The organism is Pseudomonas sp. CIP-10 (assembly GCF_020911845.1).
In the GTDB taxonomy this organism is placed as follows: Bacteria; Pseudomonadota; Gammaproteobacteria; order Pseudomonadales; family Pseudomonadaceae; genus Aquipseudomonas; species Aquipseudomonas alloputida.
On record NZ_CP087160.1, the window covers coordinates 5,503,987 to 5,561,356 of the forward strand.

Below are 57,370 nucleotides of genomic sequence, written 5' to 3' on the forward strand. Positions count from 1 at the left end.
TATCTTGCTGTTCAGCTTTGGCTCGCTGCTGTGCGCCGCAGCCAACAGCCTTGGCTTCCTGATCTTCGCCCGCGTGGTGCAGGGGCTGGGCGGTGCGCTGATGCTGCCGGTCGGGCGGCTGGTGGTGCTGCGCGCCTACCCACGCAGCGAGCTGGTGCGGATCATGAGTTTCATCACCATCCCCGGCCTGCTCGGGCCATTGCTGGGGCCAACGGTCGGTGGCTGGCTGGTGGAAATCCTCAGCTGGCACTGGATCTTCCTGCTCAACCTGCCTGTCGGCCTGCTTGGCTGCATTGCCGTGTGGAAGTTCATCCCGGACTTGCGCGGCGCCGAGCGCACCACCTTCGACGGCCCTGGTTTCCTGCTGTTCGGCGCAGCGATGGTACTGATCACCATTGCCATGGAAGGCCTGGGCGAGCTGCACCTGCCGCACTTGCGGGTAATGTTGCTGCTGTTCGCCGGCATGGCCTGCCTGGCCGCGTACTGGCTGCGCGCCGGGCGCGACCCGGAGCCGCTGTTCTCGCCAAGCCTGTTCCGCGTGCGCACCTTCGCCATCGGCATCCTCGGCAACCTGTTCGCCCGCCTGGGCAGCGGCGCGCTGCCGTTCCTGGTGCCGTTGCTGCTGCAGGTCGCGCTGGGCTACTCACCCGCCCAGGCAGGCATGAGCATGATCCCGCTGGCGGCGGCGGCCATGCTGGCCAAATCCATTGCCCGACCGCTGATCGAACGGTTCGGCTATCGCATCATCCTCACCGGTAATACCTTGCTGCTGGGCATCCTGCTGGCAAGCCTGGGTCTGGTGGACGAGCAGACCCCTTATTGGCTGCTGTTGGTGCAACTTGGCCTTCTGGGGGCAGTGAACTCCATGCAGTTCACTGCGATGAACACAGTGACGCTCATCGATCTCGACGACGCCAGCGCCAGTAGCGGTAACAGCCTGCTGTCGGTGGTCGCGCAACTGTCGCTGAGCCTGGGTGTGGCCTGCGCCGGCGCACTGTTGGGCGGCTTTACTGCGGCAGGCAGCGCCGAGGGCGTGGAAACCACCCTGGGCGCGTTCCAGCTGACCTTCGTCACCATCGGCGTAATGGCCATGCTGGCAGCGGCGATCTTCCTGCAGCTGGCGCCGACGGACGGAAGGCGTGCCCGTCGTCCGGAACAACACATGGAGTCGTAGGGCGAATGGCCACGAGGCTGGTAGACTATGCGGCATTTTTCGCTTCGCACCGCAGGCCCGCCTCGTGACCACCGAATCCACCGCCTTTGCCACCTTGCCGCTGTCCACTGCCATGCTGGCCAACCTGGAGGCCCTTGGCTATGCCTCGATGACGCCGATCCAGGCCCAGAGCCTGCCTGTCATCCTCAAAGGCCAGGACCTGATCGCCCAGGCCAAGACCGGTAGCGGCAAGACTGCCGCCTTCGGCATCGGCCTGCTCAACCCGATCAACCCGCGCTATTTCGGCTGCCAGGCGTTGGTGCTCTGCCCTACCCGCGAACTCGCCGACCAGGTGGCCAAGGAGCTGCGCCGCCTGGCCCGTGCCGAGGACAACATCAAGATCCTGACCCTGTGCGGCGGCGTTTCGCTGGGCCCACAGATCGCTTCGCTGGAGCACGGTGCGCACATCATCGTCGGCACCCCAGGGCGCATCCAGCAGCATCTGGACAAAGGCACCCTGGTCCTGGACGGGTTGAACACCCTGGTGCTGGACGAAGCCGACCGCATGCTCGACATGGGCTTCTTCGACGCCATCGCCAGCATCATCGGCAAGACCCCGTCGCGCCGCCAGACCCTGCTGTTCTCGGCCACCTACCCGGCCGGCATCAAGCAACTGGCCGCCGACTTCATGCGCAACCCGCAGCAGGTCAAGGTCGAGAGCCTGCACACCGACAACCAGATCGAGCAGCGTTTCATCGAGATTGACCCGCAGCAACGCCTGGAAGCCGTCACCCGCGTGCTCGGCCACTACCGCCCACAATCGTGCGTAGCGTTCTGCTTCACCAAGCAGCAATGCGAGGACGTGGTTGCCCACTTGACCGCCAAGGGCATCGTCGCCCAGGCCCTGCACGGCGACCTGGAGCAGCGCGACCGTGACCAGGTGCTGACCATGTTCGCCAACCGCAGCAGCTCGGTGCTGGTGGCTACCGACGTGGCCGCGCGCGGCCTGGACATCGATGGCCTGGACATGGTCATCAACGTGGAGCTGGCGCGTGATGCGGAAATCCACGTGCACCGCGTGGGCCGTACCGGCCGCGCCGGCGAGAAAGGCGTTGCGGTCAGCCTGGTGGCACCGGCCGAAGGCCACCGCGCCCAGGCCATCGAAGCGCTGCAGAAGAGCCCGCTGCGCTGGGACCAGCTGGACAGCCTGAAAAACAAGGGCGGCGAGCCCCTGCTGCCGGTGATGACCACACTGTGCATTGCCGCTGGCCGCAAGGACAAGCTGCGCCCTGGCGACATCCTGGGGGCCCTGACCGGTGATGCCGGCATCCCGGGCAAGCAAGTGGGCAAGATCGCCATCTTCGACTTCCAGGCGTTTGTGGCCGTGGAGCGGGCGTTGGCCAAGCAAGCCATGCAGCGACTGAACAGCGGCAAGATCAAGGGTCGCGCCCTGAAAGTCCGCATTATCTAAAGCCAGGCAAAGCCCCCTGTAGGAGCGGGTTTACCCGCGAACGCGGCAGTAAATGCATCGTCGCATTCGCGGGTGATCCCACTCCCACAGGGTTCAGCATTTCAATCTGAAGGTTCATACCGTGCACTCCACCGACGTGATCATCCTTGGCGCCGGCGCCGCCGGCCTGATGTGCGCCCAGCTCAGTGCCCGTCGCGGCCGCCGGGTGCTGCTGCTCGACCACGCCAACAAGCCAGGCAAGAAAATCCTCATGTCCGGCGGCGGGCGCTGCAACTTCACCAACCTGTACACCGAGCCGGCCAACTTCCTTTCGCACAACGCGCACTTCTGCAAGTCGGCCCTGGCCCGCTACACCCAGTGGGACTTCATCGAGCTGGTGTGCAAGCACGGCGTGGCGTACCACGAGAAGAAGCTCGGCCAGCTGTTCTGTGACAACAAGGCCAGCGACATCCTCGACATGCTGCTGGCCGAGTGCGACGAGGCCGGTGCCGAGATCCGCATGCACACCAGCATCGAACAGATCGAGAAGACCGAAAGCGGCTACCTGCTGCAGACCAGCGGCGGCCAGTTCACCTGCCAGTCGCTGGTCATCGCCACTGGCGGCCTGTCGATCCCGACCTTGGGCGCCACCGGTTTCGGCTACCAGGTGGCCCGCCAGTTCGGCCACACACTGCTGCCAACCCGCGCCGGGCTGGTGCCATTCACCATCACCGAGCCCCAACTCAAGGCGATGTGCACCGAGTTGTCCGGCACCTCGCTGGACTGCACCGCCAGCTGCAATGGCACCAGCTTCCGCGAAAACCTGCTGTTCACGCACCGCGGCTTGAGCGGCCCGGCAATCTTGCAGATCTCGTCGTTCTGGGAAGCCGGTGACACGGTCGAGATCAACCTGCTGCCCGACCGGGATGCGCTGACCTGGCTGCAACAGATGCAGGCCGAGCGCGCCAATGCCGAACTGAAGACCGTGCTGGGCGAGGTGTTCACCCGCAAGCTGGCCAACTTGCTGGCCGAGCAGTGGTTCGAGTCGAAGCCGATGAAGCAGTACACCCCGGCGGAACTGGCGCACATCGCCGAAAAGCTGGCGAACTGGCAAGTGGTGCCAGCCGGCACCGAAGGCTACCGCACCGCCGAAGTGACCCTGGGCGGCGTGGATACCCGCGAGGTGTCGTCCAAGACCATGGAATCGCTGAAAAGCCCCGGCTTGTACTTCATCGGCGAAGTGCTGGATGTCACCGGCCACCTGGGTGGTTTCAACTTCCAGTGGGCTTGGGCATCGGCGAACGCCGCCGCGCAGTTCGTGTAGAGTAGAATCCTTTCAGCAGCACGGAACGCTTCTTGCTGGCCCGTGCTGCAGTGCATTCTTCGCTCACCGCCTGGCAGGCCATCATGTCATCGAGCTCGTTCCGTCAGTCACTGCGTCGCCTGTGGGGCCAAGACAAGTTCAGCTACAGCATCCGGGTCACCATTGCCCTTACCGGCAGCCTGGCCCTGTGCTGGTACCAGAACGAGATGGCCCTGCTGATTCCGCTGTTCCTCGGCATCATCGCCAGCGCCCTGGCCGAAACCGACGACAGCTGGCAGGGCCGCCTCAGCGCCCTGGCCGTTACCCTGGTGTGCTTCGCCATCGCTGCACTGGCAGTCGAGTTGCTGTTCCCCTACCCCTGGATCTTCGTCATTGCCCTGGCCCTGGCGGCCTTTGGCCTGACCATGCTCGGGGCGCTGGGCGAGCGCTACGGCGCCATCGCTTCGGCCACCTTGATCACTGCGGTCTACACCATGATCGGCGTGGACCAGCGCGGTGGCCAGGTCACCGATTTCTGGCACGAACCGCTGCTGCTGGTGGCAGGTGCGGCCTGGTACGGGCTGTTGTCGGTGCTGTGGCAGGCGCTGTTTTCCAACCAGCCGGTACAACAGAGCCTGGCCAAACTGTTTTTCGAGCTGGGCAGCTACCTGAAGCTCAAGGCCAGCCTGTTTGAACCGGTCCGCACGCTCGACGTCGAGGCACGGCGCCTGGAACTGGCCCAGCAGAACGGCAAGGTGGTGGCCGCGCTGAACGCAGCCAAGGAGATCATCCTGCACCGGGTGGGCAACAGCCAACCCAACTCGAAGGTAAGCCGCTACCTCAAGCTGTACTTCCTGGCCCAGGATATCCACGAGCGTGTCAGTGCCTCGCACTACCCCTACAACGCACTGACCGAGGCGTTTTTCCACAGCGACGTCATGTTCCGCTGCCAGCGCCTGTTGCGTAAGCAGGGTTCATCCTGCCAGGAACTGGCCCGCTCGATCCGCCTGCGCCAACCGTTCGTGCTGGCCAGCGGTTATCCAGAAGCCCTCGAAGACCTCAACGCCTCGCTGGAGCACCTGCGCATCCAGAGCAACCCGGCCTGGCGCGGCCTGTTGCGCTCACTGCGGGCACTCGCCGCCAACCTGGCAACACTGGACCGCCTGCTCAGTGCCGCCAGCAACCCGGACAGCCTGGCCGACGCCAGCGACAGCAGCCTGCTCGACCGCTCGCCGCGCTCGCTGAAGGACGTGTGGACGCGCCTGCGCACCCAGCTCACACCGACTTCGCTGTTGTTCCGCCATGCCTTGCGCCTGCCGCTGGCGCTGTCGATCGGCTATGGCATGGTGCACCTGATTCACCCGACCCAGGGCTACTGGATCATCCTCACCACGCTGTTCGTGTGCCAGCCCAACTATGGGGCCACGCGGCGCAAGCTGGTGCAGCGAATCTTCGGCACTGCCGTTGGCCTGACAGTGGGTTGGGCCTTGTTCGACCTGTTCCCCAACCCGGTCATCCAGTCGTTGTTCGCCGTGGTTGCCGGGGTGGTGTTCTTCGTCAACCGCACCACCCGCTACACCCTGGCCACTGCCGCGATCACCCTGATGGTGCTGTTCTGCTTCAACCAGATCGGCGATGGCTACGGCCTGTTCCTGCCACGCCTGTTCGATACCCTGGTGGGCAGCCTGATTGCCATTCTTGCAGTGTTCCTGTTCCTGCCTGACTGGCAGGGCCGACGGCTGAACAAGGCGCTGGCCAATACCCTGGCCTGCGCCAGCGTGTACCTGCGCCAGATCATGCAGCAGTATGCCCACGGCAAGCGCGACGACCTGGCCTACCGCCTGGCCCGGCGCAATGCCCACAACGCTGACGCGGCGCTGTCCACCACCTTGGCCAACATGCTGATGGAGCCGGGGCATTTCCGTAAGGAGGCCGACGTTGGCTTTCGCTTCCTGGTGCTGTCGCACACGTTGCTCAGCTACCTCTCGGGGTTAGGCGCGCACCGCGACACGGCGTTGCCAGCGGAGGTGCAGGAGCAGTTGATCGAAGGCGCCGGGCAAAGCCTGGCCAGCAGCCTGGACGAGATTGCCAACGGCCTGGCCGCACGGCTGCCGGTGGCGATTCACAGTGATGCCGAAGAGGCGCTGGCCAATGCCCTGGAGCAGATGCCGGAAGATCTGGATGAGCATCAGCGGCTGGTGCAGACGCAGCTGGCGTTGATATGCCGCCAGCTGGGGCCATTGCGGACCCTGGCGGCACACCTGATCAAGGAAAATGCCCCGGCCTGATCGTTTTAGTGCCTGTGCTCAAAAGCCGTACTGACGCAGCAGCCGGGCATAGCTGCCATCGGCCTTCATCGCCGCTATCGCCTGCTCGAAGCGCTCGACGATCCGATCATGCTCCGGGTGCTTCAGGCTGACCAGGACATGCAGGGTGTTCTCCCCCAGCGGCGGATCCACCAGCATCACCCTGTCACGCACTTCCTGCGGCTCGCGCTGCAGGTTGTAGCGGGCCACGTACTCGTCTTCCACCGCCAGGCTTACCCGCCCTGCCGCCAACATGCGTACCGCAGAAGAAAAGTTGCGCACCGGCACTTTGTTCAGACGCGGATCCCCGTCGAATTCCGGTGAATAGGTGTAATCACGCACTACCGCAATGCTGTAGGCATAAAGGTCAGACAGACGCGTGTAGCTGAATGCCTCGCCCTTACGTTGCAGCAGGCGAATACGATTACTCAGGTAGGCGCTGGAGAATTGCCCGATATTGGCGCGCGAGTCGTTGTACCAGGCATTGATCAGCACGTCGTAGCGCCCTTCACCTACCCCCAGCAATGCACGCGCCCACGGTACCTCTTCATAGCCGCTGGCGTAGCCGGCACGGGCCAGTGCGGTGGTAACGATGCTGGTCGCAAGGCCGCCGCCCGGCATCTTGGCATCGGTGAACGGTGGCCAGTTGTCGGCCACCAGGCGCAGCTTGTCGTGACCCGGGGCAGGTGTTGCCAGCATCGCTGCCAGTAAACCCAGAACATAAAGCAGTGGCCGCATGCTCACGTCCTTTCGCAATGGAGGGCAACACTGCCAGTGAGATTACACAAAGCGGTTGCCGAGGGCAGCGGCCAATAGTGTCATTTAGCCTCTATTTTGGCCGAAGCACATGCAGCATGCGATGATCGAGCCCCATCCAAGGAGTTCGTGCCCATGTCAATCGACTGGCTCTGCAAGCACCACACCGACCTCGGCAAGGAGCAGCTCTATGCCATTTTGCAGCTACGCACTGAAGTACTCGTGGTGGAGCAGCGCCACGCCTACCAGGAAGTCGATGGTCAGGACCTGACTGGCGATACCTTGCACCTCATGGCCTGGCAGGAAGACAAGCTGGTGGCCTACCTGCGCCTGCTGGATCCGCAGTCACAAGGTGGGGATGTGGTGATCGGACGAGTGGTGACATCACCGCAGGCGCGAGGTTTGCAGCTCGACGAAAGCTTGCTGCTCAAGGGGCTGGAAGCGGCGGAGCATTGTTGGCCGGGGGTGCCGGTTTATCTGTCGGCTCCGGCGCATTTACAGGCGTTTTATGCCCGCCATGGGTTTGCGGTGGTGGGCGAGGAGTCTTTGGAGGACGGCATCGCGTCCATTGGAATGCGCAAGGGATGAGCCCACCCTGTGCGGGCTTTGCACATCAGGGGTAACCCAGCACTTCGCGGATCTGCCGCAAGTGACGGATGATCCACTGCTTGTCGATCGCCCCCCAGTCATGAATGCGATAATGCCCGGCGTGGTTGCGTGCGCCTTCCTGCTGCTCGAACTCGCAGACGATGTCCAGGTCGGCCAGCGCGGCGATAGTGTCCTGGGCTGTGCGACGGGGCATACCGGTGGCTTCCATCAGGGCGGGCACGCTGGTCGCGGTCTGGCTATCGATCAGCCAGGCCACGTACAGGCGGCGGTAGAAGCTGCTCTTGGTCTTGCTCACTTCCATGCTGCATGTTCCTTAGAGGTTGCCCGGCAGCTCCCGGTAGGTCAGGTAGACGCGCAGGTCGAATTCCAGTTGGTGATAGTCCGGCTCCATGTGCTGGCAGAGCTGGTAGAACGCTTTGTTGTGATCTCGCTCGCGCAGGTGCGCCAACTCGTGCACAACAATCATGCGCAAGAACTGTGGCGCGGCCTCCTTGAACAGCGAGGCAATGCGGATTTCCTTCTTCGCCTTGAGCTTGCCACCCTGCACCCGCGACACCGCCGTGTTCAAGCCCAGGGCCCGATGCGTCAGATCGAGGCGGCTGTCGAACAGCACCTTGTCCAGGTTTGGCGCACTTCGCAGGTACTGTTGGCGCAGATCCTGGGCATAGCCATACAGCGCCTTGTCGCTTTGCACGTCATGGCGGTCAGGGTAACGGCGCTGCAGGTATTCACCCAGGCGGTCGCTGTCGATCATCTGCCGCACCTGCGCCTGCAGGTGCGGGGGGTAGGCTTGCAAGTAACGTAGTACGGTCATGGCGCTGTATTCGGCGTAACGAATGCCGATTCTAGCCAATCACGGCCCTGGCCAGGAGAAAATTGCCGGGAAGCCGCTAGCGTCAGCAGCGGTCATCGGATAAGCCACCAGGAAACCCTGAACGTATTCGCAACCATTGGCCTTGAGCCAGGCTGCCTGCGCCGGGGTCTCCACCCCCTCGGCGATCACCGTGATACGGTAGTCGGCGCACAGGCCGATTACGCTGCGAACCAACGCAGCATCTACCGCCGAATCGGGCAGACGTGCCACCAGATGACGGTCAAGCTTGAGGGTGTCGATAGGCAGATCGCGCAGCATGCGCAACGAACAGTCACCCGCACCAAAGTCATCCAGGGCCACCCTCACACCCAGGTCACGCAAGCGGTGTATCTGTTTGACGGCCGCGTCGATGTTATACATCAGCGACGTTTCCGCCACTTCCACCTCCAACTGCGTCGGGACAAGCTGGTAAAGCTGGATGACCCGTTGCAGTTCTTCGACCAGGCCAGGCATGACGAACTGCGCGCGGCTCAGGCTGATGCCGAGCACAAGGTCAGCCGGAAACCTGTCGTACCAGGCCTGCCGCTGGGCGGCCCCCTGGCGGTAGATCCAGCTGGCCAGGCGATTGATCAGCCGCGCTTCTTCCAGCAACGGGATGAACAGCCCCGGCGGCACATCGCCAACGCTGGGGTGCTGCCAGCGCAGCAAGGCCTCGAAACCACGCAGGCGGCCATCGTGGAAGGCGACCTGTGGCTGGTACACCAAGGTAAAGTCCTGCTGCTCGATGGCCATGCGCACGCTGTCCTCGAGCATCAATCGCGAGCGCGCCCGTCCGTTGAGTTCCTGGTCGTAGAAGCGGTATTGCTGACGCCCCGCTTGCTTGGCTGCGTACATCGCTGCATCGGCCGAACGCAGCAGGCCTTCAACATTGGCGCCACAGTCCGGGTAGGTGGCAATGCCGATGCTGACCCCAAGGCATACATCGAGCCCGTCGACCTCATGGCTGATGGAAACACGCTCGAGCAACCGTTCTGCATAACGCCCGGCCTGCTCCGGGTAGGGCAAGCTGTCGAACAGTGCAGTGAACTCATCCCCGCCCATACGCGCCAGCAAGGCCTCACTGCCCAGGCAGTCCTTGAGCTGCTCGGCCACCCAGCGCAACACCCGGTCGCCCGCGTCGTGGCCGAGCGAGTCGTTGATGCGTTTGAAGCCATCCAGGTCCATGTACATCAACGCCTGCGCCTTGTCCGAGCGCTCGTTGCGCAACAGAACACCTTCAGCAGCCTGGTAAAAACCACGACGGTTGAGCAGGCCGGTGAGCGGGTCGGTAATGGCCTGATATTCCAGCTGCTGGTGCAAGTTACGCACCACCGACATGTCCAGCACGGTCACCACCATGGCCTGTTGGTCGGCCGGCAACGGCGCACAGGACAGCGCCACCGGCACTAACTCACCGCCTTGAGTACGCAGTTGGGCATCATGTACGCGGAAGATTTGCCGCCCCTGGTAGGCCTTGTAGAAGTCCGACTCGCGCCACAGGCTGGTACTGGTCAGTTGCACAACGTCGAGCAATGGGGTGCCCTGCAGTTGTTGCACCGGTGCCGCCAGCAAACGGGAAATGGCCGGGTTGGCAAAACTGATGATGCCATGGGCATCAACCACCAGAATGCCTTCGGCGGCATTTTCCAGGATGGACGCATTGAATGCCCTGGCCGTCTCCAGCTCGCGACTGAGCTGCTGCAACATGCGCCGGTTGCGCTGCTGGTCGAGCAGCGCCTGGACCTTGGGCTTGAGTATTTGCGGGTCGAACGGTTTGAACATGTAGTCCACGGCGCCGCTGGCGTAGCCTTTGAGCACGGCCGCGTCGGACTGTTCGTTGGCGGTGAGGAAAATGATCGGGGTCAGTCGGGTACGCTGATTGCCGCGCATCAGCCGGGCGACTTCAAAGCCGTCCATTTCCGGCATCTGTACATCCATCAACACCAGATCGACTTCGTACTCAAGCAACGCGCTCAACGCTTCTATCCCAGAGCTCGCCGTCAATACTTGCCAATCCTGCCGGGCCAGCAAGGCCCGCATGCTGATGAGGTTCTCGGGGTAGTCGTCTACCACCAGAAGAACTGAGCTGCCATCCAGTGGCTGCTGTTGAGGGTAAGCGCCATCCATGCTGCTTCTCTGTTATGTGACCGACTTCAAAATACGGTTGGATCCATTAGTACTCTAGTCCTGAGGCTGCAACACGCAATGCAATCAGAACGCTATCAGTGGTTAAACTGTACGGTAGCCGACTAACGGTAGGTCTGCGGAAATTATGTACAGGTTTCCATCGCCCATAAAAAAACCCGCATCACTGCGGGTTTTTCAGGGTTACCTGTCGATCAGTTGACCTTGGCGGCCAGCTCACCTTTCAGGTAGCGCTGGTACATACCGTCCAAAGAGATCGGCTTGATCTTCGAAGCATTGCCCGCGGTGCCGAAGGCTTCATAACGTGCGATGCACACGTCGCGCATGGCCTTGATGGTTTCACCGAAGAACTTGCGTGGGTCGAACTCGCTCGGGTTCTGCGCCATCAGACGGCGCATGGCACCGGTAGAGGCCAGACGCAGGTCGGTATCGATGTTGACCTTGCGCACGCCGTGCTTGATGCCTTCGACGATTTCTTCGACCGGTACACCGTAGGTTTCTTTGATGTCGCCGCCGTACTGGTTGATGATCGCCAGCCACTCCTGCGGTACCGAGGACGAACCGTGCATCACCAGGTGGGTGTTGGGGATGCGCTTGTGGATTTCCTTGATGCGATCGATGGCCAGCACGTCACCGGTTGGTGGCTTGGTGAACTTGTAGGCACCGTGGCTGGTACCGATGGCGATCGCCAGGGCGTCGACCTGGGTCTTCTTGACGAAGTCGGCGGCTTCTTCCGGGTCGGTCAGCATCTGGCTGTGATCCAGCACGCCTTCGGCGCCGATCCCGTCTTCTTCACCGGCCATGCCGGTTTCCAGCGAACCCAGGCAGCCCAGCTCACCTTCCACCGATACGCCGCAGGCGTGAGCCATGGCAACGGTCTGCTGGGTAACGCGGACGTTGTACTCGTAGTCGGTCGGGGTCTTGCCGTCTTCACCCAGCGAACCGTCCATCATGACCGAGCTGAAGCCCAGCTGGATCGAGCGCTGGCAGACGTCAGGGCTGGTACCGTGGTCCTGGTGCATGCACACCGGGATGTGCGGGAACTCTTCGATGGCAGCCAGGATCAGGTGGCGCAGGAATGGCGCACCCGCGTATTTGCGGGCACCGGCCGAAGCCTGAACGATCACCGGGGAGTCGGTCTTGTCGGCCGCTTCCATGATGGCGCGCATCTGCTCGAGGTTGTTGACGTTGAAAGCTGGTACGCCGTAGCCGAACTCGGCGGCGTGGTCCAGCATCTGGCGCATGCTAATGAGTGCCATTGTGTATCTCTCTCCCGACAAGCGTCGTTTGTTTCGTGCAAGCCTGCCGCAGGGGCGGTTGCTGTTCAAGTAGTGTGGGCCACCCTCGCGGCCCGGCCAGTCACGGTGCCTTGCAGCCCCGCCCAATCAGATCGTTGGTTGCCACCCAGTACACCAGGCCTTCTTCGCCCTTGGTGTGGAAGGCCAGCATGCCATCGCTGTACAGCGCACCCGAGGCACCCGGTTCAGCCTTGAGCCGGTACACCTGGTCGCCGCCGCCAAGGCGCACGTCAACCTGGTCACGTTGCGCATCGGCGAAGCGCCAAAGCACCTCAGCCTGGGTGTCGCAGACCCAACGGGTCCAGTTGTCTGCCGGGGCCGGTTGCGTCGGCTGCAGCAGTGAGCATCCTGCCAGTGTCGCCAGGGCCGTCACGGCCAAAAGCGCTTTCATTCAGTTTCCTCGATTTGGGGCTGCTGTGCAGCCCTTCCTCAAGACCACAAATCAGCGTTCAGGTTGCCTATTACCCGATCAAGGGCAACCCGGCGCCTTGCGCTGGTGGTCTTCGTCGTACTTTTCCAGGCCTTCCGGGCCCACGCGCTTGCCGATGACCGGCACAGTCTCGGCCTGCCAGTCGGACTGATAGCAACCGCCCTTGTGCGACTGCGCCGGGTCGGCATCCGAGGCCGGGCTGCCCGCGCAAGCGCTCAGCAGACCGGCCAGCATCATCACAGGCAATTGTTTGACCACCAGGCCACTCCCTTTGCCAAGCGCCGACGTCATCAGGCCTTGGCCCGCTCTTCCAGGATTGCCACAGCTGGCAGGACCTTGCCCTCGACGAACTCGAGGAAGGCGCCACCACCGGTAGAAATGTAGGAGATTTCCTTGCTGACGCCATATTTGTCGATGGCGGCCAGGGTGTCACCGCCACCGGCGATGGAGAATGCGGCGCTGTCGGCGATGGCCTTGGCCAGTACCTTGGTGCCGTTGCCGAACTGATCGAATTCGAACACACCCACCGGGCCGTTCCACAGAATGGTTTTCGACGATTTCAGCAGCTCGGCGAAATTGGCCGCGGTTTGCGGGCCGATGTCCAGAATCATGTCGTCGGCAGCAACGTCGGCGATGGCCTTGACGGTGGCTTCGGCGGTCTCGGCGAACTCCTTGGCAACCACCACATCAACTGGCAGCGGCACGCTGACCTTGGCAGCAATGGCCTTGGCGGTGTCGACCAGGTCAGGCTCGTACAGCGACTTGCCCACCGGGTGGCCAGCAGCGGCCAGGAAGGTGTTGGCAATACCGCCACCGACGATCAGCTGGTCGCAAACACTGCTCAGGCTGTTCAGCACGTCCAGTTTGGTGGAAACCTTGGAGCCGGCAACGATGGCCGCCATTGGTTTGGCCGGGGCCTTCAGGGCCTTGCCCAGGGCGTCCAGTTCGGCAGCCAGCAGCGGGCCTGCAGCAGCGACTTTGGCAAACTTGGCTACACCGTGAGTGGAACCCTCGGCGCGGTGGGCGGTGCCGAAGGCGTCCATGACGAACACGTCACACAGGGCAGCGTACTTCTGCGCCAGCTCGTCGGCGTTCTTTTTCTCGCCCTTGTTGAAGCGCACGTTCTCGAACAGCACCAGTTCACCGGCCTGTACCGCGACACCGTCCAGATAGTCGGCAACCAGCGGCACGTCACGGCCCAGAGCCTTGCTCAGGTAATCGGCGACCGGCTTGAGGCTGTTCTCGGCAGAGAATTCGCCTTCGGTCGGGCGGCCCAGGTGCGAGCAGACCATTACCGCTGCGCCCTTCTCCAGGGCCAGCTTGATGGTCGGCAGCGCTGCCAGGATACGCGCATCGCTGGCTACCACACCGTCCTTCACAGGCACGTTGAGGTCTTCGCGGATCAGTACGCGCTTACCTTGCAGGTCGAGGTCGGTCATCTTCAACACGGTCATGAATGCAGTCCTTCAGGGCTGTTTGTTGCGGGTTGGGTGAACGACGTGCAGAAAGTGTTCGGCAACGTCGAGCATACGGTTGGCAAAACCCCATTCGTTGTCGAACCAGGCCAGCAGGTTTACCAGGCGGGGCCCGGAAACACGCGTCTGGCTGGCATCGACGATCGCCGAATGTGGGTCATGGTTGAAATCACAGCTGGCGTGCGGCAGCTCGGTGTAAGCCAGCAAGCCTTTAAGCGGACCTTCCAGCGCAGCCTCGCGCAGCACTCGGTTGACTTCGGCCGCACTGGTGTCGCGGGCAGTCTGCAGGGTGATGTCCAGGCACGAGACGTTGACGGTCGGTACACGTACCGCTTTGGCCTGGATTCGCCCGGCAAGTTCCGGAAGCAGGCGCTCGATGCCACGCGCCAGGCCAGTGGACACAGGAATCACCGACTGGAAGGCCGAACGCGTGCGGCGCAGGTCTTCGTGGTGATAGGCATCGATCACCGGCTGGTCGTTCATCGCCGAGTGGATGGTGGTGATCTGCACATATTCGATGCCGAACGCCTGGTCCAGCACACGCAGCAGCGGCACGCCGCAGTTGGTGGTGCACGAGGCGTTGGACACCAGGCGCTCGCTGCCGGTAAGGCAGGCCTGGTTGATGCCGTAGACCACCGTGGCGTCAACGTCGGCCTCGCTGGCCATGGGCTGCGAGAACAGCACCCTTGGCGCACCGGCGTCGAGGAAACGCTGGCCATCGGCACGGGTGTTATAGGCACCGGAACACTCCAGCACCAGGTCGATGCCCAGCGCAGCCCAGTCGATGCCTTCGGGGGTGGCACTGCGCATTACCTTCACGCAATCGCCATTGATGTGCAGACAGTCGCCGTCGACCTTGACCTCGCCGGGAAAACGCCCGTGGGTGGAGTCGAAGCGTGTCAGGTATTCCAGGCTGGCCTGATCGGCCAGATCGTTCAGGGCGACGATCTCGAAACCGGCCTTTGCCCCCCGCTCGAACAGCGCGCGCAGGACACAGCGGCCGATACGGCCATAACCGTTGAGTGCAACTTTGTAGGGACGCGGGTGGGGCATTGGTTGGCTCGCTAACGCATGATGGCTTTGGGGCCGCGTTGCGGCCCATCGCGACGCAAGGCCGCTCCCACAGGGACCGCGCCATCCGGAGGACAGCACCGTTTCTGTGGGAGCGGCCTTGCGTCGCGATGGAGGGCAAAGCCCTCCCCTTGCACGACCTGGAGGGCGTCACTGCCCTCCATTTGTTACATCAGTCTTCCAGCAGCTCTTCGGCAGTACCGAGGATGTTCTCCAGGGTGAAGCCGAACGCTTCGAACAATGCCGAAGCCGGCGCCGACTCACCGTAGGTGGTCATGCCGATGATACGACCTTCCAGGCCGACGTACTTGTACCAGAAGTCAGCGTGGGCAGCTTCGATGGCGATGCGCGCACCGACTTCCAGCGGCAGCACGGACTGCTTGTAGGCAGCGTCCTGGGCATCGAACACGCTGGTGCACGGCATGGAAACCACGCGCACCTTGCGGCCTTGCTCGGTCAGCTTGTCGAAGGCCTGAACAGCCAGGCCCACTTCGGAACCGGTGGCGATCAGAATCAGTTCAGGCTCGCCTGCGCAGTCCTTGAGCACATAGCCGCCACGGCTGATGTCGGCGATCTGCTGGGCATCGCGGTCCTGGTGCTGCAGGTTCTGGCGCGAGAAGATCAGCGCCGATGGGCCGTCCTTGCGCTCCAGGGCGTTTTTCCAGGACACGGCGGATTCCACCGCGTCGGCCGGGCGCCAGGTGTCCAGGTTCGGGGTGCTGCGCAGGCTGGTCAGCTGCTCGATCGGCTGGTGCGTCGGGCCGTCTTCGCCCAGACCGATGGAGTCGTGGGTGTACACGTGGATCACGCGCTGCTTCATCAGGGCCGACATGCGCACCGCGTTGCGGGCGTATTCCATGAACATCAGGAAGGTCGCGCCGTAAGGCACCAGGCCACCGTGCAGGGCAACGCCGTTCATGATGGCGGTCATGCCGAACTCGCGCACGCCGTAGAACACGTAGTTGCCGCTGGCGTCATTGGCTTCGACGCCCTTGCAACCTTTCCACAGGGTCAGGTTGGAGCCGGCCAGGTCGGCCGAACCGCCGAGGAACTCCGGCAGCAGCGGGCCGAAGGCGTTCAGGGCGTTCTGGCTGGCCTTGCGGCTGGCGATGGTTTCGCCTTTGGCAGCCACTTCGTTGATGTAGGCCTGGGCCTTTTCGCTGAAGTCGGCCGGCAGCTCGCCGCTGTCACGGCGCTTGAACTCGGCAGCCAGCTCCGGGTAGGCCTTGGCGTAGGCGTCGAAGCGCTGGTTCCACTCGGCTTCAACCTTGGCACCGGCGGCCTTGGCATCCCACTCGGCGTAGATGTCGGCCGGGATTTCGAACGGGCCGTGGTTCCAGTTCAGGGCCTGGCGGGTCAGGGCGATTTCGTCGTTGCCCAGCGGGGCACCGTGGCAGTCTTCCTTGCCCTGCTTGTTCGGCGAACCGAAACCGATGGTGGTCTTGCAGCAGATCAGGGTCGGGCGATCGCTCTTGCGGGCGGTCTCGATGGCCATCTTGATTTCTTCGGCATCGTGGCCGTCGACGTTGCGGATCACCTGCCAGTTGTAGGCCTCGAAGCGCGCCGGGGTGTTGTCGGTGAACCAGCCGTGCACTTCGCCATCGATGGAGATGCCGTTGTCGTCATAGAAGGCGATCAGCTTGTTCAGGCCCAGGGTGCCGGCCAGCGAGGCGACTTCATGGGAGATACCTTCCATCATGCAGCCGTCGCCGAGGAACACGTAGGTGTTGTGGTCGACGATGGTGTGGCCGTCACGGTTGAACTGGGCAGCCAGTACTTTTTCTGCCAGGGCGAAGCCCACGGCGTTGGCGATACCCTGGCCGAGCGGGCCGGTGGTGGTTTCAACGCCTGGGGTGTAGCCGTACTCCGGGTGGCCCGGGGTGCGGCTGTGCAGCTGGCGGAAGCCTTTGATGTCATCGATGGTGACGTCGTAGCCGGTCAGGTGCAGCAGCGAGTAGATCAGCATCGAACCGTGGCCGTTGGACAGCACGAAGCGGTCACGGTCGGCGAACTTCGGGTTGCTCGGGTTGTGCTTCAGGTAGTCGCGCCAAAGCACTTCGGCGATATCCGCCATGCCCATGGGGGCACCTGGGTGGCCGCTGTTGGCCTTTTGCACGGCATCCATGCTGAGGGCACGAATGGCGTTGGCACGTTCACGACGGCTGGGCATCGCTGATCTCCTAGGGGGCTTGAATAGGTGGTGTCACGAAAAAGGCGGCCATTTTCGCCCACTGGGGGCGCTTGGGGCAAACATTTAAGCGCCAAGCGCCAGCTTTAAGCCGCAACTGAAGAAGCAGAGCGCGACTCGGGGCGCCCCAAAGCGTGTCACTTGAGGCTTTCGGCTTGCAGCTCATCGCCAATATCAAAACTTTTTGATATTGGCCTTGCTAGGGCATCGATGCCTGTCTAGACTGCCGCCCCATGAACCTCCGTGCGCAATCGATCCCCGAGCAACGCGAAACATTGGCCGCCCTGTGCAAAGCCAGTGGCGATGCGTTGCGCCTGAACGTATTGCGCGCACTGGCCAACGACTCGTTCGGCGTGCTGGAGCTGGCGCAGATCTTCGACATCGGCCAGTCGGGCATGAGCCATCATCTCAAGGTGCTGGCTCAGGCCGACCTCGTGGCAACCCGCCGCGAAGGCAACGCCATCTTCTACCGCCGTGCCCTGCCCGATGGCCTGCGCCTGGGGGGGCGGCTGCACGCGGCGCTACTCGAAGAAGTCGACGACCTGGCCCTGCCGCCCGATGTGCAGGCGCGCATAGCCCATGTACAGCAGCGCCGGGCGGCCACCAGTCAGGACTTCTTCCTGCGCGTGGAAGAGAAGTTCCGTGCCCAGCAGGACCTGATCGCCGGCCTTCCGCAGTACCGCGACAGCCTGCTGGCGCTGCTCGACAAACTGCATTTCGACCCGGCCGCCAGCGCGCTGGAAGTCGGGCCCGGCGACGGTGGCTTCCTGCCCGACCTGGCCCGGCGCTTCGCCCAGGTCACCGCCCTGGACAACAGCCCTACCATGCTCGAGCTTGCGCGCCAGGTGTGCCAGCGCGAAGGGCTCGACAACGTGAACCTGCAGTTGGCCGATGCACTGGGTGCAACGGATGTGGCCGCCGACTGCGTTGTGCTGAACATGGTGCTGCACCATTTCAGCGACCCGGCCCTGGCCTTGCGCCAGCTGGCCAAACGGGTGAAGGCAGGCGGCAGCCTGCTGGTCACCGAACTGTGCAGCCATGACCAGGGGTGGGCGCGCGAAGCCTGCGGCGACCTCTGGCTGGGCTTCGAACAGGACGACCTGGCGCGCTGGGCCAACGCTGCCGGGCTGGCCCATGCGGACAGCCTGTACGTGGGCTTGCGTAACGGTTTCCAGATCCAGGTCCGCCATTTTCAGCGGACGGCTGGCGACATACACCATCGGTAAATTTCAGGAACCTTCGAGATGAGCGAATACTCCCTTTTCACCTCCGAGTCCGTGTCCGAAGGGCATCCGGACAAGATCGCCGACCAGATTTCGGACGCTGTCCTTGATGCCATCATCGCCCAGGACAAATACGCCCGCGTAGCCTGCGAAACCCTGGTCAAGACCGGTGTCGCCATCATCGCCGGCGAAGTCACCACGTCGGCCTGGGTCGACCTGGAAGACCTGGTGCGCAAAGTCATCATCGACATCGGCTACAACAGCTCCGACGTCGGCTTCGACGGCGCCACCTGCGCCGTGATGAACATCATCGGCAAACAGTCGGTAGACATCGCCCAGGGCGTGGACCGCTCCAAGCCGGAAGACCAGGGTGCCGGTGACCAGGGCCTGATGTTCGGCTATGCCAGCAACGAAACCGAAGTGCTGATGCCAGCACCGATCTGCTTCTCGCACCGTCTGGTAGAACGCCAGGCCGAGGCGCGCAAGTCCGGCCTGCTGCCATGGCTGCGCCCGGATGCCAAGTCGCAGGTCACCTGCCGCTACGAGAACGGCAAAGTGGTCGGTATCGACGCCGTGGTGCTGTCGACCCAGCACAACCCGGAGGTTTCGCAGAAAGACCTGCAAGAAGCCGTGATGGAGCTGATCGTCAAGCACACGCTGCCTGCCGAACTGCTGCACAAGGGCACCCAGTACCACATCAACCCGACCGGCAACTTCATCATCGGTGGCCCGGTGGGTGACTGTGGCCTGACCGGCCGCAAGATCATCGTCGACTCCTACGGCGGCATGGCCCGCCACGGTGGTGGTGCGTTCTCCGGCAAGGATCCGTCCAAGGTCGACCGCTCCGCCGCCTACGCCGGCCGCTACGTGGCCAAGAACATCGTCGCCGCCGGCCTGGCCGAGCGTTGCGAGATCCAGGTGTCGTACGCCATCGGCGTGGCCCAGCCGACCTCCATCTCGATCAACACCTTCGGCACCGGCAAGGTCTCCGACGACAAGATCATCCAGCTGGTGCGTGAATGCTTCGACCTGCGTCCATACGCCATCACCACCATGCTCGACCTGCTGCACCCGATGTATCAGGAAACCGCTGCCTACGGCCACTTCGGCCGCACCCCGCAGCAGAAGACTGTCGGCGACGACACCTTCACCACCTTCACCTGGGAGCGCACCGACCGCGCCCAGTCGCTGCGTGACGCTGCCGGCCTGTAAGCCTCCTACAGCGCCAGACGAAAGCCCCTGCCGAGCGATCGGCAGGGGCTTTTTTGTGCCTGTCACGGCATTTTCATCGCCCGAGAGATCGAGCGCCGCGCTCGTTTCTTGCTCCGCTTCGGGAATGGAGACGAGGACCCGCGAAATATCACCTGACAACTGCACGCACCGCCCGCCCCACTACCTGCCTACGCTAAGCGCTTCCCCGCCATGCAAGGATGCCAGGCCATGCCGTACCTGTTGTTGTTCGCCCTGCTATTTGCGCTGAACACCCCATTGGCCAGGGCTGCCTCATGCCCACACTGGAACCCGCAACAGGCCAAGGCCGAAGTTGCGCAACTGCGCGCCACGCTTGCCCGATGGGACGAGCACTACCATCGTCAGGGCATAGCCCTGGTGGCCGACGAACTGTACGACCAGAGCCGCGAGCGCCTGAACCACCTGCAGCAGTGCTTCGCGGTTGGCACCAGCCCCTCGCCCTTGGCCAGTGCTCGCGGCCCGGTCCCCCACCCCGTGCCGCATACCGGCGTCGACAAGCTGGCAGACCGCCAGGCCGTGGCGCGATGGATGGCCGGCAAGAGCGGCGTGTGGGTTCAGCCCAAGGTCGACGGCGTAGCCGTTTCCCTCACCTACCAACAGGGCCGATTGGTGCAGCTGACCAGCCGGGGGGACGGTGTACACGGCCACGACTGGAGCCGACACATCCCACAGCTCGGCGCTGTCACCCGGCAGTTGCCCGAGGCGGTCGACCTGCACTTGCAAGGTGAGCTGTATCTGCGCCTGGACGAACATGTGCAAGCCAAGGCAGGCAGCGCCAACGCCCGGGGTACCGTGGCAGGGCTGCTCGCACGCAAGCAACTGACCGGCGCGCAAGGCAACGCTATCGGCCTGTTCGTGTGGGGCTGGCCGCACGGCCCCGAGCAACAGGCCGAACGCCTCGCCCAGCTGGCACGGCTGGGGTTTCCGGACAGCCAGCTTTACAGCATCGCCATCGACACGCTGGAGGATGCAGCACACTGGCGCGAGCACTGGTATCGCTCTGCTCTGCCCTTCGCCACCGACGGTGTAATCCTGCGCCAGGGCAGCCGACCACCTGCCGAGCGCTGGCAGGCCAAGGCGCCCTACTGGATCGCGGCCTGGAAGTATCCCTATGCACAAGCCTTGGCCGAAGTACGCGACGTGCGCTTTCGGGTTGGCCGCACCGGCAGGGTCACGCCCGTGTTGCACTTGCTGCCGGTAACCCTGGACGACCGACGGATTACCCAGGTAAGCCTGGGTTCGCTGGCGCGCTGGCACACCCTCGACATCCGCCCCGGCGACCAGGTGGCCATCAGCCTGGCCGGGCTGACCATTCCACGCCTGGAGCAAGTGGTGCATCGCACGGTCGAACGCCAGGCGGTCGCCGCGCCTGCGCCCGACCGCTATCATGCCCACAGCTGCTGGCAAGCCAGCGAGGGCTGTGATGAGCAGTTCATTGCCCGCCTCACCTGGCTTGGCGGTAAACAGGGCCTGGCTTTGCCCCGCACCGGGCCCGGCACATGGCGTCGGCTGGTCGAAGCTGGCTTGGTAACGTCCATGACCGATTGGCTGCAGCTCGATGCCGAGCGCCTGCAGCAGGCCCCCGGCATCAGCAGACTCACCGCGGCACACCTGCTGGGCAGTTTCGACGAAGCCCGCTCACGCCCCTTCGATCAATGGCTGCGCGCCCTTGGCGTGCCCATTGGCAAGCATTTGCCACTGGCTGGCGACTGGCAGGCGCTGGCTTCACGCAGCGCCGGGCAATGGCAAACCGTGCCCGGCATCGGCGCAAAACGCTCGCGCCAACTTGTGGAATTTTTCGCGGCCTCCGAGGTGCAAGCCATTGCCGCACAGTTGGCCGAAGCCGGCATAGAAGGTTTCCGGACCCCACCCCAGCGCATTGAGCAATGATTTTTTACCAAATAGTGCGTAGGAAAAACCCGAGACTCCGGCAGAAAACCTCATCAAGGGTTTCTAAATGGGCAAAACCAAGGCAGGATTTCCCCCAACTTTTGCTGCCCCGCCCCGTTAGGGAGGCTTTTCATGAAACGTATTTCGACTCTTTTCCTGCTCGCAACACTGGGCCTGGCCGCGGGTACTGCTCAGGCTGCCCAGCCGGATGCCGGCCTGACCGGTTGTGCCGCCAAGCGCAGCGCCATCGAAAACCAGCTGAAAATTGCCCGTGACCACGGTAACAGCGACCAGGTTGCAGGGCTGGAGGAAGCCCTGCGCGGTGTGGACAACTGCACCGACGCCAGCCTGCGCAAGGAACGTGAGCAGAAGGTGCTCGATGCGCGTCACGAAGTGGCGCAGCGGGAAAAGGACTTGAAGAAGGCAGAGAAGAAAGGCGACGCCGAGAAGATCAACAAGCGCAAGGACAAGCTGGCCGAGTCGCGTAAAGAGCTGCAGGAAGCGGTCGACGATCTCGACCGCTAAGGCATCTGGCCGGCAAGCCTGGTCTTTGTGGGAGCGGCCTTGTGTCGCGATAGGGCCGCGCGACGGCTCCAGCTATGCATGCATTCTTGCTGAAATCCTGGGGCCGCTGAGCGGCCCTATCGCGACACAAGGCCGCTCCCACAGGAATTTGTACAAGCCCCGAAGGTTTGCGCAAGCACAGCCATTCAATGATTACGAAATTCGCTATGACAGGCCTTGCACGCAGCCTCGACCTTGTCCATCGGTGCCTTCAGTTGCGCAGCATCCAGTGGCTGATTGCGGGTGGCATCAACCAGTTCGCCGGTGACGCCTTCAAGCTGCCGAGCCAGGTCATGAAACCGCGCCTGGCGCTCCCACACGTCGGCGCGGGCGGCGCTGTCACCACCATCGCGCGCCTGTGGAAAATGCTGCCACGGCTGATGCGACAGGCTGTCCAGCTTCAGCGCACCGTCGGCAAACTTTACCCCGTCGAACGGCAACCGGCCACGCAGCATGCCCCCCAGGTCTTCGCTGGTCTTGAGCATGTCCTTGAAGATCACCTTGCGTTTACCCAGCGGCGAGTTCGGGTCAACCCGGTCACACCCCGTCAAAGCCCCTACCAGGGCAAGTGCAGCCAGCAGAACAACGGTCAATCGCTTCAACATCACGCTCACTTCGGCCTACGCAAATGGGCGGCCAGTATCGCTGCCACTGGGCCAAACACCAATAGCCACATAAAAGACAGGGGCGAACCTTCATGTTCGCTCATGACAGGAATGCACACATGAAATCTGCCCTGCGCCACCTGGCCTGGACACTGCCGGTGCTGGCTTTGCTGGCCGGCTGCAACGGCGGCGAGAGCGCCAAGCCCGAGCCCCACGCTGTCGCCACCTATGCCCCGGCCACTTGGAAAGACTTGCCGGCGGTCAGCGATGAAGACCTGCTGGCCGGCTTTTATGCATGGCGCAACGGCTGCGAAAAACTCAAGCGCGACCCGGTGTGGGCCGCCACCTGCGAAGCGGCCGGCAGCGCCACAGCCAGCGCCGCCCAAGTGCGTACCTTCCTTGAACAGAACCTGCAGGTGTACGGCCTGCGCTCTGCAGAGAACAATGCCAACGGCCTGATTACCGGCTACTACGAGCCGGTCTACCCAGGCAGCCTGAGCCAATCGGCAACCAACCATGTGGCGGTCTACGGCATCCCTGATGACATGATCGTGGTCGACCTGGCCAGCGTGTACCCCGAACTGAAGGGCAAACGCCTGCGCGGCCGTCTTGATGGTCGGGTGCTCAAGCCCTATGACACGGCCGAGGTCATCAACCGTAACGGCGTCCAGGCACCGGTGCTGGCCTGGCTGACCGACCCGATGGACCTGCAGTTCCTGCAGATCCAGGGTTCTGGCCGGGTGCAACTGGAAGACGGCCGTCAACTGCGCCTGGGCTACGCCGACCAGAACGGCCACCCCTATCGGCCGATCGGCCGCTGGCTGGTGGAGCAGGGTCAGCTGAAAAAAGAAGACGTGAGCATGGGCGCCATTCATGCCTGGGCCCAGGCCAACCCGCAGCGCGTACCAGAGCTGCTGGCCAGCAACCCCAGCTACGTATTCTTCAGCACCCGCCCGGACAGCAACGAAGGCCCGCGCGGCTCGCTGAACGTACCGCTTACCGCCGGCTACAGCGTGGCCATCGACCGCAAGGTGATTCCCCTGGGCAGCTTGTTGTGGTTGTCTACCACACGCCCGGACGGCTCGCCGGTGGTACGACCGGTTGGCGCGCAAGACACCGGCGGGGCGATTACCGGCGAAGTGCGTGCCGACCTGTTCTGGGGCACTGGGCCGGAAGCCGGCGAACTGGCCGGGAACATGAAGCAGCAAGGGCAGATCTGGATGCTGTGGCCCAAGGGCCAGCCACTGCCTGAGGTGCCCAAGGTACCTTGACCGTTGCTGCCTTCTTCGCGGGAGCTGCCCGCGAAGAAGGCCACTCGGTTTCAGATGGAAACCACGAAGAACGACACGATCAGTGCCAAACCGGCAAGCCACACCAGCGACCGCAAGGCAGCCCAGTCGGCCAGGTAGCAGATGATGTAAAGCAAGCGGCTGGTGATATACATCACCCCCAGTACATCCTGGGTCACCTGCTCGGCATTGCCGACGATATCCGCCACAAGCACCGCCGCAGCAAATGCCGGAAACGCTTCGTAGCCATTCTGCTGCGCAGCATGGGCACGCCGTGGCAGGCCCGACAAGGTATCGAGGAAGGCTCGCGGATCGTGATTGTCCTTGAGGCCGAAGCGGCCGCTGCTCGCCTTGGCGATCAAGGCACAAAGCGGGTTCAACAGCAGGGCAATCAGGATGCACCACAGGGCAACAGTCATGGACAGGACTCCTTGTTCAGTCTTCAGGTCAAAGCTTCATTACCAGCATGCCGGCCAATACCAGCCCGCAAGCTAGGAGTCTCGGCCCGCCAAAAGGTTCTTTGAGGTAGCGCATACCCAGCAGCACCACCAGGATCACGCTCAATTCCCGCAGTGCCGCCGCTTCGGCCACAGACCCCAGGTGCATGGCCCACAGCACCAGGGCATAGCTGAACAATACGCAGAACCCTACCGCCAACCCAAGGCGCCATTGGGTTCGCCAGAACAGTACGAATGGCGCCCGCCGCGCTACGCTCGCCAACAACGGGAATTGCCAGGCGCTGAGCAGGGTCAGCCAGACCAGGTAATCCCACGGTTTGCCCCACAGGCGCACGGCCTGGCCGTCGAACCAGGTGTAGCAACCAATGCACAGGCCAATCAAGGCAACCACCGGCAGCATCGACCATGGTAGCCGGTCACCGCCGCCGCCCTGCCACAACAGGCAGGCCATGCCACAGGGGATCAACAGGATACCGATGATCTGCTGCTGGCTCAGCGATTCCCCGGCAAAGGCCAGGGTCAGCCCCAGCACCACCAACGGCGACAGCCCGCGCATCAGAGGATAGACCAGCCCCAGGTCGCCCACGCGGTAGGCCTGGATCAGCAAATAACGGTACAACTGCTCAGCCAGTGCCGAAGCAACCAACCAAGGCCAGATTTCAGCAGGCGGAACATCCACGAAGGGCACCGCCAGCACCGCGAAGGCCAGCGCTACCGTGTCCATGCTGGCAATGACCAGCAAGCGCTCGCCGCTGAATTTGATCAGGGTATTCCAGGTTGCATGCAGCAGGGCGGCAACCAGCACCAGAGATGTTGCCAACACGCCTTCTTGTCCTTATGGCTTTTCATGGCTGTGAATATATAGCGTTCAGGGGGGCTTTGTGGGAGCGGGCATGCCCGCGAAGAATGCAACTCGGTGTATGGCACCGGCTTTGCCGGTGTTCGCGGGCACGCCCGCTCCCACAGGGTAACCAGTGCAGACTGTCACGGGAACGATTTGGACTAATTCGGTCAAACCCTGTGCCCCGAACCCCGTGCCAGGTCATCAAAGAACTGCCCGAGTCACTCGGGTAACGACTTGGAAGCCACTGTTACAGGATTCGGGATGCTTGAATTAGTTGCCGCGTTTATCTGCCTCACCACACTTCTGACCTATGTGAACTACCGTTTCATCGGCCTGCCCCCCGCCATCGGCGTGATGGTTACGGCGCTGCTGTTTTCCCTGATGTTGCAGGGCCTGAGCCTTATCGGCTTCCCTGGCCTGGAAGAACGCGTCGAAGGGCTGATGAACCAGATCGACTTCAACGACCTGCTCATGCACTGGATGCTGGCGTTCCTGCTGTTTGCCGGCGCCCTGCACGTCAACCTCAGCGACCTGCGCAGCTACCGCTGGCCGATCGGCCTACTGGCCACCTTGGGCGTGCTGATCGCCACCGTGGTCATCGGCTACCTCGCGCATTGGGTGTTTGCCCTGTTCGGCTGGCAGGTCCCCCTGATCTACTGCCTGCTGTTCGGTGCACTGATCTCACCAACCGACCCGATTGCCGTGCTTGGCGCGCTGCGTACTGCCAATGCGCCCAAACCGCTTAAAACCACCATCGTCGGCGAGTCACTGTTCAACGACGGCACGGCAGTCGTGGTATTCACCGTGTTGCTGGGCATCATCCAGCTGGGTGAAACACCGAGCATGGCCGACACGGCGATCCTGTTCGCCCGCGAGGCCATTGGCGGCGTGGTGTTCGGTGGCCTGATCGGCTACGCCACCTACCGGATGATCAAGAGTGTCGAGCAGTACCAGGTGGAAGTCATGCTGACCCTGGCGTTGGTCATCGGTGGTTCGGCGATGTGCTACGAACTGCATGTGTCGGCACCGATCGCCATGGTGGTGGCTGGCCTGATCATCGGCAACCTGGGGCGCAACCTGGCGATGAATGACATGACCCGCCGTTACATGGACGGTTTCTGGGAACTGATCGACGACATGCTCAATGCGCTGCTGTTCGCATTGATCGGCCTGGAGCTGTTGCTGCTGCCGTTCAACTGGATGCACCTGGCGGCCGGCGGCGTGCTGGCGCTGGCAGTGCTGCTGTCGCGCCTGCTGACGGTGGCCCCGGCGATCGTGCTGCTGCGGCGCTGGCGCCCGGTGCCCAAAGGCACGGTGCGGGTGCTGACCTGGGGTGGCCTGCGCGGTGGCGTGTCGGTGGCACTTGCACTGTCGCTACCGCTGGGCGAGGAACGGGACCTGCTGCTGTCGATCACCTACATCGTGGTGTTGTCGTCGATTCTGGTGCAGGGGTTGAGCATTGGGCGCGTGGTGCGCAAGGTCAGCGCCCAGCCTTGAGAATGCCGGGGCCGCTTTGCGGCCCATTCGCGGGTAAACCCGCTCCTACAGGTTTGCGTACCCCTGGAGGAGCGGGTTCACCCGCGAAGAGGCCGGCACAGGCAACCAGAATCTATTCGACTGCCGAATCCGGGAACTGGTCCTGCACATACTTGATCTCGGTGCGCCCATGGGCTGCCGGCAAGCCATCCTCACCCAGGTTGACGAACACCATCTTGTCGACAGTCAGAATGCTCTTGCGGGTGATCTTGTTACGCACTTCGCACTTGAGGGTGATCGAGGTGCGGCCGAACGCGGTAGCGGTGATGCCCAGCTCGATGATGTCACCCTGACGCGAAGCACTGACGAAGTTGATTTCCGACATGTACTTGGTCACCACACGCTGGTTGCCCAGCTGGACGATGGCGTAGATCGCCGCCTCTTCATCGATCCAGCGCAACAGGCTGCCACCGAACAGGGTGCCATTGGGGTTGAGGTCTTCGGGTTTAACCCACTTGCGGGTGTGAAAGTTCATCTGTACTCCTGACCTGCTTGGCTAACGTGTAGCAATGATGGCAGAGCGGCTGCCTTCGCTCCATTGAACATCGACTATCGTCGCGATTAATCGACGGAAAACCTTGGGCAAGCCGGCGGGGGCAGCTATAATCTGCGCCGTTTTACATGGTTGCCCACAGCGGTGCCATGCCCGCCACCTGTCCGAGGGGCGCTGCAGCAGGCTAGGCCTGTCAGGCTCGGATGGGGCGTTGCTCGCTCCCGCGAGCGCTTAACGCACAACGGCGCCCATTCGCACATTACGAATGGAGGCTCTCATGAGCGCTGCAAACATGCCTGCTGGTTTTACCGATTACAAAGTCGCCGACATCTCCCTGGCCGCCTGGGGCCGTCGCGAAACCATCATTGCCGAATCGGAAATGCCTGCGCTGATGGGCCTGCGTCGCAAGTACCTGGCCGAGCAACCGCTCAAGGGTGCGAAGATCCTGGGCTGCATCCACATGACCATCCAGACCGCCGTGCTGATCGAAACCCTGGTTGCCCTGGGTGCCGAAGTGCGCTGGTCGTCCTGCAACATTTTCTCGACTCAAGACCAGGCCGCCGCTTCGATCGCCGCCGCCGGTATCCCGGTGTTCGCCTGGAAAGGTGAAACCGAAGAAGAGTACGAGTGGTGCCTGGAGCAGACCATCCTGAAAGATGGCCAGCCATGGGACGCCAACATGATCCTCGACGACGGTGGTGACCTGACCGAACTGCTGCACAAGAAGTACCCGCAGGTACTGGACCGTGTGCACGGCGTGACCGAAGAGACCACCACCGGCGTACACCGCCTGCTGGACATGCTGGCCAAGGGCGAGCTGAAAGTCCCGGCGATCAACGTCAACGACTCGGTCACCAAGAGCAAGAACGACAACAAGTACGGCTGCCGTCACAGCCTGAACGATGCCATCAAGCGTGGTACCGACCACCTGCTGTCCGGCAAGCAGGCCCTGGTGATTGGCTATGGTGACGTGGGCAAGGGCTCGGCCCAGTCCCTGCGTCAGGAAGGCATGATCGTCAAGGTCTCCGAAGTTGACCCAATCTGCGCCATGCAGGCCTGCATGGACGGCTTCGAGCTGGTCTCGCCGTTCATCGACGGTATCAACGACGGCACCGAAGCCAGCATCGACAAGGCTCTGCTGGGCAAGATCGACCTGATCGTGACCACCACCGGTAACGTCAACGTCTGCGACGCCAACATGCTCAAGGCCCTGAAAAAGCGTGCCGTAGTCTGCAACATCGGCCACTTCGACAACGAGATCGACACCGCATTCATGCGCAAGAACTGGGCCTGGGAAGAGGTCAAGCCGCAGGTTCACAAGATCCACCGTACCGGCGCTGGCAGCTTCGACCCGCAGAACGACGACTACCTGATCCTGCTGGCCGAAGGCCGCCTGGTCAACCTGGGCAACGCCACTGGCCACCCAAGCCGCATCATGGACGGCTCGTTCGCCAACCAGGTTCTGGCACAGATCTTCTTGTTCGAGCAGAAGTTCGCTGACCTGTCGGCCGAAAAGAAAGCCGAGCGCCTGACCGTTGAAGTACTGCCGAAGAAACTCGACGAAGAAGTGGCCTTGGAAATGGTCCGCGGCTTCGGCGGCGTGGTCACCCAGCTGACCAAGCAGCAAGCCGACTACATCGGCGTGACCGTCGAAGGCCCGTTCAAGCCGCACGCCTACCGCTACTAAGCGGCAAGCTTGAAGCTGCAAGTGGCAAGCAAAGGCATACCGTGCCGTTGCCACTTGCAGCTCCAGAAACACAGATCTTGAACGACGCCCAAGCCAGACCGGCCATCACCGATCTGGCTTTTACTTGCAGCTTGCCGCTAGACGCTTGTTGCCAGAGGAACGCCTGATGTCACAAGAACGCCGCTACAGTTTCGAGTTCTTCCCGACCAAGACCGACGCCGGTCACGAAAAGCTGATGGGCGTCGCCCGCCAGCTGGCCACCTATAACCCGGACTTCTTCTCCTGCACCTACGGTGCCGGTGGCTCGACCCGCGACCGCACGCTCAATACCGTGCTGCAGCTGGAAAGCGAAGTGAAGATACCTGCCGCGCCGCACCTGTCGTGCGTGGGCGACACCAAGGCCGAATTGCGCGCCCTGCTGGCCGAGTACAAGGCCGCCGGCATCAAACGCATCGTCGCGCTGCGCGGCGACCTGCCGTCGGGCATGGGCATGGCCAGTGGTGAACTGCGCTATGCCAGTGACCTGGTCGAGTTCATCCGCCAGGAAACTGCTGATCACTTCCACCTGGAAGTGGCTGCCTACCCGGAAATGCACCCGCAGGCGCGCAACTTCGAGGCGGACCTGGCCAACTTTGTGCACAAGGTCAAGGCCGGTGCCGACAGCGCCATCACCCAGTACTTTTTCAACGCCGACAGCTACTTCTACTTCGTCGAGCGTGCACAGAAGCTGGGCGTGGACATTCCGGTGGTACCGGGCATCATGCCGATCACCAACTACAGCAAGCTGGCCCGCTTCTCCGATGCCTGTGGTGCCGAGATCCCGCGCTGGATCCGCAAGCAGCTGGAAGCCTATGCCGACGACACCGCCAGCATCCAGGCGTTCGGCGAAGAAGTGATTACCCGCATGTGCGAACAGCTGTTGCAAGGCGGCGCGCCGGGCCTGCACTTCTATACCTTGAACCAGGCTGAACCGAGCCTGGCGATCTGGAACAACCTGAAGCTGCCGCGCTGAAATCTTTTGGCAAAGTCTGTTTAAGAAATGATTAAGGCTTTGGTCATAGACTAAAGCCTTATTCAATTTCGGGTTAAACAGGTCTCGCCTGCCATGCAGCACCCCCAACCTTCGCGCCCACAGCTTGTTTACCTGGCTTTTGGCTCGGCAACCTACCATCAGGAAGCCTGCTTCAGCATCGTCAGCGCCCTCGCCCAGTTGGGCAGCGCAGCCGGCGAGGCCATGGACATCCAGGTTTACACCGACAATGCGCAGCCCTACGCCAAGCTGCCCGTCACCGTCCACCTGCTGGACGAGGCCACGCGCCAGGCATGGAATGCCCCGCACGGTTATCACTTTCGCAGCAAGCATGTGCTGTTGCGCCAGGTACTGCAGCAACACCCGCTGGCAGTACTGATCGATACAGACACCTTCTTCCGCACTTCACCGTTGCACCTGTTCGCCCGTGTGGCGCCCAACCGCCTGCTGTGCAACGCCATCGGCACACGCTACGGCGCTGACCAGAAGTGCCTGTTGTACAAAAACCTGCTGACCCTTCTCGAGTCCCGGGGACTGGCCGACTGCCAGATGCCGCTCGTCAATTCCGGCGTTATCGGCCTCACTGCCGAGGACTGCGGCACCCTGGACCGCTCCATCGCCATGATGGACGAATTCTACCCCTTGGCTCGCGAGGCCTATACCCTTGAGGAGTTCTGCCTGGCAGTGGCGGCCTACCGCAACCTGGAGCTGGCCGAGTGTACCGATGTCATCCATCACTACTGGAGCCGGAAGGCGCAGTTCCGCGCCAAGATCCAGGCCTGGCTGCGCAAGCACGACCACGACCCACTCAGCCCTGCGGCCCTGGCCGACGTTGCGCGGGTCAACGACCAACTGCCGCGGCCACCCACCCTGCACCGTCTGGGCTACAAGGCGCTGAGCCTGACCCTGCCCAGCCACGAGCGCCAGTTCGCCCGCGAATTGCTCTATGGCTGCTACCCCTACCCCAATGAGTTTGACCGCGCCTGCGCGTCCGCCTGGTGGGACAAGGCCCTGGAAAACCTCAATGACCGCTACGGCTACATGGAGCCCGAGCGGCTGCGTCAGTGCCTGCGCCATCCGGGGCTACGGCTATCGCTGGGCGAGCGGCGCAAGGATATCGAGGCGCATCTGCTGCGAACCACTCAAGCCTGATGTGCCCGCGAAGAGGGCAACCCGATCGTTGCTACCGGCTTCGCCGGTGTTCGCGGGCACGCCCGCTCCCACAACAATCGTGCATGCCTTTACCGTACACCGGCCGAGCGCGTAATCTCCGGCCATGCCACATATCGCCCGTCTGTTCTGGATCCTCCTGCTCGTTTGCCTGAGCCCGTTGGCTCTGGGCGAACGCTTGCGCCTGGTAACCGACGACTGGGCACCTTATGTGTTTCAGCACAACGGCCAACCGCGCGGCATCGACTACGAAGTCGCCAGCCAGGTCTTCGCACGCCTCGGCGTCGAAGTGGAGTGGCAATTCCTGCCTTGGAAGCGCTGCTTGGCGATGGCTGAGCAGGGCCTGGCCGATGGCATTCTCGACATCTTCCAGACGGACGCGCGCCAACCCTACATGGTGTATGGCTCCGAACCTATGTCGGAGGTCGAATTCGTCCTGTTCCAAAGCCGCTCGCGCCGCCATGCCGTCACCCACCTGGACGACCTCGCCGGCCTCACCGTCGGCACATCGCCCGGCTACACCTACGGTAAAGCGTTCACCGAGGCCCCGCACTTCAAGCGCGAAGCCGCACCCACCCACGAAGCCAACTTCGGCAAGCTGGTGCTGGGCCGTATCGACCTGGCGATCACCGACCGCAGGGTCGGGCATTACCTGCTCCGCCAGCTCGGCCTGCAACAGCAAGTCGAAGAACTGCCGCTGGTGGTCAGCCGCCAGGCGCAGTATTTGGGCCTGGTGCGCAAGCCTGGGCGCGAGGCACTGGCCGTGGCCTTTGCCGAAGAGCTGCAGCGGTTCAAGCAGGAACCGGCCTATGCAGCGATCAGCAACCGCTATACAAGCGACACTGGAAACATTCTCAACGCCGTTGAGCAGCAGGAAAGCAGCACAGCGCGATAGCTCTGTTATACTCGGGCCTTCCCGCCCGGCTCACGCCCGGACGCTCGGCCTCGCAACAGGCATCCCGATCGGCACCGACGCCCCTTCGCGTCCAGCCTCCGTTTCCCGGATGTGCAGTGAAAGCCCAGCTGGACCGGACGCGATCGCATTTCACCGATGCCCGTCGCGCCAGGCAGAACATCCCAACGGGCCCAGCCCACACGAGAACAGGATCGCCCATGTCCTTTGCTTCCCTCGGTCTCTCCGAGGCTCTTGTCCGCGCTATCGAGGCTGCGGGCTACACCCAGCCGACCCCCGTGCAACAGCGGGCCATTCCCGCCGTGTTGCAAGGCCGCGACCTGATGGTTGCCGCACAGACAGGTACGGGTAAAACCGGCGGCTTCGCCCTGCCGATTCTCGAGCGCCTGTTCCCGGCCGGCCATCCCGACAAATCGCAGCGCCACGGCCCACGCCAGCCTCGCGTACTGGTCCTGACACCGACCCGCGAACTGGCAGCCCAGGTGCATGACAGTTTCAAGGTCTATGCCCGTGACCTGCCACTGGTCAGCGCCTGCATCTTCGGCGGCGTTGGCATGAACCCGCAGATCCAGGCCATTGCCAAAGGCGTTGATGTGCTGGTCGCCTGCCCAGGCCGCCTGCTCGACCTGGCCGGCCAAGGCAAGGTCGACCTGGCCCACGTGGAAATCCTGGTACTTGATGAAGCCGATCGCATGCTCGACATGGGCTTCATCCACGACGTCAAGAAGGTGCTCGCCCGCCTGCCGGCCAAGCGGCAGAACCTGCTGTTCTCGGCCACCTTCTCCAAGGACATCACCGACCTCGCCGACAAGCTCCTGCACAACCCGGAGCGTATCGAGGTCACCCCGCCGAACACCACCGTCGAGCGTATCGAGCAGCGGGTGTACCGGCTGCCTGCCAGCCACAAGCGTGCCCTGCTGGCGCACCTGATCACCTTGGGCGCCTGGGAACAGGTGTTGGTGTTCACCCGAACCAAGCACGGTGCCAACCGCCTGGCCGAGTACCTGGAAAAGCAAGGCCTGACCGCCGCCGCGATCCACGGCAACAAGAGCCAGAACGCCCGCACCAAGGCTTTGGCCGATTTCAAGGCCAACAGCGTGCGCGTACTGGTCGCCACCGACATCGCTGCCCGCGGCCTGGACATCGACCAGTTGCCCCACGTTGTCAACTTCGAGCTGCCGAATGTCGAGGAAGACTACGTCCACCGCATTGGCCGTACCGGCCGTGCCGGTCGTTCGGGCGAAGCTATTTCCCTGGTCGCACCAGATGAAGAAAAGCTGCTCAAGAGCATCGAGCGGGTGACCAAGCAGCGCATCGCGGATGGCGACCTGATGGGCTTCGACGCCAGCCAGGTCGAAGCCGAGAAGCCTGAAACACGCGAGCGCCCGCAAAACAACGGCCGCGGTGGCCGCAACCAGCAAGCCCGCGGCGAAGGTGCCAAAGACAGCAACGGCGGCCGCAAGGACAAAGGCAAGGACAAAGGCAAAGCCAGGCAGCCAGCTGCGGCCAAGCCGGACGACAAGGAAAAGAGCGGCGACAAGCAGCAGCAGCCGCGCAAGCCGCGTGACAAGAAGCCACGCCCACAGCAGGCCAGCAATAACGGCGTGCCGAAACCGCCAGCAGACCGCGACCCGGAAGAGTTCCTGGACGACGAAGTCGATAACTTCGGTAACCGCGCCGACTATGTCAGTCCGTACCAGGGCAAGAACCAGGGCCGCAACCGTCGCCCAGGTGGTGCTGGCCAAGGTCAGGGGCAAGGCAATGGTCAACGCAGCAACGCTGGCGGCCAAGGCCAAGCCCGCAATGGCGGCCAGCCACGCAGTGGTGGCAGTGCCGGCGGAGAGAAACGCCCGCCCCGTGCCAACAACGGTGGCGGTGCCCGTCGTGATGGCGGCGGTGGCCGTGGTCGCCCCGCGCGTGACGATGCTGCCCGGCAAGAGCCGGCCGTGCGCAACCCGCGTCAGCCGGAAAAACAGCCAGTGATCATTCGCAAGGAGTCCAAACTGGACCGCTTCCCGACGCCTGAGCAACTGGATGACCTGCCAAGCCGCCCACGCGGTGAGCGCCCAGCGCTGCTGACCCGCAAGGGCTGATAGAAGTACCGAGGGGGCTGCTTCGCGGCCCTATCACGACACAAGGCCGCTCCTGCAGAGAATTTCTTGATCTCTGCAGGAGCGGCCTTGTGTCGTGATAGGGCCGCAAAGCGGCCCCCTCGGTTTTCAGCTGGCAGAAATTACTTCTGCTTCCCACCTTCGACACTGATATCCAGGTCCAGGGTCTGCGAAGTAGCACCTGGGCCTTTGATGCCGAAGTCGTTCAGGTTCAGCGTGGTGGTGGCGTTGAAGCCAGCGCGCTCACCACCCCATGGGTCCTTGCCTTCACCGTTGAAGGTAGCCTTGAACGTCACCGGTTTGGTGACACCGTGCATGGTCAGGTCGCCGGTCACGTCAGCCGTCTTGTCGCCAGTCGACTTGACGCTGGTGGAGACGAATTTGGCGTCCGGGTACTTCTTCACGTCGAGGAAGTCGGCGCTGGCGATGTGCTTGTCACGCTCGGCGTGGTTCGACCACAGGCTGGCAGTTTTCAAGTCGACGCTAATCTTGCTGGCTTCAGGCTTGGCACTGTCCCAGCTGAAGTTGCCGTCGAAATCCTTGAAAGTACCGTGGATGAAGCTGTAGCCCAGGTGGCTGATTTTCCAGTCAACGAACGCGTGCTGGCCTTCCTTGTCGATCTTGTACTCGGCAGCCATGGCCTGGCCAGCAGAGAGCAGAGCGGTACCGAGCGCCAGAGCGGCAAAAGTCTTTTTCAACATCCTGTTCCTTCCTGTGTAATTGAGGTTGAGAGTCAAGCTTTGCGGCCCAGCATGCGAGTCAGGGTCGCGTCACGGTCGATGAAATGATGCTTGAGCGCGGCAAGGGCATGCAGCACGGCAAAAATCACCAGCCCCCAAGCCAGCCACAAATGAACCACACCCGCCATATCTGCCTGGTCAGGCAGGTCGCTGATCAGTGCCGGCACTTCGAACAGGCCGAACACCGGAATGCCGACGCCGTCGGCGGTGGAAATCAGGTAACCGGCAGCCATCACCGCAAACAGACCAAGGTACAGGGCCAGGTGGCCCAGCTTGGCCGCCAGGCGTGTGATTGCGCCGTGGTTGGTGGGTGCCGGTGGTGGCGGGCTGATGAAACGCCAGACTACCCGCAGCAGCATCACCGCCAGCAGCACCAGGCCGATGCTCTTGTGCAGGTCCGGGCCAGCTTTGCGCCATGGGCTGTAGTAGTCGAGGCCGACCATCCACAGGCCCAGGCCGAACAGGCCGAAGACTGCGAGTGCTACGCCCCAGTGCAGGATGATGCTGACCACGCCGTAGCGAGAAGGTGAATTGCGCAGTTGCATGTTGCGTGTTTCCCCGTGAAAGCTATGCACAGACTAACGCGTAACGTATCGAAGAAAAGCGGAAAAAATTGCTTTGGATTATCGAGGAATCCGATATTTATTCTGTTAGCTGACCATTAAGAAAACATTAACGATAGTCGGAGAGTTCGGGTTGCAGTGTCGGCCCTTAGGCTGCGAACAGGCCGACACTGTCGATCGATCAGCCCGCCTTGGCCTGGGTATTGGTTACAGCCTTCTTCGCAGGCTCCGACTTGGCTGTCGCCTTCTTCGTCTCGGCAGGCTTGTGGGCTGGCTTGTGCGCGGGCGCATGCTTGGCGGGAGCGGCTTTGGTTGCCGCAGGCTTGGCGGCCGCTTCCTTGGCTACAGGCGCAGGCGCGGCAGGAGCCGGAGCCGCCTGTGGAGCGGGCGCAGGTGCAGGCGCCACCTCCTCAGCCTTGGCTATTGGCTCAGCCTTCACCTCTGGCGTTTCCGCCCCGCCAAACAGGCGCTTGAAGAAGCCTGGCTTGTCCTGCTTGGCCTCTTCGGCCTGCTTAGGTTCAGCTTTGGCCGGCGCCTTGTCAGCTTTGTCGCCCTTGTCGGACGAACCGCCGAACATATTGGAGAAGAATCCGCCCTTGCTCTCCTTGGCGGCCACCGCACCTGCCGCCGCCGCAACCGGCAGCGCCTTGGCCGGGTCGAACGACTTGCCGGCCAACAGGTCCTGTGCCTGGCTGGCCGCACGCTGGCCACTGCGCAGGGCGCCTTCCAGAGTGCCCGGATACAGGGCATCCGTGTGCTCACCGGCAAAGGTAATGCGCTGCACCGGACGTTCCCACAGGCGCCAGTATTTGCTGATCTGCCCCGGACCGTAGGCCAGGTAGGCACCACCCGTGCCAGCGTCCGCGCTGTATCGCTTGACCTCGTAACCGGTGAAAGCACCACGGGCCTGTGGGTAGAACGCATGCAGACGGATCAACACCTGGTCGACCATCTGCTTTTCACCAAACGCCTGCAGCAGGCGAGCGTTATCGCCGGACAGGTTGATCACCACATTGGCACCACCCTTGAGCGCCGGTTCGACCCACAGCATGCCGAGGCCGGCGTTACTGAAGATTTCGCCCGACATGCGTGCGCGGCTTTCCCATACGGGTTTCTTGAACTTGAGCATGATCTGGTCGCGCCAACCATAGTTGGTGCCCTTGAGCGCCGCCAGGTGTTGGCTGTCCAGGCCAGGGGTCATCTGAATCTTGGCCAGCGCGCGCAGGGGCACAGCCATGACCAGATAATCCGCCTTGTAGCCGACGCTGCCGACTTTTACCGTGACACCATCCTTGTCCTGGACAATGGCGGTAACCGGCGAGCTGGTCTTGATGGTTTTCAACTGCTTGACGAAAGCCTGGGCCAGCACCGGGCTGCCACCGGGCAGGCGCGCGGCGCGCAGGTCGCGGTCGCTGACGCCGCGGTACACGCGGTTCTGCTGGGCGAAGTACAGCAGCGACAGGCGCGACGGTTCATCGTAGCGGGTGCGGATCTGCTGATTGATCAACTGACGGGCGGTGGCCGGCAGTTGCAGTTTGTCCAGCCAGGTGGAGACGTTGATCTGGTCAAGGGCGAACAGCGTGCTGGTTGCCTGCGGGTTCAGCGGGTCATCGATCGAACGGGCCAGGTCATCAAGGGTTTTCTCGTAACGCTTGAGCGCCTCAGCAGTGGCCGGTTGCTTGGTGGCCAGGTCGCTGGCGCTGAAGTATTCGCCGTCAATCAAGTAACCCGGGGTACGCACGAACTCGGGCGCCGGCAGTGTTTCAAGCTTGAAACGGTCGAGGTACTGGTTGAGCACCGGCTGTGCCTTGGCGTTGCCGATCCACTCGCTGGTGGCCAGGCCCGAACGCCCGCCCATGCCCGCCTTGGCCTCCAGCAGGGTCACCTGCCAGCCTTTGTTCTGCAGCTCGTAGGCTGCCGTCAGGCCTGCCAGGCCACCCCCCACGACAATCGCCGTGGGCGTCTTGTCTTTTGCCAGCGCAGCGCCGCTGGACACACCAATCAATACCAACGCGCACAGGCGCACCCAAGCAGCAGCCATGTCGGCGAACTCCGAGTCAGAGGTTACAGAAACGGGGAGAGGCAGGAATGCCCCGGGAAGATGCGTTAAGAATACGTCAGGTCCGGTCACCCTGCCAGCGCAGTGACATCAAGTCCTTTTGGCAACTGACATTTTTGCCAGTAGCCACGTCACAGGGTGGTAGGCGAAGCTGGCGAAGATGGCCAAAAGCCCGCCAGGGGGGGCTGCGCATGATCTTCGAGGAGCGTTTCAACCAAGTGGAGCGGCAGCTTCTGTTACACAGGCAGACACTTCGCACAGCCTCAGGCCTGAGCTTCCACGCCAGCAGCACGTCCTGGATCGGCTTTCACGAAGCCTTCAAGGGCGAGGACGGTACCGAGCTGGTCATTGGTGAACACAGCGAAATTTCGATTGCGTTCGCTCAAGAGGTCGAGTCCCTGCGGCTGGAATACTACGTAGTCAGCGACTTTCTGAGCGAAGACCTGCACATGTTGTTCGATGCCGAGAACATCGACTATGACCTGGTTGCGCCATCCCCTCGCATTTTTTACTGGCTCACCCTCGAAGGTAGCGGCTTCCGGGACGCTCGCCCGGGCCCGATCGCTACACACCCCTACTACCAGGTGATTGACGGCCCCTTTCGGCGCCTGACCATCTCCACCTCGCACGCCGGCACCGTGCATATCCGCAAGCTGGAATGGACCGGCACCCACCGCCATTGAACGGCAGCGGTTGTCCTGCCCTGCGGCATTGCTTAGGCTTACGCGGTCGAACCACGCCGCAAAGCCAGGAGAAGTGCCCATGGGCCTCAATGATCAGTGGATGCAACGCGACCTCAAGGTCCTGTGGCACCCCTGTACCCAGATGAAAGACCACGAGCAGCTGCCGCTGATCCCGATCAAGCGCGGCGAAGGCGTGTGGCTGGAAGACTTCGAGGGCAAACGCTATCTGGATGCGGTGAGCAGTTGGTGGGTCAACGTGTTCGGCCATGCCAACCCGCGCATCAACCAGCGCATCAAGGACCAGGTCGACCAGCTCGAGCACGTGATCCTGGCCGGTTTCAGTCATCAGCCAGTGATCGAGCTGTCCGAGCGCCTGGTCGCCATGACCCCGGCCGGTCTCGACCGGGTGTTCTATGCCGACAATGGCTCGTCGTGCATCGAGGTGGCGCTGAAGATGAGCTTCCACTACTGGCAGAACATCGGCAAACCGGACAAGAAGCGCTTCGTCACCCTGACCAACAGCTATCACGGCGAAACCATTGCCGCCATGTCGGTGGGTGATGTGCCGCTGTTCACCGAAACCTACAAGGCGCTGCTGCTCGACACCCTCAAGGTGCCAAGCCCTGACTGCTACCTGCGCCCCGAGGGCATGAGCTGGGAAGAGCACTCGCGCAACATGTTCCAGGCCATGGAGCAGACCCTGGCCGAACACCACGCCTCGATCAGCGCCGTGATCGTCGAGCCGCTGATACAGGGTGCCGGTGGCATGCGCATGTACCACCCGGTGTACCTCAAGTTGTTGCGCGAGGCCTGCGACCGCTACGACGTGCATCTGATCCATGACGAGATCGCCGTGGGCTTCGGCCGCACCGGCACGATGTTCGCCTGCGAGCAAGCCGGCATCCGCCCGGATTTCCTGTGCCTGTCCAAGGCCCTGACCGGCGGCTACCTGCCGCTGGCCGCCTGCCTGACCACCGACAAGGTGTACCAGGCGTTCTACGACGACTACCCGACACTGCGCGCGTTCCTGCACTCGCACAGCTACACCGGCAACCCGCTGGCGTGCGCTGCAGCGCTGGCGACCCTGGATATCTTCGAGCAGGACAACGTGATCGAGGCCAACAAGGCCCTGGCCACGCGCATGGCCACAGCCACTGCACATTTGGCCGATCATGCTCATGTTGCCGAAATACGCCAGACTGGCATGGCCCTGGCCATCGAAATGGTTCAAGACAAGGCAGGCAAGGTGGCCTACCCCTGGCAGGAGCGCCGTGGCCTGAAGGTGTTCGAGCACGCCCTGACCCGCGGCGCCCTGCTGCGACCGCTGGGCAGCGTGGTGTACTTCCTGCCGCCGTACGTGATCACCCCCGAGCAGATCGACTTCCTTGCCGAAGTGGCCAGCGAAGGCATTGATATCGCCACCCGCGACAGCATCAGTGTCGCAGTGCCGGCCAACTTCCACCCCGACTTCCGCGACCCGGGCTAGGCCCGGCAATTCGCCACACCACTTTTCCTGTGGGAGCGGGCGAGCCCGCGAACAAGGGCGAAGCCCTTGCCAGGCACCGCGGCGCCTGATTCGCGGGCACGCCCGCTCCCACAGGGGATCTGCGTCTCTCTATTTACCGAGCAAACCCATGAGACTGTCCCGCTTCTTCATCGACGCCCCCCTGAGCCTTGGCGAGCACGACCTGCCCGAGGCCCAGGCCCATTACATTGGCCGCGTGCTGCGCATGGCACCCGGCGACGCCGTGCAGCTGTTCGATGGCAGCGGCCAGGAATACCGTGGTCAGTTGCTCGAGGTGGGCAAGAAAACTGTCCGCGTCAGCCTTGACCAGGCCTTTGCCGGCCAGGCCGATTCACCGCTGCATGTGCACCTGGGCCAGGGCCTTTCCCGTGGCGAGCGCATGGACTGGGCGATCCAGAAGGCCACCGAGCTTGGTGCCAACGAAATCACTCCGATCGTCAGCGAGCGCTGCGAAGTGCGCCTGAAAGACGAGCGCGCCGACAAGCGCCTGGCCCACTGGCGCCAAGTGGCGATCAGCGCCTGTGAACAATGCGGGCGTTCTACCTTGCCCGTCATCCATCCACCCGTGACCCTGGCCGAATGGTTGAGCAGCACCAAGGCTGACCTGAAGCTGGTCCTGCACCCGGTGGCCGAGCCGCTCACCAGCCATGAAAAGCCCGCCACCCTGGCCTTCGTGATCGGCCCCGAAGGCGGCCTTAGCGAAGCCGAGGTCGAGCAGGCCAAAGCCGCCGGCTTCCACGCAGCACGCCTTGGCCCGCGCGTGCTGCGCACCGAGACCGCGCCGGTGGTGGCGCTGTCGGTGGCACAGCAGTTGTGGGGCGACTTTTAACTAGCGCACGTAGAGCGACACCGCCACGAAGTGCATCAGGCTGCCAGCGATGACGAACAGGTGCCAGATGCCATGCCAGTGGCGGAAACGGCTGTCGAAGGCGAAGAAAATGATGCCGACGGTGTAGAACACGCCGCCGGCAGCCAGCCAGGCGAAGCCTGCAGTGCCCAGCGAGTTCAGCAGCGGCTTGACTGCCACCAGCACGATCCAGCCCATTACCGCATAGATGATGATCGAAAGGATCCGCGCCTCGGAGCGCGGCTTGATCTCTTGCAACATGCCGATGATCGCCAGCCCCCAGACCACGCCGAACAGGCTCCATCCCCAAGGGCCGCGCAGGCTGACCAGGCAAAACGGCGTGTAGCTGCCGGCAATCAGCAGATAGATCGACAGGTGGTCGAGCTTGCGCATGATCACTTTCGCCCGCCCACGGGTGCTGTGGTACAGGGTGGAAATGCTGTACAGCAACAGCAGCGTGCCGCCGTAGATGGAGAAGCTGACGATCTTCCACGGGTCGCCTTGCAGGCCCGCAGCCACGATCAGCCAGATGGCACCAATAGCAGCGAGGACGGCACCGACCAGGTGGGTCCAGGCGTTGAAGCGTTCACCGTAATACATGCAAACACAGACCTCCTGAGGTGGGCTGGGTTCCTGTTGTGATGTTGATGGCTTCGCTCTTTGTGGGGCCTTGTGTCGCGAAAGGGGCGCGAAGCGGCCCCAGGTTGTCATTGCCACAGCATGAACCGCCGGGGCTGCTGCGCAGCCCTATCGCGACACAAATCCCCACCCCAGACGACCAGGCCCTGCGCCTCACATCCTAACCAAGATCAGGTTGCAGATCCGCGTCACGCACCAGCCTTTCCAAGGCGACCAGGTCCGGCACCCGCGCTACCTGCTCACCCACCTGCACCGCCGCCAGCTCCAACCTGCCCAGCGCCACATCCACGTAGTTCAGCTGGCTGTCGAGCTTGCACGAGCGCGGAATGTCCTGCAGCAACAGCGCCAGGTACCGCAAGCCGGTATCGCCCAAAGCATTGAGCACCACCACGCGAGCCCGCTCCCCGCACGGCGTCTCACCACCGCACGCGGCCTCGAAACCGATCAACGGCAGGCGTTGCTGACGCCAGTCAATCCACCCCAGGTGCCAGGCGGGGTCGCCATGCTGGCACACCAGGTTACGCTGCCCGCTCAACTCGGCCACCGCCACGTTGGGCAACACCAGCGTGCGGTCACCCAACGGTAGCAACAGCCCGGTCAGGCTGCTGCGCTGGCCGGAAATCAGTTCAAGCATGGGCCTGGCTCCAATGGGCGATGCTCTGCAACAGCAGCGACTCCTGGTACGGCTTGCCCAGGTATTCGTTGACGCCGATGGCCATGGCGCGGTCCCGGTGCTTCTGCCCGGTACGCGAGGTGATCATGATGATCGGCAAGTCTTTCAACCGTGCGTCACGGCGGATGCGTGTGGCCACCTCGAAGCCGTCCATGCGCGGCATTTCGATGTCCAGCAACAACACGTCGGGCCGGTGCTCTTCCAGCAGGGCCATGGCATCGACGCCATCCTTGGCCGTGAGCACGCTCATGCCGTGGCGCTCCAGCAGGCGGCTGGTGACCTTGCGTACGGTTACCGAATCGTCCACCACCATCACCAGCAAGGCACGGCGCGGTGCCGGGCCAAGCAACTGGCGTTGGCTACCGCCTCCGGGCAGGCGGGCCAGCCGTCGCTGCTGGCCGCGCAGCTGGCCCAGCAGGTCAAGAATCAGTACCACCCGGCCATCGCCCAGCAGTGTCGCCCCCGATAACCCGGCAACCGCGGCAAACTGCGGCCCCAGGCTTTTCACCACGATCTCACGGCTGGGCGACAGGTTGTCGGCCTGGATGGCGAACGACTGCTCCTTGGAATGCACCAGCAGCACCGGCAACGGCACACTTTGCCCCAGCAGCGCCGGGCGCGGCAGGCCTTGCAGCAACTCGCCCAGGTAGCGCAGCTCGTATTCGTGGCCGGCATAGACATAGCGCGGCGAGTCCAGCTGGTAGCACGCCGCAAGCTCGGCAGGTGGGACGCGGACAATGCCCTCGATGGTATTGAGCGGAATAGCGTATTGCTCTTCGCCCAGGTGCACCATCAGCGCACGGTTGATCGACACGGTGAACGGCAGGCGGATCAGGAAACGCGCCCCCTTGCCCGGCGCCGACTCGATACTCATCGAGCCACCCAGTTGCTTGACCTCCTCGTGCACCACATCCATGCCCAGCCCACGCCCGGAAATCTGGGTAATCTTTTCGGCGGTGGAAAAGCCTGGCCGCAGGATGAACTGCAGGATCTCGTGGTCACTCAACTGCGCCTGCGGGTCCAATAGGCCGCGCTTGATGGCCTTGCGCCGCACCGCTTCCAGTGGCACACCAGCACCATCATCCGTCATTTCGATGACGATATCGGCGCCCTCATGCAGCAAATTCAAGTGAATGGTGCCCTGCTCCGGCTTGCCGGCGGCCAGGCGCATTGCGCGGCTTTCCAGGCCGTGGTCAACGGCGTTGCGCAGCATATGCTCCAGCGGCGCCACCATACGTTCCAGCACGCTGCGGTCCAGTTCGCCCTCGGCATTGCCAACCACCAGTTCCACCTGCTTGCCCAGCTCGCTGGCCACCTGCCGCACCACGCGCTGCAAGCGCGGCACCAGGCGCTCGAACGGCACCATCAGGGTGGCAGTCAGGCCCTCCTGCAACTGGCTGTTCACCCGCGCCTGCTGCTGTAGCAGGCTGTAGGCCTCCTGAGCGCGCTGAGCCAGGGTCTCCTTCAGGTCCAGCAGGTCCGAGGCAGACTCGAAGAGGGCCCGTGACAGCTGCTGCAGCTGGGAGTGGCGGTCCATTTCCAGCGGGTCGAAGTCGTCATAGGCATCGCCTTCGAACTGCTGCCGGCTGGAGATTCGCCCCTGGGTCTCGACATCCAGACGCAGCAACTGATCACGCATGCGCTCGAGTGTGGTTTCCATCTCGTTGAGGGCGAACTGCGCGTCGTTGACCTGCTGCTCGATGCGCCCCCGGATGATCGAGTGCTCGCCGGCCAGATTACCCAGGTCGTCGAGCAGCTCGGCGTCGACCTTGACCATGTCACCCGGTGCCCGCTCTGGTGCTGCTGCCGGAACTTCGGCGGTTGCAGCTTCTGGCGGCCCCTGGCCTGCGGCAGTGTCTGTCAGTGCGGCGCTGCTGAAGTTGCGAATGTAGTCGATCAGCGCCGTGGCGGCATGCAGCGGCTGCCCCAGGCGCACAGCGTCAAGCATATGCGCCAGCCGGTCGTGGCAGTTCTGCAGCAGTGCGAACAGTGGCGCGCTTGGCGGCAATCTACCCGCAGCCAACAGCTCGTAGAGGAACTCCAGTTCGTGGGCCAGGTCGCCGATCGGGGTGATTTCGACCATGCGCGCCACGCCTTTGAGGGTGTGCAGGTCGCGCATCAGGTTGTCCACCTCGACGCTGCTGCGCGGGTCGGCCTGCCAGCGCGCCAGCGCCGCCGCGGCGCTCTCGACGATGTCCGAGCTTTCTTCCAGGAACACTTCCAGCAGCTCTTCGCCGGGGCTTTCCGGCGCCTCGGCAAGCGGCTCTGCCACCTGCGGCTGCAACGGCGGGTGTGGCAGCCCCAAGGTATCGGCCAGGTCCATGTCCGGGTGCAGCGGTGTGACCGTGTCGATGCCCACCAGGCCGGTGGCATCCGGCGCCAGGGCCTGGTCCAGCAGGTTGCGCAGGCTGTCGACCAGCTCCGGGCGCGGTGGAATATCCTGCCCGGCCGCCACCTCGTCCAGCATGTCCAGCAAGGCCTCATGGGCCCGCTGGGCCTGGCTGAAGAAGCGGGAATCGGCAGGCAGGCTGCCCTCCTCCACCGCGCCATACAGGTCCAGCAACGCCTCGCACACCTCATCCATCTGCCACAGGTCGGCCAGGTGCGCAGCGTGCCCCAGGGTGGTCATCTGGTCGAGCAGGTTATCCAGTGCGTCACGCTGGCCGGGCTGTTGCTGCCAGCGCGACAACAACGTCTCTGCATCGAGCAGAATGTCCATGGCCTGCGCCAGGAAGCTGGCGATCAACTGCGGATCACGCTTGCTGCGGCCGGCAGGGTGCGAGTCTTCATGCAGACTGGCCAGGCGGCCGTCCACGGCCTGGCCCACCTGCTCGATCAGTTCCGCGGCACCGGGAATGGCGGCCAGGGGCGTGCTATCGAGTTGCGCCAAGCCCAGATGGAACAACGACCGCGCAGCTTCCAGCCACTCCATCTCGGCCATTTGCAGTGGCAGTTGATGGCCCTTGTATTCACGGGCCAGGCGGTCGAAGGCGGTGGCCAGTTCGGCGACAGGCATCACACCGGCCATGGCGGCACTGCCTTTGAGTGTGTGCAAGGCACGCTGCAAGTCATCACTGACCGGCGTGTCGTGGCCGCCGGCGCTTTGCAGATAAACCTCAAGGCTGGCCAGATGGCCCTGCGCCTCGGTACGAAAAATGCCCAGCAACTGCGGATCGAGGCCATCGACACCGGCAGCCGCCGGGGCATCGTTTTCGGCCAGGCTGTGCAGGTGCCCGGCCAATTGCTCGATTTCAGTCAGTTGCGGCAACTGGCCGGCGGCAAAGTCGGCCAACAGGTCAGGCAGGTGAACGAACACCTGCTGCAGCGCTACAACCCCTTCCGGGCTGAGCACGCTGCGGCCCTCGAGCATCCGGTTCAGCAGGTGCTCGGCGCCCCAGGCCAGTTCAGCCACCGCCTCGGCATGCACCATGCGGCCGCTGCCTTTGAGTGTATGCAGCGCGCGACGCACTTCGCCCAGCGCCTCGCGCTGCTGGTTGTCGGCACGCCAGCGCAGCCAGTGGCGCTCGATTTCCGGCAGCAGCTCGCCCGCTTCATCAAGGAACACCTCGCGAAGCTCGTCATCGATGCCGTCGCCACTGCCGTCCAGGTCTGCGCTGGCCCCAACCACCGCGCACTGCACACCCAGCGCCGCCAAGCTGGCCCGCGCCATCTCGATAAAGGGTTGGCCATCGGCCAGCGGGTCGGCTGCCCGCCATTGCAGGTAGCATTCGGCAGCGCTCAGCGCCTCAGCCAAGTGCGTCAGCTCATCAACCGGCGGCTCTTCCTCCAGGTGCTGCAACCAACGCTGCACATAGCTTACGCAGCCGACAAACAGCTCGGCCACGGCGGGCAGCATCAACATGGCCAGTGCCCCGCGGATCTGCTGCAACAGCCCCGGCAAGGGTTGCAGGCGTTGCCGGGGCCAGTCGGACTCCAGGTAATCGCCGATCAGATCCTTGGCCTGCTGCAACACGTTCAGCGCTTCATGCAGCACCAGCTGGCGTATCTCCGCCAGGTCCGAGCCTGGCAGGCTGCCTTGGCCGCTTTCCTCCAAAGGGCCGACCATGCCGTTCAGGGAGGCCTCCACGTACAGCAGGGCCCCCGCCACGTCCATCAACACCGCGTCGTCCACCGCCCGCTCGCCCTGAGCCAATGCCTGCAACGCCAACACCTGGTCGATGATCACACGCCGCGGTTGCTGAAAGCCCAGTACCGCCAGGGTGTCAGCCACGTGGCGCAACGGTGCCAGCAGCGCATCGAGCTGCTCGCTGTGCTGACGGTCGCCGCGGCCGTACTGGTCCAGGCGCTCCTTGATGCGCATCAAGTCGTCGCACAGTGCAGTCACCACCGAACGCAGCGCATCGCGCCCCGACCCGGCCTGCAGCTGGTCACGCCAGTTGCCCAGCGACAGGTCGAGGTTGGCAAGGTCATCGTCACCCGCAAAGCGTTGGGCGGCACCGGTCATCAGGCTGGCCTGGGCCAGCGGTTCCTCCCCACGGCAGGCACGCAGCTGGTTGAGCAACGGCAGCATGACCAGTGGCAGGTCGTGGCGGGCACCGCGCAACCGCTCCAGGTACGAGGGCAACTGCTCCAGGCCGCGGAACAATGCGCCCAGGCAATCACCCCGGGGGCTGACCTGGCCGTCGGCCAATGCCTTGGCGAACAGCTCCAACTCCTCGGCCAGGCGCGTGGCGCCGCGCAGTTCGAGCATGCGCAGGCAGCCGTGCACCTGGTGCAGGTTGTCGACCACGAAAGCCATCATCGACAGGTCACCCGTCTCGCCGGCAAAGCGCTCCAGCGCCTGCCGTGCCTGGCCCAGGCAATCGAGGATGGCGGCCTTGGTCCAGGCCAGCGCCACTGTTTCGTGACGCTCGGGGCTTACTGCAGAAGCCATGGTCACTATTCCTTAACGCGGCTCGGTCGGTGGTGGCAGGGTGAAACCGGACACCGAACGGCGCATCTCGCTGGCCATGCGGGCCAAGTGGCGGATGCTGTCGGCGGTGGCACCGGAGCCGGCAGAGGTTTGCGCGGTAATCTGCTGGATCACCGCCATGGTGTGGGAGATCTGCCCGGCCGACGAGGTCTGCAACTGGGCAGCGTCGGAGATGCTGTGGATAAGGTCGGCGAGGTTCTGCGATACCCCTTCGATCTCGGCCAGCGCCACCCCGGCATCCTGGGCCAGGCGTGCACCACGCACCACTTCGGCAGTGGTCTGCTCCATGGAGATCACCGCTTCGTTGGTATCGGCCTGGATGGTACGCACCAGCGCCTCGATCTGGCGGGTGGCAGACGATGAGCGCTCAGCCAGGCGCTGCACCTCGTCGGCAACCACGGCAAATCCGCGGCCGGCCTCACCGGCCAGCGAGGCCTGGATAGCGGCGTTCAGGGCAAGAATGTTGGTCTGGTCGGCAATGTCGTCGATCAGGCTGACGATGTCGCCGATTTCCTGGGAGGACTCGCCCAGACGCTTGATCCGCTTGGCGGTGTCCTGGATCTGCTCGCGAATGTTGTCCATGCCGTTGATGGTGTTGTGCACCACCTCGTTGCCCTTGTTGGCGATGGCCACCGAACGCTCGGCCACCTTGGCCGATTCGTAAGCATGCGCCGAAACCCGATCGATCGACTCGACCATGTCACCCACCGCCTCGGACGCCTCGCTGATCTGTGCAGCCTGGTGCTCGGAGGCCTTGGCCAGCTGCCGCGCAGTGTTCTGCGTGTCCTGCACGGCGGCAGCGACCTGCATTGCACTGTGGTTGATGGTGGCGACCAGGTCGCGCAACTGGTCCACGGAATAGTTGATCGAGTCGGCAATGGCGCCGGTAAAGTCTTCAGTCACCGATACGGTCACCGTCAGGTCGCCATCTGCCAGCTCTTCGATTTCGTCGAGCAGGCGCATGATGGCCTGCTGGTTGCGTTCGTTCTTTTCTGCGGTCTCGCGCAGTTGGCGGTTGGTGGTGCGCACCATGACCAGGCCGATGAGGATGATCGAGGCCAGCGCCAGCAGCCCCAGGGCATAGCCGCCAACGGTGTCGAGGGTGCGCCCGCCAGCCAGGTTCTCGAAACCGTTCGCCAGGTGCGACGCTTCGTCGAGCAGGGTTTGCGAAAGGCTGAAGATGTTGCCCGCAGCCTCCCGCACACGGAACAGTTCGGGCGAGGTTTCGAGGATTTCATCCACCGAACCGGCAACAAACTGGAACAACTCGGCGATTTCGGCCAGCCGCGCACGCGCGTCGGCGTCCTCGACGCGGGTTATCTGGATTGTCGCATTGCCATTGAGCATGCCCTCCAGCACCTGGCCAAAGCGCCCGGCGTCACGGCCGAAGGCATCGGCCGCCTGGGCGGCGCTGTCGTCACCGGCCAGCACGGTGTTGACCGAGCCAAGGATGCGTTCGGCCAGCAACAGCTGGCGCTGGGCCACCGCAACCTGATTGGCCGGGGCACCGCTCTGCAGCAGGATCTCGACCACTTTTTCGTATTCCACCTGCAACTGCGGCACGGTCTCGGCCAGGGTCGCTGCCACCTGGTGCAGCGACAGCACGGTCTGCTCGCTGGCCAGGATGATGTCGGTGTTCTTGCGCAGGTTTTCCCAGTCGCGGCGTACCGATTCCATCTCGTCACGCACCGAAGGTGGCGCAGGCGGCAGGCCAGTGGACTTGTCACCCTGGCGCAGGTAGCCCCAGCGTCGTTCGAAATCATTGCGTGCATCCGACAGCAGCTTGAAAGCCAGGGCCTTGCCGGTGGCCGCCTCGGTGGCGTTCTTGGCGATACGCTGCGACAGCACGCGCAGCTCGCCGGCATGGCCGATGTACTGCTTGTCGTAGTTGGATTGGGTATTCAGGTAAGCAAAGTTGGCGAACAGCAAGATGATCGAAAGGATCAGGATCAGGAACAGCACGGTGATCTGCGCGATGCTGCGGGTACGTGGGCTCACGGTGGTGGCAGTGACGGGGGTGGCAGGCTTGTTCACGTTCGCAGGTCCTATAACGCCACATCGAGAAAGCCTGGCGCCTGGGCCAAGGCAAAGGGGCTGAAGATCGCCCAGTTACGTTCACGCGGAAAATACCCCTGCACAAAGCGCGCAGCGGCAAGGATCAGAGGCTGCGGCGGCGACAGCTGCAGGCTGTCGAGGGCAAAGTGCTGAAGGCCCAGCACCTCGTCGACCAGCAAGCCGACGAACAGGTCGTCGTGATCCAGCACCAGTACTCGCCGCTGCTTGCCCGGTGCCGCGTGGCCCAGGCCGAAGAAGCAGCTCAGGTCCATCACCGGCAACAGCCGGCCACGCAGGTTGGCCACCCCGCACACCCACGGCTGCACGCCGGGGACGCGGCTACTGCGCGGTTCGCGCAGCACCTCGGCCACTTCGCCCATGGGCGCGACGAACCACTGCCCGGCAATGCGAAAGCCAATGCCGCTCCACTGCTGCACGCGGTTGTCCTGCGGCGGCTGGTCGGCGACCAGCAGGCGGCAGCGCCGGTCGATGTCCAGCAATAACTCAAAGGCGGTCAGCGACGCGCCTTGCGGGCGGGTGGTCAAGCCCCCAGCACTTCTTTGAGCTTGGCGATCAGCGCCTCCTCTTCCACCGGTTTGGTCAGGAAGTCACGGGCACCCTGGCGCGTGGCCCAGATACGGTCGGTTTCCTGGTCCTTGGTGGTTACCACGATCACTGGAATAGCGCTGGTTTCCGGGTCCTTGCTGAGCTGGCGGGTGGCCTGGAAGCCGTTCATGCCAGGCATGACAATGTCCATCAGCACCGCGTCGGGCTTGTCCTGCCGGGCCAGGGCCACGCCGTCGGCACCGTTGCTGGCCTTGAGCACCTGGTAGCCGTGCTTTTCCAGCCATTCGGTCAATCTGTACATCTCTGTCGGCGAGTCGTCGACAATCAGAACTCGGGCCATGCTGTTTCCCCATCAGGAAAGTAGGACCGCGCCATGGCGGGGCTCGGTCAGGGTGCGTGTTGTTGAGGTGTGGCGAACCCGGGCACATGGGCGCGGATCGCATCGAGCAGTTCTTCCTTGCTGAACGGTTTGGTCAGGAACTGATCGGAACCGACCACCCGGCCGCGGGCCTTGTCGAACAGCCCATCGCGGGACGACAGCAGGATAACCGGGGTGTCCTTGAAGGCACTGTTGTGCTTGATAACCGCGCAGGTCTGGTAGCCGTCCAGGCGTGGCATCAGCACATCGACAAAAATGATGCTGGGCTGATGGTCGACGATCTTGGCCAGGGCATCGAAGCCATCGCTGGCGGTGATTACCTCGCAGCCCGCTTCACCGAGCAACATCTGCGCGGTGCGGCGGATCGTGCGGGAATCGTCGATCACCATCACCTTCAGGGGTTGTTCCATAGACGCCTACCAATAGGATTGAAGCCGCAAGTTGCAGCGGCAAGCTGCAAGAAAGCAGCTCGGCGCATGGATGCTCTTTTCTTGAGGCTTGTAGCTCAAGGCTTGCAGCTGCATTTTTAGCACACTCCGGGTGGCCATTCCATCTGCCGCGCCCCTTGACCGGCGGCGTTCCCGGCGCCACCCTGAGCCACTTTTCTTTCGATCCACCGCGGCCACCTGCCGCCAAGAGGACCCCCCATGAGCGTTCGCCTCGGCATTGTAATGGACCCCATCGCGTCCATCTCCTACAAGAAGGACAGCTCGCTGGCCATGCTGCTGGCCGCCCAGGCACGCGGCTGGAGCTTGTTCTACATGGAACAGCAAGACCTGTACCAGGGCGAAGGCAAGGCCCGCGCCCGCATGCGCCCGCTGACGGTGTTTGCCGACCCTGCACGCTGGTTCGAACTGGGCGAGGAGCAGGACAGCCCGCTGGCCGAGCTGGACGTGATCCTGATGCGCAAGGACCCGCCCTTCGACATGGAGTTCGTCTACAGCACTTACCTGCTGGAACAAGCCGAGAACGACGGCGTACTGGTGGTAAACCGCCCGCAAAGCCTGCGCGACTGCAACGAGAAGATGTTCGCCACGCTGTTCCCGCAATGCACCACCCCGACCCTGGTCAGCCGCCGCCCGGACATCCTTCGCGAATTCACCGCCAAGCATGCCGACGTGATCCTCAAGCCACTGGATGGCATGGGCGGTACGTCGATCTTCCGTCACCGGGCGGGCGACCCCAACCTGTCGGTGATCCTGGAAACCCTGACCGCACTGGGCACCCAGCAGATCATGGCCCAAGCCTACCTGCCGGCAATCAAGGACGGCGACAAGCGCATCCTGATGATCGATGGCGAGCCAGTGGACTATTGCCTGGCACGCATTCCGGCCAGCGGCGAAACCCGTGGCAACCTGGCCGCGGGCGGGCGTGGCGAAGCCCGCCCACTGACCGAGCGCGACCGCTGGATCGCCGCCCAGGTCGGCCCGACGCTGCGCGAGAAGGGCCTGCTGTTCGTTGGCCTGGACGTGATCGGCGACTACCTCACCGAAATCAACGTCACCAGCCCCACCTGTATCCGCGAGATCGATGCCGCCTACAACACCGATATCGGTGGCAAGCTGATGGATGCCATTGATCGCAAGCTCAAAGCACGCTGACAGCCAACGCGAAGTAAAGCCGTAGAGTGGGGTATGATGCCGGTCCTATTCGACTGAGCTGCTGCCCCGCCCTGCGGTTGCTGGATACCTGATGACGCTGCCCGCTGACGTCCCTGCCGACCTGCTGCCTCCCCGTGTTCGCCCTGCGGACCGGCTTGGCTTCACCCTGTTCCTGGCTGCGCTGGTGCACCTGGCGCTGATCCTTGGCGTCGGCTTCACCGTGGTCAAGCCTGCCGAAATCCGCCACACCATGGACATCACCCTGGCCACCTTCAAGAGCGAGAAACCGCCCGAGAAGGCTGACTTCCAGGCCCAGGACAACCAGCAAGGCAGCGGCACCCTGGACAAGAAAGCGGTGCCCAAGACCACCGAGCTGGCGCCGTTCCAGGACAGCAAGATCAACAAAATCACCCCACCGCCTGCGGCCAGGCCCGAGGTGGTACCACCCCCTACCCCGAAAAAGTCGGCGGTGGTGACTACTGCGCCCAAGCCGCACAAGGTCGAACCCAAACCCAAGGAAAGCAAAGCACAGCCCAAGCCAGCCACACCGACGCCGGACTTCGACAGCTCGCAGTTGTCCAGCCAGATCGCCAGCCTGGAAGCGGAGCTGTCCAACGAACAGCAGATGTACGCCAAGCGCCCGCGCATCCATCGCCTGAACGCCGCGTCGACCATGCGCGACAAGGGCGCCTGGTACAAGGAAGAGTGGCGCAAGAAGGTCGAGCGCGTGGGTAACCTCAACTACCCCGATGAAGCACGCCGACAGCAGATCTACGGCAACTTGCGCATGATGGTGTCGATCAACCGCGATGGCTCGCTGTACGAGGTGCTGGTGCTGGAATCGTCCGGGCAGCCCGTGCTGGATCAGGCGGCGCAGCGCATCGTGCGGCTGGCCGCGCCTTTTGCACCGTTTACCGGTGATCTGGCCGAGTTCGACCGGCTGGAGATCATCCGCACCTGGCGCTTTGCCCGTGGGGACCGTTTGTCCAGTAATTGAGTTCAGCCTTGGTGTAGGGCTTTCGGTGCGTGCTAGCGCGGATATCGAGCGCCGCGCGGGCGGCGCTCGATCTCAAAAGCGCCAAAAACCTCAAGCCAAGCGCCAACCTGACGACACAAATCCGCACCTTGTCAGTCTCGCCACCTGGCGCCACACTATCCCCCATGAAAACCCTCGCACCCAGCTACCTCAAGCACCAGTTCCTGATCGCCATGCCGCACATGGCCGATCCGAACTTCGCCCAGACCCTCACGTATATCGTCGAGCACAATGAGCATGGCGCCATGGGCCTGGTGGTCAACCGACCACAGGAACTGAGCCTGGCCGACATCCTCGAGCAACTGCGCCCGGACGAAACGCCGCCGGCCAGCACCTTGCAGGTGCCGATCTACCAGGGTGGCCCGGTACAAACCGACCGCGGCTTCGTGCTGCACAGCAGCGAGTGCAGTTTCCAGGCCAGCGTGGCGCTGGAAGGGCTGTCGCTGACCACGTCACAGGACATATTGCTGGCTATCGCCGCCGGTGTGGGCCCGAAACAGAGCCTGATCACCTTGGGCTATGCCGGTTGGGAAGCGGGCCAACTGGAAGCGGAACTGGCCGACAACGCCTGGCTGAACTGCCCGTTCGACCCGGAAATCGTCTTCGGCATGGCCAGCGACCTGCGCCTTGAGGCTGCGGCCGCCAGCCTGGGGATCAACCTGCACCTGCTGACCAGCCAGGCGGGCCACGCCTGATGGCTGATCTACGCCTGCTGCTGGGCTTCGACTATGGCAGCAAACAGATCGGCGTGGCCGTCGGCCAGGTGATTACCGGCCAGGCCCGCGAACTGTGCACCCTGAAGGCGCAGAACGGCGTACCGGACTGGGCCCAGGTGGAAAAGCTGATTGCCGAATGGAAGCCAGATGCCATTGTCGTAGGCCTGCCGCTGAACATGGACGGTACGCCCAGCGAGATGAGCGCCCGCGCCGAAAAGTTCGCCCGCCGCCTGAACGGCCGCTTCAACCTGCCCGTGCACACGCACGACGAGCGCCTGACCACCTTCGAGGCCAAAGGCGAGCGCATGGCCCGTGGCGGCCAGCGTGGCAGCTACCGCGACAATCCGGTCGATGCCATTGCCGCTGCCTTGCTGCTGCAAGGCTGGCTGGAGGCCAATACCTGATCATCTTTGCCGCCGGGTCCACCCGGCGCCCCCTTCCAAGGAGCCCGCAATGAGCCTACCCAATCCCGCCGAGCTGATCCGGCAGATGGCTGTCGACCTTCGTGCCCACCTGGCGCGCCGGGCAATCACCGAGCCCCGTTACATCGGTATCCGCACCGGCGGCGTCTGGGTTGCCCAGGCCCTGCAGGATGCCATGGGCGACACCAGCCCAATGGGCACCCTGGACGTGTCGTTCTACCGCGACGACTTCAGCCAGAACGGCCTGCACCCACAAGTGCGCCCGTCCGAGTTGCCGTTCGAAGTCGAAGGCCAGCACCTGGTGCTGGTGGATGACGTGCTGATGAGCGGTCGTACCATCCGCGCGGCGCTCAACGAACTGTTCGATTACGGCCGCCCGGCCAGCGTCACCCTGGTCTGCCTGCTGGACCTGGATGCCGGCGAACTGCCGATTCGCCCGAACGTGCTCGGCGCCACCCTGTCGCTGGGCGCCCATGAACGGGTAAAATTGACCGGACCCGCACCGCTCGCCCTCGAGCGCCAGGACCTCGCCTCCGCTTCCGCCCTTTAAGAGTCCCCCGCGATGACGCCAATCGACGCCAAGCGCCCGCTGCAGCTCAATGATCAGGGCCAGCTGCGCCACTTCCTCTCGCTTGACGGTTTGCCTCGCGAACTGCTCACCGAGATCCTCGACACCGCCGACTCCTTCCTGGAAGTCGGTGCCCGGGCTGTGAAAAAAGTCCCGTTGCTGCGCGGCAAGACTGTGTGCAACGTGTTCTTCGAGAACTCGACCCGTACCCGTACCACCTTCGAACTGGCAGCCCAGCGCCTGTCGGCCGACGTGATCAGCCTGAACGTGTCGACCTCCTCGACCAGCAAGGGCGAAACCCTGTTCGACACCCTGCGCAACCTCGAAGCCATGGCCGCCGACATGTTCGTCGTACGCCACTCCGACTCCGGCGCCGCGCACTTCATCGCCGAGCACGTGTGCCCGGAAGTGGCCGTGATCAACGGCGGTGACGGCCGCCACGCGCACCCTACCCAGGGCATGCTCGACATGCTCACCATCCGCCGTCACAAAGGCAGCTTCGAAAACCTGTCCGTGGCGATCGTCGGCGACATCCTGCACTCGCGTGTGGCCCGTTCCGACATGCTCGCGCTCAAAGCGCTGGGTTGCCCGGACATCCGTGTGATCGGGCCGAAAACCCTGATCCCGATCGGTATCGAGCAGTACGGCGTAAAGGTCTACACCGACCTCGCCGAAGGCCTGAAAGACGTCGACGTGGTGATCATGCTGCGCCTGCAGCGTGAGCGCATGGCCGGTGGCCTGCTGCCCAGTGAAGGCGAGTTCTACCGCCTGTTCGGCCTGACGACCGCGCGCCTGGCCGGGGCCAAGCCTGACGCCATCGTCATGCACCCGGGCCCGATCAACCGTGGCGTAGAAATCGAGTCGGCGGTAGCCGATGGCAAGCACTCGGTGATCCTCAACCAGGTCACCTACGGTATCGCCGTGCGCATGGCCGTGCTGTCCATGGCCATGAGCGGGCAGAACGCGCAACGTCAATTGGACCAGGAGAACGCCCAGTGACCATCAGTATTCTTGGCGCCCGGGTGATCGACCCCAACAGCGGCCTGGACCAGGTCACCGACCTGCACCTGGACGGCGGCCGCATTGTCGCCATCGGCGCCGCACCGGCCGGTTTCAGCGCCAGCCGCACGATCCAGGCTGATGGCCTGGTCGCTGCGCCCGGCCTGGTCGACCTGGGCGTGTCCCTGCGCGAGCCGGGTTACAGCCGCAAAGGCAACATCGCCAGTGAAACCCGCGCTGCCGTTGCCGGCGGTGTCACCAGCCTGTGCTGCCCGCCACAGACCAAGCCGGTGCTGGACACCTCGGCGGTAGCCGAACTTATTCTTGACCGCGCCCGTGAAGCCGCCAACAGCAAGGTCTACCCGGTCGGCGCCCTGACCAAGGGCCTGGAGGGCGAGCAACTGGCCGAACTGGTGGCCCTGCGTGACACCGGTTGCGTAGCGTTTGGCAACGGCCTGAAGGAAATCCCCAACAACCGTACCCTGGCCCGCGCCCTGGAGTATGCCGCCACCTTCGACCTGACGGTGGTGTTCCACTCCCAGGACCGCGACCTGGCCCAGGGCGGCCTGGCCCACGAAGGTGCCATGGCCAGCTTCCTCGGCCTGCCGGGCATCCCGGAGAGCGCCGAAACCGTGGCCCTGGCGCGCAACCTGCTGCTGGTGGAACAGAGCGGTGTGCGTGCGCACTTCAGCCAGATCACCAGCGCCCGTGGCGCGCGGCTGATCGCCCAGGCCCAGGCCTTGGGCCTGCCTGTGACCGCCGATGTAGCGCTGTACCAGCTGATCCTCACGGACGAGTCGCTGCGCGAGTTCTCCAGCCTGTACCACGTGCAGCCGCCGCTGCGCACCGCTGCCGACCGTGACGGATTGCGCGAGGCGGTGAAGTCGGGGGTGATCCAGGCCATCTCCAGCCACCACCAGCCGCACGAGCGCGACGCCAAGCTGGCCCCGTTCGGCGCCACCGAGCCGGGTATCAGCAGCGTCGAGTTGCTGCTGCCACTGGCCATGACCCTGGTGCAAGACGGCCTGCTCGACCTGCCGACCTTGCTGGCCCGCCTGAGCAGCGGCCCGGCTGCCGCCCTGCGCCTGCCGGCTGGGGAGCTGAAAGTGGGTGGCGCGGCCGACCTGGTGCTGTTCGACCCGCAAGCGTCCACCGTTGCTGGCGAACAATGGTTCTCCCGTGGCGAGAACTGCCCGTTCATCGGCCACTGCCTGCCAGGTGCGGTGCGTTATACCTTGGTCGATGGGCACATCTGCCACGAGGCATGAGTAACGCCTGTGGGAGCGGCCTTGTGTCGCGATAGGGCCGCAAAGCGGCCCCTGCAATCTATGCATGATGCCGAGATCCTGGGGCCGCTGCGCGGCCCTTTCGCGACGCAAGGCCGCCACACATTGACCGCCTGCAACCTTTAGCCTGCACCAACCATTCATCCCCCCCGGTTGAAATCCTTCCCCCCACCCCCATATGAGTCTGCATCAGGCACTTTCGCCCCGCTGCGTGGAGACTCTCCCCTTGACCACAATCGTTTCTGTCCGCCGTAACGGCAAAGTCGTCATGGGCGGCGACGGCCAGGTATCCCTTGGCAACACCGTGATGAAAGGCAACGCCAAGAAGGTGCGCCGCCTGTACCACGGCCAGGTCATCGCGGGCTTCGCCGGCGCCACTGCCGACGCCTTCACCCTGTTCGAGCGCTTTGAAGGTCAGCTGGAAAAACACCAGGGCCACCTGGTACGCGCCGCCGTCGAGCTGGCCAAGGAATGGCGTACCGACCGCTCCCTGAGCCGCCTGGAAGCCATGCTGGCCGTGGCCAACAAGGATGCATCCCTGATCATCACCGGCAACGGTGACGTGGTCGAACCCGAAGATGGCCTGATCGCCATGGGTTCCGGCGGCGCCTATGCCCAGGCCGCAGCCCGTGCCCTGCTGAACAAGACCGACCTCTCGGCCCGCGAAATCGCCGAGACCGCCCTGAACATCGCCGGCGACATCTGCGTGTTCACCAACCACAACCTGACCATCGAGGAGCAGGACCTGGCCGACTGATTCAGCTGTTCTGGCGCCCCTTCCCGGTGAAGGGGCTTTTCCACGCTGACTCACCTGCCCAAGGACCGTATTGATCATGTCCATGACCCCCCGCGAGATCGTCCACGAACTCAACCGCCACATCATCGGCCAGGACGACGCCAAGCGCGCCGTGGCCATTGCCCTGCGCAACCGCTGGCGGCGCATGCAGCTCCCAGCCGAGCTGCGTGCCGAAGTCACCC

Annotated in this window: 52 protein-coding genes and 1 riboswitch (2 of these 53 running past the window's edge); of the genes, 28 read left to right on the plus strand and 24 right to left on the minus strand. The window is 63.5% G+C overall.

All coding sequences use genetic code 11. The annotated features are described in order from the left end of the window. The 4 genes from mdtD to yccS all read left to right on the plus strand — a co-directional run. Positions 1–1,174, plus strand: partial view of a multidrug transporter subunit MdtD gene (gene mdtD / locus LMH93_RS24825; protein ID WP_003249408.1) — the 3' portion only. 254 nt of this gene lie to the left of the window's left edge; the window shows 1,174 of its 1,428 coding nt (coding positions 255–1,428); its start codon lies beyond the left edge, outside the window; the stop codon is at positions 1,172–1,174. Positions 1,175–1,286: 112 nt separating this feature from the next. Continuing rightward, on the plus strand, positions 1,287–2,624 hold the full coding sequence (dbpA, locus tag LMH93_RS24830; RefSeq protein ID WP_230065385.1) for an ATP-dependent RNA helicase DbpA: 1,338 nt from the start codon (positions 1,287–1,289) through the stop codon (positions 2,622–2,624). 121 nt (positions 2,625–2,745) lie between these two features. Continuing rightward, a complete protein-coding gene (locus tag LMH93_RS24835) occupies positions 2,746–3,927 on the plus strand; it encodes an NAD(P)/FAD-dependent oxidoreductase (protein WP_054889350.1) in 1,182 nt (393 codons plus the stop codon). 83 nt (positions 3,928–4,010) lie between these two features. Next, positions 4,011–6,194, plus strand: a complete 2,184-nt coding sequence (yccS, locus tag LMH93_RS24840) for a YccS family putative transporter (protein WP_003249401.1) — start codon at positions 4,011–4,013, stop codon at positions 6,192–6,194. Between the two features lie 18 nt (positions 6,195–6,212). On the opposite strand, the gene LMH93_RS24845 is transcribed toward yccS, so the two are convergent. After that, entirely contained in the window at positions 6,213–6,950 is a 738-nt protein-coding gene (locus tag LMH93_RS24845) for a substrate-binding periplasmic protein (RefSeq protein ID WP_230064711.1), read from the minus strand. Positions 6,951–7,103: 153 nt separating this feature from the next. Here LMH93_RS24845 and LMH93_RS24850 point away from each other — a divergent pair, with 153 nt between their 5' ends. Then, positions 7,104–7,556 carry a GNAT family N-acetyltransferase gene (locus LMH93_RS24850; RefSeq protein WP_003249398.1) on the plus strand — a complete coding sequence of 151 codons (453 nt, stop codon included), beginning with the start codon at positions 7,104–7,106 and terminating at the stop codon, positions 7,554–7,556. Between the two features lie 25 nt (positions 7,557–7,581). Here LMH93_RS24850 and LMH93_RS24855 read toward each other — a convergent pair whose 3' ends face one another. From LMH93_RS24855 to tkt, 9 genes are all read right to left on the minus strand, one after another. Beyond that, complete coding sequence (locus LMH93_RS24855; protein WP_003249396.1) at positions 7,582–7,878, minus strand: winged helix-turn-helix domain-containing protein; 297 nt, start codon at positions 7,876–7,878, stop codon at positions 7,582–7,584. A gap of 12 nt (positions 7,879–7,890) precedes the next feature. Next, positions 7,891–8,391, minus strand: coding sequence for a M48 metallopeptidase family protein (locus LMH93_RS24860; protein ID WP_003249394.1), 501 nt, complete (start codon positions 8,389–8,391; stop codon positions 7,891–7,893). Positions 8,392–8,430: 39 nt separating this feature from the next. Beyond that, positions 8,431–10,557, minus strand: coding sequence for a putative bifunctional diguanylate cyclase/phosphodiesterase (locus LMH93_RS24865; RefSeq protein WP_060544929.1), 2,127 nt, complete (start codon positions 10,555–10,557; stop codon positions 8,431–8,433). 212 nt (positions 10,558–10,769) lie between these two features. Then, positions 10,770–11,834 (minus strand): class II fructose-bisphosphate aldolase, encoded by a 1,065-nt coding sequence (gene fba, locus LMH93_RS24870; protein WP_003249389.1) that lies wholly within the window; start codon positions 11,832–11,834, stop codon positions 10,770–10,772. A 100-nt stretch (positions 11,835–11,934) separates the two neighbouring features. Continuing rightward, a complete protein-coding gene (locus tag LMH93_RS24875; RefSeq protein WP_003249387.1) occupies positions 11,935–12,264 on the minus strand; it encodes an MliC family protein in 330 nt (109 codons plus the stop codon). A gap of 78 nt (positions 12,265–12,342) precedes the next feature. Beyond that, on the minus strand, positions 12,343–12,594 hold the full coding sequence (locus LMH93_RS24880) for a hypothetical protein (RefSeq protein ID WP_003249384.1): 252 nt from the start codon (positions 12,592–12,594) through the stop codon (positions 12,343–12,345). Continuing rightward, positions 12,594–13,757 carry a phosphoglycerate kinase gene (locus tag LMH93_RS24885; protein WP_003249382.1) on the minus strand — a complete coding sequence of 388 codons (1,164 nt, stop codon included), beginning with the start codon at positions 13,755–13,757 and terminating at the stop codon, positions 12,594–12,596. Before LMH93_RS24885 ends, LMH93_RS24880 begins: the two co-directional genes overlap by 1 nt. A gap of 12 nt (positions 13,758–13,769) precedes the next feature. Next, complete coding sequence (gene epd, locus LMH93_RS24890) at positions 13,770–14,831, minus strand: erythrose-4-phosphate dehydrogenase (protein WP_003249381.1); 1,062 nt, start codon at positions 14,829–14,831, stop codon at positions 13,770–13,772. 190 nt (positions 14,832–15,021) lie between these two features. Continuing rightward, positions 15,022–17,019, minus strand: a complete 1,998-nt coding sequence (gene tkt / locus LMH93_RS24895) for a transketolase (protein WP_108191668.1) — start codon at positions 17,017–17,019, stop codon at positions 15,022–15,024. A 251-nt stretch (positions 17,020–17,270) separates the two neighbouring features. On the opposite strand from tkt, the gene LMH93_RS24900 reads away from it, so the two are divergent. The 4 genes from LMH93_RS24900 (at position 17,271) to LMH93_RS24915 (ending at position 21,926) form a co-directional block, all read left to right on the plus strand. After that, positions 17,271–18,263, plus strand: a complete 993-nt coding sequence (locus LMH93_RS24900) for an ArsR/SmtB family transcription factor (protein WP_003249377.1) — start codon at positions 17,271–17,273, stop codon at positions 18,261–18,263. 18 nt (positions 18,264–18,281) lie between these two features. Continuing rightward, complete coding sequence (gene metK / locus LMH93_RS24905) at positions 18,282–19,472, plus strand: methionine adenosyltransferase (protein ID WP_003249375.1); 1,191 nt, start codon at positions 18,282–18,284, stop codon at positions 19,470–19,472. A 228-nt stretch (positions 19,473–19,700) separates the two neighbouring features. Next, entirely contained in the window at positions 19,701–21,401 is a 1,701-nt protein-coding gene (gene ligB / locus LMH93_RS24910; protein ID WP_185279789.1) for an NAD-dependent DNA ligase LigB, read from the plus strand. Between the two features lie 132 nt (positions 21,402–21,533). Continuing rightward, positions 21,534–21,926, plus strand: a complete 393-nt coding sequence (locus tag LMH93_RS24915) for a DUF1090 domain-containing protein (protein ID WP_003249372.1) — start codon at positions 21,534–21,536, stop codon at positions 21,924–21,926. Positions 21,927–22,111: 185 nt separating this feature from the next. On the opposite strand, the gene LMH93_RS24920 is transcribed toward LMH93_RS24915, so the two are convergent. Further along, positions 22,112–22,570, minus strand: a complete 459-nt coding sequence (locus LMH93_RS24920; protein ID WP_003249371.1) for a c-type cytochrome — start codon at positions 22,568–22,570, stop codon at positions 22,112–22,114. Between the two features lie 119 nt (positions 22,571–22,689). Here LMH93_RS24920 and mltA point away from each other — a divergent pair, with 119 nt between their 5' ends. Continuing rightward, complete coding sequence (mltA, locus tag LMH93_RS24925; protein WP_003249370.1) at positions 22,690–23,841, plus strand: murein transglycosylase A; 1,152 nt, start codon at positions 22,690–22,692, stop codon at positions 23,839–23,841. A 50-nt stretch (positions 23,842–23,891) separates the two neighbouring features. On the opposite strand, the gene LMH93_RS24930 is transcribed toward mltA, so the two are convergent. Further along, the gene (locus LMH93_RS24930; protein WP_003249368.1) at positions 23,892–24,278 is read right to left on the minus strand and encodes an MAPEG family protein; all 387 of its coding nucleotides are present in this window, start codon (positions 24,276–24,278) and stop codon (positions 23,892–23,894) included. A gap of 28 nt (positions 24,279–24,306) precedes the next feature. After that, positions 24,307–25,140, minus strand: a complete 834-nt coding sequence (locus tag LMH93_RS24935) for an EamA family transporter (protein ID WP_003249366.1) — start codon at positions 25,138–25,140, stop codon at positions 24,307–24,309. A gap of 282 nt (positions 25,141–25,422) precedes the next feature. Here LMH93_RS24935 and LMH93_RS24940 point away from each other — a divergent pair, with 282 nt between their 5' ends. After that, positions 25,423–26,658: a cation:proton antiporter gene (locus tag LMH93_RS24940; RefSeq protein ID WP_003249364.1), complete on the plus strand. Its 1,236-nt coding sequence runs from the start codon at positions 25,423–25,425 to the stop codon at positions 26,656–26,658. 112 nt (positions 26,659–26,770) lie between these two features. Here LMH93_RS24940 and LMH93_RS24945 read toward each other — a convergent pair whose 3' ends face one another. Next, positions 26,771–27,172, minus strand: a complete 402-nt coding sequence (locus tag LMH93_RS24945) for an acyl-CoA thioesterase (protein WP_003249362.1) — start codon at positions 27,170–27,172, stop codon at positions 26,771–26,773. A gap of 178 nt (positions 27,173–27,350) precedes the next feature. Next, positions 27,351–27,447: riboswitch (S-adenosyl-L-homocysteine riboswitch) on the plus strand. Between the two features lie 20 nt (positions 27,448–27,467). Between LMH93_RS24945 and ahcY the strand changes: the two genes are divergently transcribed. The 5 genes from ahcY (at position 27,468) to LMH93_RS24970 (ending at position 34,083) form a co-directional block, all read left to right on the plus strand. Then, positions 27,468–28,877 carry an adenosylhomocysteinase gene (gene ahcY / locus LMH93_RS24950; RefSeq protein WP_003249358.1) on the plus strand — a complete coding sequence of 470 codons (1,410 nt, stop codon included), beginning with the start codon at positions 27,468–27,470 and terminating at the stop codon, positions 28,875–28,877. Between the two features lie 166 nt (positions 28,878–29,043). Further along, positions 29,044–29,889, plus strand: a complete 846-nt coding sequence (metF, locus tag LMH93_RS24955) for a methylenetetrahydrofolate reductase [NAD(P)H] (RefSeq protein ID WP_003249357.1) — start codon at positions 29,044–29,046, stop codon at positions 29,887–29,889. A gap of 93 nt (positions 29,890–29,982) precedes the next feature. Further along, positions 29,983–31,059, plus strand: a complete 1,077-nt coding sequence (locus tag LMH93_RS24960; protein WP_003249356.1) for a hypothetical protein — start codon at positions 29,983–29,985, stop codon at positions 31,057–31,059. A 124-nt stretch (positions 31,060–31,183) separates the two neighbouring features. After that, positions 31,184–31,972 carry a substrate-binding periplasmic protein gene (locus tag LMH93_RS24965; protein WP_003249354.1) on the plus strand — a complete coding sequence of 263 codons (789 nt, stop codon included), beginning with the start codon at positions 31,184–31,186 and terminating at the stop codon, positions 31,970–31,972. Between the two features lie 218 nt (positions 31,973–32,190). Further along, a complete protein-coding gene (locus LMH93_RS24970; protein WP_003249352.1) occupies positions 32,191–34,083 on the plus strand; it encodes a DEAD/DEAH box helicase in 1,893 nt (630 codons plus the stop codon). 140 nt (positions 34,084–34,223) lie between these two features. On the opposite strand, the gene LMH93_RS24975 is transcribed toward LMH93_RS24970, so the two are convergent. From LMH93_RS24975 to LMH93_RS24985, 3 genes are all read right to left on the minus strand, one after another. Next, complete coding sequence (locus tag LMH93_RS24975; RefSeq protein WP_230064712.1) at positions 34,224–34,802, minus strand: YceI family protein; 579 nt, start codon at positions 34,800–34,802, stop codon at positions 34,224–34,226. Between the two features lie 32 nt (positions 34,803–34,834). Continuing rightward, a complete protein-coding gene (locus LMH93_RS24980; protein WP_230064713.1) occupies positions 34,835–35,386 on the minus strand; it encodes a cytochrome b in 552 nt (183 codons plus the stop codon). A gap of 199 nt (positions 35,387–35,585) precedes the next feature. Next, complete coding sequence (locus LMH93_RS24985) at positions 35,586–37,445, minus strand: flavin monoamine oxidase family protein (RefSeq protein ID WP_070095391.1); 1,860 nt, start codon at positions 37,443–37,445, stop codon at positions 35,586–35,588. 209 nt (positions 37,446–37,654) lie between these two features. On the opposite strand from LMH93_RS24985, the gene LMH93_RS24990 reads away from it, so the two are divergent. The 3 genes from LMH93_RS24990 to LMH93_RS25000 all read left to right on the plus strand — a co-directional run bounded on the left by LMH93_RS24990 (position 37,655) and on the right by LMH93_RS25000 (position 40,500). Next, the gene (locus LMH93_RS24990) at positions 37,655–38,146 is read left to right on the plus strand and encodes a hypothetical protein (protein WP_003249344.1); all 492 of its coding nucleotides are present in this window, start codon (positions 37,655–37,657) and stop codon (positions 38,144–38,146) included. Positions 38,147–38,225: 79 nt separating this feature from the next. Continuing rightward, positions 38,226–39,632: an adenosylmethionine--8-amino-7-oxononanoate transaminase gene (locus tag LMH93_RS24995; protein ID WP_004576720.1), complete on the plus strand. Its 1,407-nt coding sequence runs from the start codon at positions 38,226–38,228 to the stop codon at positions 39,630–39,632. Between the two features lie 148 nt (positions 39,633–39,780). Beyond that, complete coding sequence (locus tag LMH93_RS25000) at positions 39,781–40,500, plus strand: 16S rRNA (uracil(1498)-N(3))-methyltransferase (protein ID WP_019436737.1); 720 nt, start codon at positions 39,781–39,783, stop codon at positions 40,498–40,500. Here the strand turns inward: LMH93_RS25000 and trhA are convergent, their stop codons facing one another. From trhA to LMH93_RS25035, 7 genes are all read right to left on the minus strand, one after another. Continuing rightward, on the minus strand, positions 40,501–41,118 hold the full coding sequence (gene trhA, locus LMH93_RS25005) for a PAQR family membrane homeostasis protein TrhA (protein ID WP_010955556.1): 618 nt from the start codon (positions 41,116–41,118) through the stop codon (positions 40,501–40,503). A 199-nt stretch (positions 41,119–41,317) separates the two neighbouring features. Further along, the gene (locus LMH93_RS25010) at positions 41,318–41,791 is read right to left on the minus strand and encodes a chemotaxis protein CheW (RefSeq protein ID WP_003249336.1); all 474 of its coding nucleotides are present in this window, start codon (positions 41,789–41,791) and stop codon (positions 41,318–41,320) included. Next, on the minus strand, positions 41,784–46,724 hold the full coding sequence (locus tag LMH93_RS25015) for a hybrid sensor histidine kinase/response regulator (protein WP_230064714.1): 4,941 nt from the start codon (positions 46,722–46,724) through the stop codon (positions 41,784–41,786). Before LMH93_RS25015 ends, LMH93_RS25010 begins: the two co-directional genes overlap by 8 nt. Before the next feature lie 12 nt (positions 46,725–46,736). Next, complete coding sequence (locus LMH93_RS25020; RefSeq protein WP_223817433.1) at positions 46,737–48,761, minus strand: methyl-accepting chemotaxis protein; 2,025 nt, start codon at positions 48,759–48,761, stop codon at positions 46,737–46,739. 47 nt (positions 48,762–48,808) lie between these two features. Then, on the minus strand, positions 48,809–49,363 hold the full coding sequence (locus tag LMH93_RS25025; protein ID WP_003249330.1) for a chemotaxis protein CheW: 555 nt from the start codon (positions 49,361–49,363) through the stop codon (positions 48,809–48,811). After that, positions 49,360–49,725 (minus strand): twitching motility response regulator PilH, encoded by a 366-nt coding sequence (pilH, locus tag LMH93_RS25030; RefSeq protein WP_014592657.1) that lies wholly within the window; start codon positions 49,723–49,725, stop codon positions 49,360–49,362. Before pilH ends, LMH93_RS25025 begins: the two co-directional genes overlap by 4 nt. Positions 49,726–49,772: 47 nt before the next feature. After that, a complete protein-coding gene (locus LMH93_RS25035) occupies positions 49,773–50,174 on the minus strand; it encodes a response regulator (RefSeq protein WP_003249324.1) in 402 nt (133 codons plus the stop codon). 237 nt (positions 50,175–50,411) lie between these two features. On the opposite strand from LMH93_RS25035, the gene gshB reads away from it, so the two are divergent. The 9 genes from gshB to hslU form a co-directional block, all read left to right on the plus strand. Next, entirely contained in the window at positions 50,412–51,365 is a 954-nt protein-coding gene (gshB, locus tag LMH93_RS25040; RefSeq protein ID WP_003249322.1) for a glutathione synthase, read from the plus strand. Between the two features lie 91 nt (positions 51,366–51,456). Continuing rightward, a complete protein-coding gene (locus LMH93_RS25045; RefSeq protein ID WP_003249319.1) occupies positions 51,457–52,362 on the plus strand; it encodes an energy transducer TonB in 906 nt (301 codons plus the stop codon). A 164-nt stretch (positions 52,363–52,526) separates the two neighbouring features. Beyond that, positions 52,527–53,096, plus strand: a complete 570-nt coding sequence (locus LMH93_RS25050; RefSeq protein ID WP_003249318.1) for a YqgE/AlgH family protein — start codon at positions 52,527–52,529, stop codon at positions 53,094–53,096. Next, complete coding sequence (gene ruvX, locus LMH93_RS25055) at positions 53,096–53,521, plus strand: Holliday junction resolvase RuvX (protein ID WP_010955563.1); 426 nt, start codon at positions 53,096–53,098, stop codon at positions 53,519–53,521. The genes LMH93_RS25050 and ruvX overlap by 1 nt, the downstream gene beginning before the upstream one ends. Positions 53,522–53,570: 49 nt before the next feature. Beyond that, complete coding sequence (gene pyrR, locus LMH93_RS25060) at positions 53,571–54,089, plus strand: bifunctional pyr operon transcriptional regulator/uracil phosphoribosyltransferase PyrR (protein ID WP_003249313.1); 519 nt, start codon at positions 53,571–53,573, stop codon at positions 54,087–54,089. 12 nt (positions 54,090–54,101) lie between these two features. Continuing rightward, positions 54,102–55,106, plus strand: coding sequence for an aspartate carbamoyltransferase catalytic subunit (locus LMH93_RS25065; protein WP_003249311.1), 1,005 nt, complete (start codon positions 54,102–54,104; stop codon positions 55,104–55,106). Then, on the plus strand, positions 55,103–56,374 hold the full coding sequence (locus LMH93_RS25070) for a dihydroorotase (RefSeq protein WP_010955564.1): 1,272 nt from the start codon (positions 55,103–55,105) through the stop codon (positions 56,372–56,374). Before LMH93_RS25065 ends, LMH93_RS25070 begins: the two co-directional genes overlap by 4 nt. Before the next feature lie 244 nt (positions 56,375–56,618). After that, positions 56,619–57,149, plus strand: a complete 531-nt coding sequence (gene hslV, locus LMH93_RS25075; RefSeq protein ID WP_003249309.1) for an ATP-dependent protease subunit HslV — start codon at positions 56,619–56,621, stop codon at positions 57,147–57,149. A 76-nt stretch (positions 57,150–57,225) separates the two neighbouring features. Beyond that, on the plus strand, positions 57,226–57,370 hold the 5' portion of the coding sequence (gene hslU, locus LMH93_RS25080; RefSeq protein WP_003249308.1) for an ATP-dependent protease ATPase subunit HslU. 1,199 nt of this gene lie beyond the right edge of the window; only the first 145 of its 1,344 coding nucleotides appear in the window; its start codon is at positions 57,226–57,228; its stop codon lies off the right edge, out of view.

Coding starts and splice junctions, on each gene's coding strand:
- LMH93_RS24900 (WP_003249377.1), top strand. CDS start 17,271: ATGAACCTCCGTGCGCAATCGATCCCCGAGCAACGCGAAACATTGGCC.
- LMH93_RS25045 (WP_003249319.1), top strand. CDS start 51,457: ATGACGCTGCCCGCTGACGTCCCTGCCGACCTGCTGCCTCCCCGTGTT.
- LMH93_RS24970 (WP_003249352.1), top strand. CDS start 32,191: ATGTCCTTTGCTTCCCTCGGTCTCTCCGAGGCTCTTGTCCGCGCTATC.
- LMH93_RS24850 (WP_003249398.1), top strand. CDS start 7,104: ATGTCAATCGACTGGCTCTGCAAGCACCACACCGACCTCGGCAAGGAG.
- LMH93_RS24885 (WP_003249382.1), bottom strand. CDS start 13,757: ATGACCGTGTTGAAGATGACCGACCTCGACCTGCAAGGTAAGCGCGTA.
- LMH93_RS24880 (WP_003249384.1), bottom strand. CDS start 12,594: ATGACGTCGGCGCTTGGCAAAGGGAGTGGCCTGGTGGTCAAACAATTG.
- LMH93_RS24985 (WP_070095391.1), bottom strand. CDS start 37,445: ATGGCTGCTGCTTGGGTGCGCCTGTGCGCGTTGGTATTGATTGGTGTG.
- gshB (WP_003249322.1), top strand. CDS start 50,412: ATGAGCGTTCGCCTCGGCATTGTAATGGACCCCATCGCGTCCATCTCC.
- ahcY (WP_003249358.1), top strand. CDS start 27,468: ATGAGCGCTGCAAACATGCCTGCTGGTTTTACCGATTACAAAGTCGCC.
- metK (WP_003249375.1), top strand. CDS start 18,282: ATGAGCGAATACTCCCTTTTCACCTCCGAGTCCGTGTCCGAAGGGCAT.
- LMH93_RS24995 (WP_004576720.1), top strand. CDS start 38,226: ATGGGCCTCAATGATCAGTGGATGCAACGCGACCTCAAGGTCCTGTGG.
- LMH93_RS24960 (WP_003249356.1), top strand. CDS start 29,983: ATGCAGCACCCCCAACCTTCGCGCCCACAGCTTGTTTACCTGGCTTTT.
- LMH93_RS24855 (WP_003249396.1), bottom strand. CDS start 7,878: ATGGAAGTGAGCAAGACCAAGAGCAGCTTCTACCGCCGCCTGTACGTG.
- fba (WP_003249389.1), bottom strand. CDS start 11,834: ATGGCACTCATTAGCATGCGCCAGATGCTGGACCACGCCGCCGAGTTC.
- dbpA (WP_230065385.1), top strand. CDS start 1,287: ATGCTGGCCAACCTGGAGGCCCTTGGCTATGCCTCGATGACGCCGATC.
- LMH93_RS24945 (WP_003249362.1), bottom strand. CDS start 27,172: ATGAACTTTCACACCCGCAAGTGGGTTAAACCCGAAGACCTCAACCCC.
- LMH93_RS24940 (WP_003249364.1), top strand. CDS start 25,423: ATGCTTGAATTAGTTGCCGCGTTTATCTGCCTCACCACACTTCTGACC.
- LMH93_RS24965 (WP_003249354.1), top strand. CDS start 31,184: ATGCCACATATCGCCCGTCTGTTCTGGATCCTCCTGCTCGTTTGCCTG.
- LMH93_RS24875 (WP_003249387.1), bottom strand. CDS start 12,264: ATGAAAGCGCTTTTGGCCGTGACGGCCCTGGCGACACTGGCAGGATGC.
- ligB (WP_185279789.1), top strand. CDS start 19,701: ATGCCGTACCTGTTGTTGTTCGCCCTGCTATTTGCGCTGAACACCCCA.
- LMH93_RS24990 (WP_003249344.1), top strand. CDS start 37,655: ATGATCTTCGAGGAGCGTTTCAACCAAGTGGAGCGGCAGCTTCTGTTA.
- yccS (WP_003249401.1), top strand. CDS start 4,011: ATGTCATCGAGCTCGTTCCGTCAGTCACTGCGTCGCCTGTGGGGCCAA.
- LMH93_RS25035 (WP_003249324.1), bottom strand. CDS start 50,174: ATGGAACAACCCCTGAAGGTGATGGTGATCGACGATTCCCGCACGATC.
- LMH93_RS25065 (WP_003249311.1), top strand. CDS start 54,102: ATGACGCCAATCGACGCCAAGCGCCCGCTGCAGCTCAATGATCAGGGC.
- trhA (WP_010955556.1), bottom strand. CDS start 41,118: ATGTATTACGGTGAACGCTTCAACGCCTGGACCCACCTGGTCGGTGCC.
- pyrR (WP_003249313.1), top strand. CDS start 53,571: ATGAGCCTACCCAATCCCGCCGAGCTGATCCGGCAGATGGCTGTCGAC.
- tkt (WP_108191668.1), bottom strand. CDS start 17,019: ATGCCCAGCCGTCGTGAACGTGCCAACGCCATTCGTGCCCTCAGCATG.
- epd (WP_003249381.1), bottom strand. CDS start 14,831: ATGCCCCACCCGCGTCCCTACAAAGTTGCACTCAACGGTTATGGCCGT.
- metF (WP_003249357.1), top strand. CDS start 29,044: ATGTCACAAGAACGCCGCTACAGTTTCGAGTTCTTCCCGACCAAGACC.
- ruvX (WP_010955563.1), top strand. CDS start 53,096: ATGGCTGATCTACGCCTGCTGCTGGGCTTCGACTATGGCAGCAAACAG.
- LMH93_RS24865 (WP_060544929.1), bottom strand. CDS start 10,557: ATGGATGGCGCTTACCCTCAACAGCAGCCACTGGATGGCAGCTCAGTT.
- LMH93_RS24860 (WP_003249394.1), bottom strand. CDS start 8,391: ATGACCGTACTACGTTACTTGCAAGCCTACCCCCCGCACCTGCAGGCG.
- LMH93_RS25050 (WP_003249318.1), top strand. CDS start 52,527: ATGAAAACCCTCGCACCCAGCTACCTCAAGCACCAGTTCCTGATCGCC.
- LMH93_RS24920 (WP_003249371.1), bottom strand. CDS start 22,570: ATGTTGAAGCGATTGACCGTTGTTCTGCTGGCTGCACTTGCCCTGGTA.
- LMH93_RS24915 (WP_003249372.1), top strand. CDS start 21,534: ATGAAACGTATTTCGACTCTTTTCCTGCTCGCAACACTGGGCCTGGCC.
- LMH93_RS24845 (WP_230064711.1), bottom strand. CDS start 6,950: ATGCGGCCACTGCTTTATGTTCTGGGTTTACTGGCAGCGATGCTGGCA.
- LMH93_RS24975 (WP_230064712.1), bottom strand. CDS start 34,802: ATGTTGAAAAAGACTTTTGCCGCTCTGGCGCTCGGTACCGCTCTGCTC.
- LMH93_RS25015 (WP_230064714.1), bottom strand. CDS start 46,724: ATGGCTTCTGCAGTAAGCCCCGAGCGTCACGAAACAGTGGCGCTGGCC.
- pilH (WP_014592657.1), bottom strand. CDS start 49,725: ATGGCCCGAGTTCTGATTGTCGACGACTCGCCGACAGAGATGTACAGA.
- LMH93_RS24930 (WP_003249368.1), bottom strand. CDS start 24,278: ATGACTGTTGCCCTGTGGTGCATCCTGATTGCCCTGCTGTTGAACCCG.
- LMH93_RS25010 (WP_003249336.1), bottom strand. CDS start 41,791: ATGCTTGAACTGATTTCCGGCCAGCGCAGCAGCCTGACCGGGCTGTTG.
- LMH93_RS25000 (WP_019436737.1), top strand. CDS start 39,781: ATGAGACTGTCCCGCTTCTTCATCGACGCCCCCCTGAGCCTTGGCGAG.
- mltA (WP_003249370.1), top strand. CDS start 22,690: ATGAAATCTGCCCTGCGCCACCTGGCCTGGACACTGCCGGTGCTGGCT.
- LMH93_RS24980 (WP_230064713.1), bottom strand. CDS start 35,386: ATGCAACTGCGCAATTCACCTTCTCGCTACGGCGTGGTCAGCATCATC.